We start from the raw sequence: 57,671 nt of genomic DNA on the forward strand, positions 1-57,671 counted from the left end.
CTAAAATGCCAAATAGCGGAAACACAATAAAACTTAAGGCCGAAAGGTGAATTATGGTCAGGTAGTTGCTATCCACTTCCGGATAATTATTTGCTGCAGATGTCAGCTCACTTACATCAATACCAAGGCAGGCAGACAAGCGTTGCAGCGAATCGCCCCTTGGTTCGGATTCCCCATTTTCAATACGTTGAATAGTGCGCAAACTTAGTTGAGTTTGGCTGGCAAGATAATCTTGCGAGTAACCTTTTGCTATGCGTAAACTTTTAATCCGGGTTGATAAGTCCTGGTTTTTCATGGCTTTGTTTTGTGACAAATTTATAGCTTAAGGTTTAAGTAAATGTACGTCTTGTTTACGGCATTTGCACGCCAAAGTCTATTTAAGGGTATTACAAGAAATATGAACTTTAAAATGAACAAACGAGATGAGTAAACTTTACTTGCCGTGATAAGTAGAAGTTTGTGTCGGCTAGTATATAAAGAGTAAATGCGACATAGCTTTTGAAGATAAGGTGTAACAGGCAACTATTTTAAGCGCAAGGCTTACCTTTGTAGTAAATATAAAATCTGCATGTTTGATGTTTTGCTATCGCATATTGATGAAAAGGTTACCCTGAACGAGCAGGAAAAAGCGCTGATGCAAAATTACTTTGTACCAAAAAGGTTAAGAAAACGCCAATACCTATTACAGGAAGGCGACGTTTGCAGAAACCTGGCTTTTGTATCTAAAGGATTGCTTCGTACTTATAATGTTGATGACAAGGGCGACGAGCACATGAGCATTTTTGGCTGGGAAGGCTGGTGGATATCCGACTTTAATAGTTTTCTTACCGGAGTTCCGGCTGTGTTTAATATTGATGCAATTGAGGATTCGGAAGTGCTGTTGTTATCGCGCGAAAATTATGAAGCCATAACATTGGCCATACCTATGATGGACCGATACTTCAGAATACTTTACCAAAACAGCCTTGTCACTAAAGAACGTCGTTTAATGAGCTCGGTAACTGATACGGCCGAAGAAAAATACCTAAGGCTAAGCCAATCAAACCCCGACATGATTGAACGCATACCGCAAAACCTCATTGCCTCCTACCTTGGCATTGCCCCCGAAACCCTGAGCCGGATCAGGAAAAATCTGGCCATGCGCAAATAACACATACTTGATATAGATCAAGTGGATTTCTTAAGCAGGGTCAAGTGTGCAATACTTGATTGCCTTTAAATTTGACGTTATAAAAATTTTAACAAATGTCAAATACTATCAAAGCATTAGTTGTAGGCGCCAGTGGCATTACAGGCAGCAACCTTGCTAATAAACTCACAAGCAAAAATATCATCACCTACGGTTTATCGCGTACGCCAAATGGTAACATCAACGGCTTAATTCCGGTTGCGGCCAACCTTTTAGATAAAGATAACCTTGCTACCGCTTTAGCCGATATTGCACCTACCCATGTATATTTTACCGCATGGATGCGTAATGATACCGAAGCGGAAAACATCAGGGTAAACAGTCTTTTGGTAAGTAATGTGCTTGATGTACTATCGGCCAAGGGCAGCGTTGAACATGTGGCACTGGTTACCGGGTTAAAACATTACCTGGGCCCTTTTGATGCTTATGCCAAGGCCGGAACGTTGCCATTAACACCCGTGCGTGAGGAGCATCCGCGTTTGCCTTTAGATAATTTTTATTACGCGCAGGAAGACGTGGTTTATGCCGCAGCCGCCCGCGACGGCTTTACCTGGAGCATACACCGTCCGCATACCGTAATTGGCTATGCCGTGGGCAACCTCATGAATATGGGCACCACCCTAGCAACTTACGCCATCATCTGCAAAGAAACCGGGCGGCCATTCCGTTTTCCGGGGTCGGCTGCACAATGGAACGGGCTTTCGGATGTTACGGATGCCCGCTTACTGGCCGAACATATGATATGGGCATCAACTACCGATGCCGCCCGCAATCAGGCCTTCAACGTAGCCAATGGCGATATTTTTCGTTGGAACTGGCTTTGGCAACAAATAGCCGACTGGTTTGGCATTGAAGCCGCAGGTTTTGACGGCACCATACACCCGCTTGAAACCGAAATGGCAAACGATGCCGAAGTATGGACCAGCATTGCCCAAAAGCATGGTTTAAAAGAACCCAACCTGTTGCGCCTGGCGTCAGCCTGGCACACCGACCTTGACCTGGGCCGCCCGTTAGAGGTAATGACCGACATGTCGAAAAGCCGTAAACTGGGCTTCACCCATTATCAAGACACGCGAGAATCATTTTTTGAACTTTTTGCTTTGCTAAGGGAGTTAAAGCTGATTCCGTGAGAATAAGTATAAACGTCAAAAGCCCGGTCTTGCCGGGCTTTTGCATTACATCTCTTTTTCTTGGAGTGGATTTCTTATGTAATTATTTACGGCAATTACAGCTTTCGGTCAGCTTCGGTGATGGGCACATCATTTATGCTGGCATAACGTTTAGCCATTAGTCCATCTTCGTTAAACTCCCAGTTCTCGTTGCCATAAGCCCTGAACCAATTACCGCTAAGGTCCTGGTATTCGTACTCAAAACGTACTGCAATGCGGTTATCGGTAAAAGCCCAAAGCTCCTTGCGTAATTTATAGTTAAGCTCACGTTCCCACTTGCGGCTTAAAAATTTAATAACCTCCGCACGTCCGTTAACAAATTGCGACCGGTTACGCCATTCGGTATCTATCGTGTAAGCTTGTGCAATTCTTTGCGGGTCTTGGCTATTCCACGCATCTTCGGCTAATTGTACCTTTTCAACAGCGGTTTCGTAATTGAAAGGAGGCAGTGGGTATCTTTTATCCATAAAGCATTTATTTGATTTATACAAAGATAACCTGCGTTGTAGTGCCTATTATGGTAGTATTTATGGTTTGTGTGGTAGTTTTAGGGGGTAATAAGCATATAGTTTCTGTATTACTATATGAGAGGTAAGGTACGAGCTGCAAGCGCACTCCAGTGGAGGTGAAATCTATTTTCCAATTAAAATAATAATTTATAGTGTATAATATATTAATGTTATAATAATATATATTTATGAAAATTCTAAACCTTATTAATTATGGACTTCAAAGACCAAATACTGCAATTGGCCGCCCGAGCAGAAAAAATGCTCTCACAAATTCAAACAGAAGAAGCAACTAAAAATGCATTGATAATGCCATTTATTCAAATAATGGGCTATGATGTGTTTAATCCGTTCGAAGTTAACCCTGAATTTATTGCGGATATTGGAATAAAAAAGGGAGAGAAGGTAGACTACGCAATTATGAAGGATGGCGAACCTGCAATATTAGTAGAGTGCAAACATCACCTGGAAAATCTTGATCCACATAATTCCCAATTATTCAGATATTTTCATACCACTAAAGCCAAATTTGGCCTTCTATCTAACGGCATGACCTATCGCTTTTATACGGATTTGGTTGAAAAGAATAAAATGGATAGCACTCCTTTTTTTGAATTTAAGCTAACTGAAATTAAGGACGTGGAAATAGCTGAATTGAAAAAGTTCCACAAATCATATTTCGATGTTGAGAACATTACGAACACAGCGAGTGAATTGAAGTATTTAAATGAGTTAAAGGCTTTATTGAATAAAGAAATACACAATCCTTCCGAAACTTTTGTTGCTTTCTTCACGAAGCAAGTTTATCCGGGCGTTTTAACTGCCAAAGTGAAGGAACAGTTTACACCCATAATTAAAAGGACGTTTAACCAATTAATTAGCGATGCAATAAACGACAGATTAAAATCTGCACTTAATCAAGAAAAGGAAGCTGAAGCACAAGAGGTTGCAAAAGTTGAAGAGGAGCTCGAAAATCCTTCTTCTGGCATTGTAACTACCGAAGAGGAATTGGAGGGATTTTTCATTGTGAAATCGATTTTAAGACAAGTTGTCGACCATAGAAGAATTGACTACAGGGATGCCTTATCTTACTTTGCAATATTATTGGATGACAATAATCGCAAAACCATATGCCGATTGTACTTTAATACAGCACGTAAATTCATTTCAATTTTTGATGAAAACAAGAAAGAAACTAAATATGAACTTCAAAATCTTGATGAAATATTCAACTATGCTGATAAGCTTAAGGAAGCAGTCAATAGATTTGACAAAAAATAATTAATAAAAAAGCCCGGCAAAACCGGGCTTTTTTATGTCAGTGATTGAACAGCTAATTTCAAGTAGAATAAAGTTTACGTATCGCAACTCACATCATCCCATTCTGCATTCTGATATGATATGAGCCAATTCAATGCATAGTGCCGCTCATACACTACACCCGGGTGCACCTGTTTCATCTCCTGCATGTTTAGCCTCGCATCAACGCAAGCCCAGTCCAGCCTATAATACAGGTCGGCGGCATCTAATATCTCTTTTGGCGAACGGCTGATTGTGGCAGCATCAATAAATGAATGCGGATCTCTGTCACTGCCAACCGGCTGATCGTCATCGGCAATGTCATTTAAATTGCACAAGTTTTCCGGAAAATCAAGTGTATTTACCTTACCTAAGGCCCACATTAGTACGTAAATGTCTTCGGCTTTCCAAGTTTCAACGGTTTGCTTTTCGGCGGTGGGGTGCAGCAGGAAATCTTTTTCTTTAGAGGTAGCATGCTCCCACAGGTTATGTTGTTTTAAATAGTCAATAGCAACGTTTGGTGGTATAGTATTAAAAGCTACGTAGTTTACAACCGATAAAACGCTTACACGGGTGGCTACTTCTTGTGCCGTCCTGAATACAACCTCATCTTCAGTTTCGATACAAGGTAAATTAACATTTACCTTAATGCCTTTGGCCTTAATTATGGCTTCGCTATTCTCCTTTCGGGCTCTTTGTTCATCGGTAACCACCGACTGGTCTGCATCAAAGTGAGCTGTTTCTATTTGTACTTTCAACGTTTCAACTTCGCAGGCTCCGTTCCCGTCAATAAGTAAATTCAGGTTCTTATCTAAAAAGTGCTGCCCTTTCGACCGGCTGATTGGCGTATCGGGCTGAGCGAAAATGATAGCATCAAATTCAAGTGCCAAACGTTCAATCAGCGTTTTAAACTCTTTGGTTTCGCCCTTATCCTCACTTACGGTAAACTCACAATTTAAAGTTTGAATCTTGCGCAGCAATAGTGCCTGCACATCCGGTTTTGATGATGGCAGCGAAGCCACATAATTGTAAAGACCTTTCAGGTTGTTAGTAAATGCGCTGTCATCTCCTTCGGCAATTTGATAGGATGGCTTAGGTTTTTGCCGGTAAGATACTTTAATAACTTTTGACGAGCCGAATAATCCACCTTTAATGGTTAAATCGGCAAAATGGTCAGTGCCGTTTGCACTTTCCGATAGTTTTCCGTCGGGATAAATTTCCCTGATGATAGCAGTGATTTTTTCAAACCCAACGTGATGGGCATATAAAGTACAAATCATGTTATAAGGCAATTGTAATTACATCAATAACCTAAGTTATATTTAAATGTTCAACAAAAAAAGCCCGGTTTTACCGGGCTTTCGATATTAAAACTGAATACTCAGTAAAAATCAACTTAAACACCTAACAGCAAACGTGCAGGGTCTTCCAGTAGTTGTTTAACACGTACCAGGAAGCTTACTGATTCGCGACCGTCAACAATACGGTGATCGTATGACAGGGCTAGGTACATCATTGGGCGTATTACAACTTGACCGTTAACGGCTACCGGGCGCTCAATAATGTTGTGCATACCCAAAATGGCCGACTGCGGCGCATTGATGATAGGGGTAGACATCATTGAACCAAAGATACCACCGTTAGTAATGGTGAAAGTACCGCCGGTCATATCTTCAATGGTCAGCTTGTTTTCACGGGCTTTACCGGCTAGAGTTACCACAGCTTTCTCAATTTCAGCCAGGCTCATGGCATCGGCATTGCGGATGATAGGAACCACCAAGCCTTTCGGAGCCGATACAGCGATAGAAATATCAGCAAAGTTGCTGTACACAATTTCTTCACCCTCAATACGGGCACCTACAGCAGGCCACTCAGAAAGAGCCACACAAACTGCTTTGGTAAAGAACGACATAAAGCCTAAGCCTACACCGTGCTTCTCTTTAAACTTGTCTTTGTATTTTGACCGTAGCTCCATAACCGGCTGCATATCAACCTCGTTAAATGTGGTTAGCATAGCTGTCTCGTTTTTAACAGCTACCAAACGTTTGGCTACTGTTTTACGAAGGTTGGTCATTTTTTCTCTGCGCTCTTCACGGGCACCTGATGCAGCCGGAGCTGATGCAGGTTGTGCGGCAGGTTTTGTAGCTGGTACAGCAGCCTCCGGCTTCTTCGCTCCGGCTTGTGCGTTAACAGCATCTTCTTTTGTTATACGGCCACCAACACCTGTTCCGCTTACGCTTTGAGGGCTGATGCCTTTTTCTGTCAGAATTTTACCTGCAGCAGGTGATGGCGTGCCAGCAGCATAATTACCGCCACCATAACCACCCTCGTTGCCTGGAGCATTGCTTGTAGCCGGCGTTTGGCCTTGCTGTGAACCTTGTTGAGAAGGCGAAGCAGCTGGGGCAGCACCACCGCCGGTTATTGAGCAAACCACAGCACCAATAGCTAAGGTATCACCTTCATTGGCAATGGTTTTCAATGTACCTGCACTTTCAGCAGTTAATTCAAAAGTAGCTTTATCTGACTCCAGCTCGGCAATGGCTTCATCCATTTCAACCTGTTCGCCGTCTTTTTTAATCCAGCGTGACAGGGTTACTTCGGTAATTGACTCGCCTACAGCAGGAACTTTAATTTCTAAAGTTTTAGCTTCGGTAGCAGGGGCCTCAGCAGCCGGAGCAGCTTCTGGTCTTTCGGCACGTTGGCCAGGGGCGCTTTCATCTGCAGCAGCAGCGGTGCTTTTGTCAACCGGTGCAGGAGCAGCGGCAGCAGGTGCGCCACCTTCTTCTATACTGGCTACTACGGCGCCAATAGCTAAGGTATCACCTTCGGCGGCAACAGTTTTTAAAGTTCCGGCACTTTCAGCAGTTAGCTCAAAAGTGGCCTTGTCCGATTCTAATTCGGCAATTACTTCGTCCATTTCAACCGCATCGCCGTTTTTTTTAATCCAGCGCGACAAGGTTACCTCGGTAATAGATTCGCCAACCGGCGGAACTTTGATCTCTAAACTCATGTTGTTTTTATATTGTAGTTTGTGAGTTTAGTGAGTAGTGAGAGGTGAGTAGAGAATGGTTATGACGGCTAAAAAGCACGTATCAAACTATTCACTACTCACCACTCACCATTCACCAACTAATTAATCTGCATTTGTTTCGGCCATTTTCTTGGTCGATTTTTTTACTTTCTCTTTTTGATCCTGGCTAACCGGGGCTTCAAAAGCTTTAGAGATAATGTACAACTGCTGCGACGCATGTTGTTTTGAATAACCGGTAGCCGGGCTTCCTGCTTCCTTGCGTGAAATTACTTCCAGCTGCAACTCGCTCTTGCGGAAACGGCGTAGCATGTAAGGCCATGCACCCATATTTTCCGGCTCCTCTTGTACCCAAATAAAGTCAGTAGCATTGCTGTACTTAGCTTTAATTGCCTCCATCTCTAATACAGGAGTAGGGTAAAGTTGCTCAATACGTACAATGGCTACGTCGCTGCGTTTATCTGCCTGTTGTTTGTCAAGTAACTCATAATAAATTTTACCGCTGCAGAAAAGTACGCGTTTCACCTTTTTGGTATCGGCAGTGTAAGTATCATCAATAAGCTCATGGAAACCACCGCTGGTGAAATCTTCAATTTTTGACACGCAGGCCGGATGACGCAGTAAGCTTTTTGGCGAGAAAATCACCAATGGCTTACGGAAGTCGCGGTGCAGCTGGCGGCGTAAAATATGGAAGAAGTTAGCCGGGGTAGTACAGTTAGCCACCTGAATGTTATTATCAGCACAAAGCTCCATAAAGCGCTCAATACGTGCTGATGAGTGTTCAGGGCCCTGGCCTTCATAACCGTGAGGCAGCAACATTACCAAACCGTTACCACGTTGCCATTTAGTTTCGGCACTAACAAGGTACTGGTCAATAATGATTTGCGCACCATTAACGAAGTCGCCAAATTGTGCTTCCCAAATAGTAAGTGCATTAGGGTTAGCCAGTGCATAACCGTAATCAAAACCTAACACGCCGTACTCTGAAAGCAGTGAGTTGTAAATATAAAATTTAGCCTCGGTGCCCAGGTTTGCCAGTGGTGTATACTCCTCGTCTGTATCAGGAAGGGTTACAACGGCATGGCGGTGTGAGAATGTTCCGCGTTTTACGTCCTCGCCGCTCAGGCGTACCGGGTGCCCTTCTTTAAGTAAGCTACCGTAAGCCATTAACTCGCCCATAGCCCAATCAAAGGTTTTGGTTTCGTTAACCATTTTACGGCGGTCATCAAACAGCTTTTCTATCTTTTTGAAGAATTGCTTATCTGACGGTAAGTCTGTTATTTGTTTGCCAAGTTCAAGTAAAGCCTCTTCGCTTATAGCGGTATTAATTTCGGCATAAACTTCGGCTTTGGTAGGTAAGTGTAAACCTTGCCATGAGCCGGTGAACATTGGGTTACCTGCTTGTATACGTGCTTCGGCTTTAGTTTCGTCAAGTTGCTTTTGCAACAGGTATTTAAAGCTTTTTTCTATTTCTTTAGCTGCCTCAGCAGTGATGCTTCCTTCGGCAAGTAATTTCTGATAGTAAATTTCGCGCGGGTTAGGATGCGATTCAATAGCCTTGTACAAGGTAGGCTGAGTGAATTTAGGTTCGTCGGACTCGTTATGGCCGTAGCGGCGGTAACAAAGTATGTCAATAAACACATCCTCATTGAACTCCTGGCGGTACTCCATAGCCATGTTAATTACATAGGCTAAAGCTTCTACATCATCACCATTAACGTGGAATACAGGAGATAGTACGGTTTTAGCAATATCAGTACAATAAGTGCTTGAGCGTGCATCTTTAAAGTTGGTAGTAAAACCAATTTGGTTGTTAATTACCAAATGCACGGTACCGCCGGTTTTGTAACCGTCCAGCTTTTCCATTTGCAACACCTCATAAATAATACCCTGGCCTGCTACTGAAGCATCGCCGTGTATTAATATAGGTGCAATTTTATCATGATCGTTGCCGTATTTGCTGTCAATTTTAGCGCGGGTTATACCTTCAACCACAGGGCCTACTGTTTCCAGGTGCGAAGGGTTAGGGCATAAGCTCAGGTGAATTTTTTTACCATCAAAGGTTTCAATATCAGTTGAGAAGCCTAAGTGATATTTAACGTCGCCGCCAAAAGACGACTCCATGTCATAATTTTTGCCTTCAAATTCGGCAAATATCTCTTTATAGGTTTTGCCCATTATGTTGGCCAAAACGTTTAAACGACCGCGGTGAGCCATACCAATGGTAAACTCTTCGATGCCTAAAGATGAGCCTTTTTCAATAACCGAATCTAAAGCCGGAATCAATGCTTCGGCACCTTCTAATGAAAAGCGCTTTTGACCCAAAAATTTGGTACCTAAAAAGTTTTCAAACCCAACCGCTTGGTTAAGCTTTTTAAGCATGCGTGTTTTTTCATCCTTAGAGAAGGATGGCTGGTTACGTTTGCTTTCCATGCGCTGCTCAAACCATTTGGTTTTGATTGGGTTACGCATGTATTTGTACTCGGCACCAATTGCCTGGCAGTAAGTATCCTCAAGCAGCTGGCGTATATCACGCAGCTTTGCCGGACCTAAGCCAACCTCAACACCTGCATTAAATACAGTGTCCATATCAGCCTCGCTCAAACCAAAAGTTTCAAGCTCTTTACCAGGATAATATTTTCGGCGTTCGCGTACGGGGTTGGTTTTGGTAAACAGGTGTCCGCGGGTACGGTATCCATTTATCATATTCAGCACGTTTATTTCTTTCAAAACGTGCTCAGGGGTGGCTGCTGAAGCTGTGCCTGCGGCTGATTGAGGTGCCGAACCTTGACCAAAATCAAAACCCTCGAAGAATTTTTGCCAACCGTAATCTACCGATTCGGGGTCTTGTTTATAAGCTTCGTAGAGTGAATTTATATAGTCAGCGTTTCCGCTATTAACGTAATTTAGACGATCCATCTGAATACCAATCTGTAAAACGGTACAAAACTAAGAATATATGCTGTAAACTACACGGTTTAATTTGCTTTTGGTTTTGCATTTTTTTATATTTTGCAGTTTGGCAATCAGCCTTTCACCTAAATAAAGTTTAAGTTACTATTATTAACCTTTCCGTTAATTGTAGTATTGATGTTTATAGATAAATGTGGTTGTATTTCTTAAAAAAAATTGCTTACAGAGTTGGTTTTAATTGCAAAGTATAAATTGTAATGTTTTTTGCTTACATTGTATCCCCACATTTGTTGGTGGGTTAAGCAATGGTAAAACACAACATAAATATAGCTTTTGAAGAGTACCAAACTTTTGAGGAGCTTAATGAAAGTGACAAGGCACTTTGCCTTGAAGCCGAGAAAGCCCTAGGTGGTTCGCATTCTCCATATTCTAATTTTAGGGTTGGCGCAGCGCTGCGGCTTAAAAGCGGGCGTATTGTATACGGTAGTAACCAGGAAAACGCTGCTTACCCGTCAGGACTTTGTGCCGAGCGCGTAGCATTGTTTACATGGAGTGCTAACTTTGCCAACGACCCGGTTGAAGCCATGGCTGTTACCGCAAATACCAGTAAGTTTAAAATTGAAAAGCCCATTACTCCCTGCGGATCATGCCTGCAGGTATTGGCCGAGTTTGAAAAAAAGCAGCTAATGCCAATACGTACACTGTTGTATTGTAAAAACGGTGTAACCTGGGCAACAAATGGTGCCGACAGCTTTTTGCCTTTTATGTTTTTTGAAGACAGGCTGGCCACAGTACCTGTATAAAATACTAAAGCCGCTCTCGCAGCGGCTTTTTGTTAACTAAAACTATTATCTGACAAAATTTATTATTTAAATACTGAGTATACGTTGGTGATTTTCCAGCCCTCACCGGTGTTGGCAATGGTTACGTAATTGGTGCGGGTAAATTTTTCGTACTTCATATCTACCTTTACAATTGCCATATCGGCATTGCTTTCAACTTCCGTTACTGACGTAGTACAGTTTTGCTGGATGTTTTTGTTATCGCCGGCAAATGTTAGCATTTCTGCTTTGCTAAAACTAAGTACCTGTTTGCCGCGCAGAATGTTGATTTTAGCGTTGCTTTCAAAAACATCGCTCAATCCGGCATTTAGGCCGCGGGTCATCATGTTAACGTAAGTGCTTACTGCATAACTTTTTGTTAAACGGGCTACGTTAGGTTCTTCGGCTTTAACAACATTGGCAATTACTAATAAAGCTAAGCCTGCTACAAGTGATTTCAAGGTTTTCATATTTTAAAGTTTTAAGGTTCTTATGTTTTTGTTTCTGTATATAAGACAGCATCATTACACCAAACGTTACACTATTTTATGTGGAGAGTAAACATTTAACATATCGTTAACAACTTGGCTGTAACAGGAGAGAAAAACGGCATGATAATCAATAAAAATTAGGAATATTGTAATACATAGTACCGTTTATTGGATGGTAATATATCAATCATCGTTATTGAAGGTTTCGTAAAGGCTGTAAAACAAAAAAGCCGGCTCATTTGAGCCGGCTTTTTTCAAGATTTGAAATTTATATTATTTAAACACTGAGTATACATTGGTGATTTTCCAGCCATCTCCTGTGTTGGCCACAGTAACATAGTTGGTGCGGTTAAATGTTCCGTAATTCATATCAACTTTAACAATGGTCATATCGTCGTTGCTTTCAACTTCAGTTACCGAAGTGGTACAATCCTGGCGGATGTTTTGGTTTTCTTTAGAAAACTTCAACATATCAGCCTTGCCAAAGCTCATTACCTGTTTGCCACGCAGTATGTTGAACTTTGCATTGTGCTCAATCACATTGTTAAGGTCTGTATTTTGGCCCAAGGTAACGCTGCTTATGTATGCATCAATGGCGTTTGATTTTGTTAATTTGATTGTTGATGGTTCATCAGCTTTAACAACGTTTGCTGTTACTAATAAAGCTAAGCCTAATATTATTGATTTCAAGGTTTTCATATTGTTGTGAGATTAAGTTTGTGTATTTATTTGTTTTATACTTCTATGACTACCATACCTCACTAAAAGTTACACTATTTTTATTATAATTGAATATTTATAACATCTGTAAAAGTTAAGTGCATTAGGGGTTCTTGTCATTGCGTAATGTGCTTTTAAATGTTAATATGATAACGTATACAGCTTTGATTTTAAAGTTTGCCGAGCAAGGCGAAAAAACCGGTTGGACGTACGTTGATGTACCGGCAGATATTGCTCAGCAACTAAAGCCAGGTAACAAAAAATCATTCAGGGTTAAGGGTAAGCTCGATAACTACGAGATAGCAGGCGTTGCATTGATGCCGATGGGCGACGGGAACTTTATTCTTACCCTCAACGCTGATATGCGTAAAGGTGTTCACAAGCGCGAGGGAGCAATGTTACAGGTGAGTATAGAAGAGGATGTTGATTTTAAATTGGTAGTACCCGATGACTTGCAGGAGTGCCTCACTGATGACGCTGATGCATTAAGTTACTTTGATAGCCTTCCTGAATCGCACCGCCGTTACTTTGTAAACTGGCTAAACAGTGCTAAAACTATTGCCACCCGCGCCAAGCGTATAGGTATGATATGCCATGCCATGGCAAACCGTATGGACTATGGACAAATGATACGTGCCGGGCGCGAGCGCAATTAATAAATTACTGTGTGATGCGCCGTGCTTAACGCGCCGGTTAACTAATTGCCTGCCAGTTGAGTACTCTTGTAAATAAAAGATAACTTAAGCGCTTTCGCATTAGGTTTAAGGCAGCATAAATAGGTTGTTTAGCTTATTTTTTAGTATATTTGGCTAATTTTATTAGCAATTAAACAGCTGATAATGTTTGCTTGAAGTGTATTACCTTCAATTTGCAGTTACGATACTATGTCAGAAAGTTTAGACACCAACGAACACGAAGAAAACGCATCGCAGGTAAATGGCGAAACCATGCATAATGTAATACCGCTCGACGGGCTTTACGAAAACTGGTTTTTAGATTATGCTTCGTATGTAATACTTGATCGTGCCGTTCCGCATATACATGATGGCTTAAAGCCTGTGCAACGCCGCATTTTGCACTCACTTAAGGAAATGGACGACGGCCGCTTTAACAAAGCAGCCAATGTTATAGGTAATACCATGAAATATCACCCTCATGGCGATGCATCTATTGGTGATGCCATGGTACAAATAGGGCAAAAAAATCTTTTGATTGATTGCCAGGGTAACTGGGGCGATCCTATAACAGGTGATTCGGCTGCGGCACCGCGTTATATTGAGGCAAGATTGACAAAGTTTGCCCTTGAAGTTGTATTTAATCCTGATACAACCGAATGGCAGGCAAGCTACGATGGCCGTAACCGCGAGCCTATTACTTTGCCTGTAAAGTTTCCGTTATTGCTGGCGCAGGGTGCTGATGGTATTGCAGTAGGCTTAGCTACCAAAATATTACCGCATAACTTTGTAGAACTTATTGATGCTGCCGTTGAAGCCTTGAAGGGTAACCGGCCAAATTTACTGCCCGATTTTTTAACAGGCGGTATGGCTGATGCCACCAATTATAATGAAGGGCAGCGCGGCGGCAAAGTACGCGTGAGAGCCAAAATTATTGAAAAGGATAAGAAAACGCTGTTAATTACCGAGGTTCCTTACAGTACAACCACCGGTGGATTAATTGACAGTATAATTTCGGCTAATGATAAGGGCAAGATTAAAATCAAGAAAATTGAAGATAACACTGCTCAAAATGTTGAGATTGTGGTGCACCTTGCACCTGGAATATCGCCCGATGTAACTATTGATGCACTATACGCCTTCACCGATTGCGAGGTATCAATATCGCCCAATACCTGTATAATACTGGATGATAAGCCACACTTTATGAGTGTGAACGATGTGCTTATTCACAGTGCCAATCATACCAAAGCCCTGCTTAAGCTTGAGCTTGAAATAAGACTCAATGAATTAAAGGAGAAAATATTCTTTAGCTCATTGCTCAAAATATTCATTCAGGAGGGTATGTACAAAAATCCTGATTATGAAAGCTCAGGTAATTTTGATACTGTAGTTGAAGTATTAAACCGCTTGTTTGAGCCGTTCTTTCCGCAATTTTACCGCACTATACTTCCGGAAGATTATAAAAAGCTTATTGATAAACCAATGAGCAGCATTACCCGCTTTGACGTAAAAAAGGCCGATGAGCAAATGAAGGCGCTGGAGGCCGAAATTAAGGATGTTAATTACAACCTGAAGCACCTGACCGATTATGCTATAGCCTGGTTTACCAAACTCAAAGAGAAATACGGTAAAGACCGTGGCCGTAAAACCGAACTTCGCACCTTTGATAAGGTTGAGGCTGCACAAGTGGCTCTTGCCAACGTAAAACTTTACGTTAACAAGCAAGACGGATTTATAGGCTCGGGCATTAAGCGTGATGAGAATGTAGAGTTTGTTTGCGACTGTTCAGATATAGATGAAGTTATCGTATTCAGAGAAGATGGTAAATGCATCATTACTAAAATGCAGGATAAGGCCTTTGTAGGCAAAAATATTATTCATGTAGCGGTGTTTAAAAAGAACGATGAACGCACCGTATATAACATGATTTATAAGGACGGTGAAAGCGGCACCACTTACGTTAAACGTTTCTCGGTAGTAGGCGTAACGCGCGATAAGGAGTATGATTTAACAAAGGGTACCAAAGGAACGAAAGTATTATACTTTACAGCCAATCCAAACGGCGAGGCCGAGGTAGTTACCGTGCAGTTGAAGCCGCATAGTAAACTCAAAAAACTCCAGTTTGACCAGGACTTTGCCGAGATAGCTATTAAAGGCAGAGGATCAATGGGGAACCAGGTTACTAAGTACCCGGTTAAAAAAATCCTTTTAAAATCAAAAGGTGTATCAACCCTGGCCGGGCGTAAAATTTGGTATGATGATATACTTAAACGTTTAAATGCCGACAGCCGTGGACGTTACCTGGGCGAGTTTGATGGTGAAGATAAGATATTGACCATCCTGTCAAACGGGGTATATGAGCTTACCAGCTTTGATCTTAACAACCATTTTGATGATAAGATGATGTTAATTGAAAAGTACGATGCCGAGAAGGTTTACTCAGTTATACATTACGATGGTAAGTCAAAAAACTACCTGGTTAAGCGCTTTGTGTTTGAAAACATAGTTATAGGTAAGCAAACCAGTTTCATAAGTGAAGAACCGGGCTCTAAGCTGGTTATTATATCAGGAGCGGCACAGGCTGTGGTTAAGGTTGAGCAGCTTAAAGGCAAAGCTCAAATGCCCGAACTGGCCGAATTAAACTTAACTGATTTGATTGATGTTAAGGGGATGAAAGCGATGGGTAATCGGCTTTCGGCGCATACTATACAAACGGTAGAATTGATTGCCGAGCATGACGACGCTGAAGATGTACCCGACCCGGCGCCGGATTCAGTGGCCGATACACAAATTATTGCTGATGTAACCAACCCGGCCGAACCTAAACAGGTACCTGATTCCACACCTGAGCAGGCTGCAAAAAATGTAGGTTTTGAAATTACAAACCCCGACGACATTGATATAAACAATGGTCAGCAGGGATCATTATTTTAATAAACAACAAAGGAGCCCATAAGGCTCCTTTGTTGTTTTAGAGTGATTGGTATACTGATTATAAAATCAGGATAAGTACTAAAATGATGATAATGATAGCACCTACTGAAAGATAGATACCACCGCTGGTAGCAGCAGCGTTAGCTTCTTTTTTAAGCTCTCTAAGCTCTTTTCTTAACTCTTTGCGCTCAGTTTTGCTTAAGTCAGATTTGTCCATTGCTCTGATCTCGTCAACACGGGCTTTGATTTCTTCTACGCGTGCGTTTCTTTCTTCAACGCTTTTGTTTGCGTAGTACTCTTTGTAATTAACGCCAGCATCAGTGGTAGCTGCGTTTGATGTAAAAGCAACAAAGCTTAACATCAACGTTGTCATAAATAGATAAATAATCTTTTTCATATGATTGTAGATTAATTGAATAATAAACAGATTACCTCCAACAGGTGCGGAATGTTTTAAAAATATTCAATTAACCTCAGGCTAACGTTAAATGCTGATGTAGTATGGCGACTCAAAAACATGTCCTTTTTCGAGTTTTTGTATAGCCGGTTTCAGGCTTATATCATTTGCCGGTACAACATCATCGGCGTACCCAAGCCAGGGTTCAATGCAAACAAAATCGGCACCCGGTTTTGCCCAGATACCTAGGTGTTTATAATGCGGATACTCAACGGTGATTGATTGATCAGACTTTGCAGATTTGATGGTAACCACCTTTGATTGTATGTTCTTAAATACAAGGGCATCGTTGTCAAAAAGGTTACGGGTTAGCGCTAATTTTTTACCTTCAAGTTTCACAGGAGTAGTTTCTCCGGTAAAATATCCCTCGGCCGATAATACATGCGAGTTAAGCTCTTCGGCAACCTCAAACTCAATGAAGTAGTCTTCGTAATTATCACCAGTGTAAAATGGTACATTAAATGCCGGGTGCGCACCCACCGAAAAGTAAATGGCTTTATCGTCAAGATTTATCACCTTGTAAGTGATTCGTAGCGCATTGTCAATAAGGTCATATAATATATGGAAAGCAAATTTGTAAGGGTACACCGCCAGTGTTTGTTCATTGCAATGCAGGACAAGATCAGCATGGTGAGGGTTAGCTTCGGCAATGCTGAAATCAGATTGACGGGCAAACCCGTGTCTTGACAGATTATACGTTGTTCCGTTTACCCTTAACTCATTATTAACTAAACCGCCAACTATAGGAAAAAGATTGGGGGCATGCCAGGGCCATATTTGCTCGTTAGCCTGCCATATCAGTTCAGTTTGTGATGCTTTGTTAATTAACGATATAAGCTGGCCACCCTTACTGCTAATTGAAGCTTTTAGGAATTCGTTTTCTATTGTTACCATAGGATGTTGATGATGATAACGCTAAGTTAAACATTTTCATCATCACCATCACTTATACGGTAGTTGGCTTATTTGTCGGTTATTAGCTTTGCTTTAATTATCGAATCTTTTTGTGCGGCTTTAAGCCCGTAATTGAAGTTGAACAGTGCGCCTTCCCAATCACCGTATGACGGGTTGGGCAGTATGATATATTTGTTTCCGAACTTTCCCGAAAGCTTAGCAGTAACGTCGTTGCGCTTTTGCTCGGTGGGGTGGTTATCGTATAACGCATCAAAGTCGGGCAAATTGTCGCCGCATAAAAGCACGATATCATAGCCCTTGAGTACATCCAATCGTCTTGGCTCCTTGCTCGATGTGCCAGCTTTAAGGACTACATGCTCGTTGTCAGCAAAAGGCATGTTAAACTTCTGAAGATTTTTGACTGTGCCCGCCCGCTCATCTTCATCGCGGTTGGTTATATAAAATATGGCAACGCCCTTGCTTGCTGCATATTTGAAAAATGCCGGAGCTCCGGCAACGGTATCGCACGCAGCTTTAGCGGTCCATTGTTTCCAAGTAGCTGGGTCATATTCCAAGTTCTTTATAGCGCGTGATGCATCATAAGGGCTATTGTCAAGCACAGTTTCATCAATGTCGGTTACTATGGCTAATGGTTTATTGTTTTTTTTAGCCAGCGCTTCATCAAGCCTGAGTTTGGCCAGGTTGTAGGCTTGAAAGCATAGCGCCTTATACTCGGCCGACCGCTGCTGCCATAAAGATGACCAAACCTTACTATTGTTTGTAACAGATGTTTGCTGCACTGCTTGTTTGGTTGTCGTGCAAGAGGCCAACACAATGCCAAGCATGCCAATAAAGAATTTCTTACTCATGAGCACTTTGCTTTAAAGCGCAAAGTTATAGGATACTTTTAATAAGTATAGTAGTGCACCCATCTGATTAAAAAGCTTACCGTAATAATTACATGATTAGATTCCCCACCTCCTTCAAACAGCTCCAGCCTTAACCTTTTCAGTAAACTTCCGAGCAAATTTGTTGAGCTTAGGTTGTATTACAAAGGTGCAGTATGGCTTGTATGTATTGTTATTGAAATAATTTTGATGGTATGATTCGGCAGTGTAAAGTGTACCAACCGGACTAATTTCAGTTGCTATTGGGTTGCTGTAAATACCTTCATTTGTAAGTTGCGCAACCATCTCTTTGGCTTGTTGCTCTTGCTCCTTATTATGGTAGTAAATAACCGAACGGTATTGTGTTCCCACATCATTTCCTTGCCGGTTCGGGGTTGTGGCGTCGTGTGTCTCAAAAAAAACAAAGAGTAAATCATTATAACTTACTTCATCTGCATCAAATTCAACTTCAACAACCTCGGCGTGTCCTGTTTTTCCACCACAAATTTGCTCATAAGTAGGGTTTTCTACTTCTCCGCCCATATAGCCCGAAACTACCGACCTCACACCTTTAATTATCTGAAATATAGCTTCAGTACACCAAAAACAGCCTCCGCCAAATGTTGCCTTTTGTAAGTTCATGCCGTGGCAATGCTAAAAGCATGCCACTGGTGACATTTTTGTAATTGTGGGTTAAATAATGTGAGTGATTCGAAATTGATCTATGATAGACATGTCCACAATTCACACCATATTAAATGGCCGAATTTATAATAGCTGTTATGGCTCTAACTTTTTAACTTCAAACGTGTTAGCTAAAAATGCCGATCGTTTACAAAACTTATTTATTTGCAGCTGTAATACTGTTTTACTCTTGCGGTCAAAACAATACTTTGCAAGAAAATTACATTCCAAAAGATAACGAACCTGCTGTAAAACCCATTATAGTCGACGATCGACAGCCCAAGGTTACTATTAACACAGGTACTACCAAGCCTGCTGAGCTAATAGCCTATGCAAAAACTCTGATAGGGATTCCATATAAGTATGGTTCGCTTAAACCTGATGAGGGATTTGATTGCTCAGGTTTTATTACTTATGTATTTAACCATTTCAATATAGCAGTTCCACGGTCGTCAGTTGATTTTACCTACGTAAATCAGGAGATATCTATAAGCCAGGCTAAACCCGGTGATTTGATATTGTTTACCGGCACCGATAGTACAAAGCGGGTGGTAGGCCATATGGGTATTCTTACTCAAACCGGTGCTGAACCTATATTTATTCATTCAACATCGGGCAAGGCTAACGGCGTTACCGAAACACCTTTAAATTCATATTACCAGGGCAGGTATGTTAAGACACTTCGCATTTTTAAGAAAGATTATTAATAATGCATAAACTGGCTACTATGGCCCATATAAAAAAGCCCGCCTCAATATGGATTTGAGGCGGGCTTTTTTTTACTTGTAAAAGTTTGGCAACGGATTAAGCTTAGTATTTTGACGCTGATGCCAATATGGATAAACGGCAGGTATTTCGCTTGCTGCATCAAGTTTTTTTATTTGCTCAATGTTTAAGTTCCAACCTACAGCTTCGAGATTTTGCTTTAACTGTTCCTCGTTACGTGCACCAATAATAATGTTAGCCACCGTAGGGCGTTGCAATACCCAGTTCAGCGCAACTTGCGCAACCGATTTTCCTGTTTCTTCTGCAACCTCGTCTAGTGCATCCACAATAGTATATAAGCGCTCCATGTTGGTTTCAGGACCATGTGAACCTCCCTGGCTGCGGCGGTTATCTTGCGGTATTGGCTGGCCACGACGGAACTTACCGCCCAATTGGCCTGATGCCAACGGGCTCCAAACAATAGTGCTTACATTTTGATCAATACCCAAAGGCATTAATTCCCATTCAAACTCCCTGTCGAGCAAAGAATAGTAAGCCTGATGTGCTATGTACCGTGCCCAGCCATAACGTTCAGATACTGACAGTGACTTCATTAAATGCCAGCCCGAAAAGTTGGAGCAGGCAATATAACGCACTTTGCCACTGGTTATCAAATCATCAAGGGCTTTCAGGGTCTCTTCAACCGGCGTGTTACCATCAAACCCATGCAGGTGGTATATATCTATATGATCTGTTTTTAAACGGCGTAGGCTTGCCTCGGCCTGCTCAAGCAAGTGGAAGCGAGACGAACCAAAATCATTAGGCCCCGATCCCATAGGAAAAGTAGCCTTAGTAGAAATAAGTACTTTGTTGCGTAGTCCTTCAAGTGCCTGACCTAAAATTTCTTCTGATACGCCATGCGAGTACACGTTTGCTGTGTCGAAAAAATTAACACCTGCATCAAGGCAAAGGTTTATTAATTGCTTCGCTTCATTTAATTGGGTATTTCCCCAAGCTTTGAAAAACTCATTGCCACCGCCAAAGGTTGCTGTACCAAAGCTTAAAACCGGTACATGTAAACCCGACGCACCTAATTGCCTGTATTCCATAGTATGTAGTTTTGTTTTAATGGTGTCAAAGTAACACTATGTTTTTAAATATTTGTCAGGCATTTTTCAGTTATAATACAGGATTATGTCAATAAGCCTTAGTGAGCCTGTAACGCAATCCAAAATCAAAATGTCTTCCGGTAAGGAAAAATTGATCGTACAGCATAACCCAGTTAGAATACGTGAAGTTACCGTAAATGTCTAATCTCTTATTCAGCGTTACGCCCAATTGCAATGGGGTAGAAGTCCAGGAGCTTTGTAAGTTTTTAAGATCATTAAACTGGGATAAATTGCGCTTAAAAGTTATTTTGCTTGAGGTTCCGTAATTTAATGACAAACCAACTCCTGCAAAAAGCCTGAAACGGTTACTGTTGATGATATTATACGTAATGTTTGGAATGGCAGAAAAGTAATAATGGTCAATTTTGTAGCTGTACTCATTGATAATATTTGTTGCACCTACCTGTACCGTTTTGTTGAAACGTGGCTTTACACCTGTGAAAGCAAAATCTAATTTAAAGCGTAGGTTTTTAAGGATACGGTGATCAGAAAGTTCAATTCCCGCTAAAACACGTGGAAGGTAGGACCATGACGTTTCTCCGGCAAATACACTGTTGCCATATAAACCTGATTTTGCTGCGTTTAAGCTAACGCCGGCGTGTATGCCTACAACAAAGCTTTTCTCTTCAACTTTATTGTCTTTATTCATCAACTTAAGCACACGCGTAAGGCTGCTTGACGTAAATGTGGTATTATCAATAAGCGCCATAGTTTCAAGGTTGTTGCTATAGCGGTTTGCTGCGTTTTTAAGTGTTTGCTTATACATTTCGGCTGTTCGCACGGTACGGCTACCATCAATGTTAGCGTAGTACTGGTAATATATCAGCTCAGTTGCAGCGGTGTTGTTTTCGGTTAAAAAGTAACGGTGTTTTGTTGCATCCTCTTGTTCGGCTAAACCAACGTTGTCTCCAATATAAGTTACTTTTAAAAATATTTGCTGCTGTTGTGTAGTGGTATCTATTGCGGGCGATATATCCGGAAATTTGTTTTTATCCATTGATACTTTGCCCGAGTAAGTAATAAAAGTGGCAGCGTTAAGCACGTTGATCGCTTTAACATCGGTAGTGGTGTAAACAACCGGCGTTTTCTGATCGGGGTTAGCTTTAAATTCAAAATACTTTGGTGTTGAATTCTGCAAACGATAGTTAATGAGGCCTTTTAGTGTATCACCGTTGCTTTTAACTACATAGCCCGGCAGGTATTTTGTCTGTGCAAAAATTGCTGATGGCAAAAGCATCAGTAACAGAAGTTTTATCCTGTTCATTTAAATGTTGTGATAAGTGTTTATGCGTACCAAGATATGATATTGCATCAACTATCATGGAAAGTATGGAAACAAAAAAAGCCACTCTGCACGCAGCAAGAGTGGCTAAATAAAAACTATACTAAATCTTAATCTTCTTCAGGTGTAAATTCTTCACCCGAAACAACTTCCTTAATCTTGTTTTCCAGTTCTTCTGCAAGCTCAGGGTTGTCAATAATCAGTTGTTTAACGGCATCACGGCCTTGTCCTAAACGGCTGTCGCCGTAGCTAAACCATGAACCTGCTTTTTTAATAATGCTGTGCTCAACACCCAGGTCAATAATTTCACCTGCTTTGGAAATACCTTCGCCAAACATGATATCAAATTCGGCTAGGCGGAATGGAGGAGCGACCTTGTTTTTAACGATCTTAACCTTTACACGGTTACCTGATACCTCATCGGTATCTTTAATTTGTGATATACGGCGTACATCCAAACGTACCGAAGCGTAAAATTTAAGGGCGTTACCACCGGTAGTAGTTTCCGGGTTACCAAACATAACGCCAATTTTATCGCGCAGCTGATTGATAAATATACAGCAGCAACCGGTTTTGCTAATGGTACCGGTAAGCTTACGCAAGGCTTGCGACATTAAGCGGGCCTGTAAACCCATTTTAGAGTCGCCCATTTCGCCTTCAATTTCACCTTTTGGTACAAGGGCCGCAACCGAGTCAATAACTAATATATCAATAGCTCCTGAACGAATCAGGTTATCAGCAATTTCTAAAGCCTGCTCACCATTGTCTGGTTGAGAGATTAATAAATTTTCAACATCAACACCCAGCTTTTGAGCATAAAAACGGTCAAAAGCGTGCTCAGCGTCAATAAATGCAGCAATGCCGCCTTTTTTCTGAGCCTCTGCAATAGCGTGTATGGCCAAAGTGGTTTTACCTGAAGATTCCGGACCGTAAATTTCGATTACACGGCCTTTTGGTAAACCGCCAACACCTAAAGCTAAATCAAGTGTTAATGAGCCTGTAGGTATTACTTCAATGGGTTCGATAACGGTATCGCCCAATTTCATAATGGTACCTTTACCGTATGATTTTTCCAGCTTATCTAATGTAAGCTGTAGTGCTTTTAATTTATCTGCGTTTACGTTACTCATCGTGTTTATATTGTATACAAATATAAGAAGTAAATAATTAAATACTAAAAAAATTAGTAAATATTTTTAATTGTTGCTTTTTATTTTAGTGCTTGTGAATATAGCATAATTAAGCTTGAATTGTTTGATGCTGATTGTTTATAAAGCGCTCAATTTACCGTGGCTAAATATTTGCACAAGTATAAGCCTTACAAAACAACACATGCCATTTATGTCGCTTAAAAAAGGAGATTTTGTTCCGGCTATAGTTAAACGCATTATGAGGTACAGCGCCCGCTACGGCTGGCACGGTAACTATAAGAGCTGGCAGCAGGCGCTACAACAAACCACAGGCTATAATGCGCAAAGTGTGTTGCGGCGGGTTAGTGAAGCCGCGTTAAAAGTTAAAAATGGTGAGGCTAAGTATGAATGCGATGGTATAGCCCAGCAACAAGTGGAGATATTTTACCCCATTTTATCCTCATTGTTGTGGATAGCATCGCAAAATAATAATCAATTGAGCGTGGTAGATTATGGCGGTTCGCTAGGCACATCGTACAGGCAAAACCTACCCTTTCTTAAACATTTAAATTTATTGCAGTGGCATTTGGTAGAGCAGGAAATGTTTGTTGATGAAGGTAAGCGCAATTTTGAAAATGAGCATCTGAAATTTTATTACTCGCTGGATGAAGTGCTTGTAAAAAGTGAGCCTCAGTTGTTGATGTTCAGCAGTTCATTACAATATATGGAAGCACCGTATAAGCTTTTAAATGAAGTTAAGCAAAGTAGTATACCTTATCTTATAATTGACCGTACTGCGTATATAGACCGACCAGAGGATCGCTTAACCATACAAAAAGTGCCACCAGCGTTTTATGATGCTTCATACCCGTGCTGGTTTTTCAGCCAGCAAAAAATGAATGACTTTTTAAAAGATACTTTTGAAGAAGTGTTTAGTTTTGAATCGGGGCAAAAGGTAGCACTGGGGCTAAACGAACTTAATTATACCGGCAAGTTGTGGAAGCGTAAATAGCTTAATTATGGTAATTGTTAAAAATAGTTAAAGGATTAAAACAGAATGTAGCTAAGTGCTAATTTGGTTGTGAAATACTTCATCATTTAGCCTTATGCCAAATTACGGTTCATTTAATCCAAACCTTGTTTTTAACAAGAAACTCATTTGTGAATATACGTTAGGGGCAGCTTTGACTGCATCTATGCTGCTAGGCTTAAGTGCCTTTAAAATGCCAAATAAAAGACTTATCAAACATTTTAGTTTGGGCAAATACGACTATAGTTTATACCAAGAAGATTACTACGTTCATGATGGAAATGTAGATGGGGCTTTTTTTGTAGTTTACCGTGCCGGTCAAACGAGAAGTTTGTGCAGCGCCTGGATGAAAGCCAGCCGTAACAAAGTTTTGCTCACTAAAGGCACCCATACCATTAGCCGGGATGGAATTACATTTACAGAGGTTTACTTTGATCACCACAGACGTTTAGACTCAATGACGAAAGCTTTTACTGCCGATGACATGGGCAATTTGCACTTGCACGAGGTGAAGGAATATCATGATGGGCAAGTAAAGAAAACGTTTTATTGAATAAATATCGAAGTTTAGTTTGCTGCCTACTGCTCCTTGAAACCATACCATTTATATTCATAGCCACCTAATGCTAAGGTCAGGCGTCCATCTTTTATCTGGACTTTTTCTGCAGAATTAATTGCATTTTCAGCAATTGGGGCGCTAGTGTCATTTCTGGTAATTTCAACTTTCTCCAAATGCCGTTTGCTGAAATTATGTACAACAATTGATTTGCGGCCCTCATAAGTATACTCAATGGCCAATACTTCATCTGTGCCTGTATCTAACACATTCCATGCGCCCAAGCCAATTTCCGGATGGGATTTACGGGCAGCAATTAGCTGCTTTATTTTGCTAAGCAAAGACTGTGAATTTTTTGATTGCAGATCAACGTTAACTGCCTGGTAACGATATTCACCCATATTAATCAAAGGTCGGTAGGGCTTATTCCCGCTGGTGAATCCTGCGTTAGCGCCAGACGACCATTGCATAGGTGTGCGTACCGAAAGCCGTTCCTGAAGCGTAAGATCATCGCCCATGCCGATTTCCTCGCCATATCTTATTACAGGCGTTCCGGGAAGCGAAAATAGCAGACTATAGCAAAGCTCAAGTTTTTTAGCATCATTAATCATGGGCGCCAGGCGTCGGCGTATACCACGGTCATAAAGCTGCATGCTCTTCTCGGGGCCAAACTTTTCATAAACTTTGTTCCGTTCTTTGCTGCTTAAGCGCCCAAGATCTATTTCATCATGGTTGCGCATAAAGTATGCCCATTGCGATTCGGCCGGCTTTTCATGTGTTTTTTGCAAAGCCTCTTTAAAGGTGCTTACATGTTCATCAGCCAGTGAATAAAAAAGGTATTGGTTGGCATAGAAGTTAAACATGAGTTGCAAACGACTGCCGTGCACTCCAAAAAAGACTTTATTTTTATCAGGTGCTACGTTGGCTTCACCTAATAAAATGGCATCTGGATTTAGCTTTTTAACCGTAGCATTCAGGTTGCTAAGAATATTATACATAGGTTGGGCATCGTCACCCTCGGCAGGTTTATCAATAATAAAGGGTACGGCATCTAGCCTGAAACCATCAAGCCCCTGATTAAGCCAGTAAGTCAAAATCTTTTTTCCTTCGGCCTGCACCTCTTTGTTTTCAAAATTTAAATCGGGCTGAAAGTCATAGAACCGGTGAAAGTAATACCTTTTGGCTACCTCATCATAAGTCCAGGTTTCGTTTTGCACGCCTGGGAAGGCCATGCCCTCGTCAAAGTTTTTTGGCTTTGCTTTTGACCATACATACCAATTAAAATATTTGGAGGTGCTATCTAATCGGGCCTTTTGGTACCATGGGTGGCTGTTTGAGGTGTGGTTAAGCACCACATCCATCACCACTTTAATACCGGCTTTGTGAGCCGCCTTAATAAATGAATCAAAATCTTCTTTAGTGCCTATTTTAGCATCGATGCCGTAGTAGTCCATAACATCGTATCCATCGTCACGATACGAGGTGGGTTGGAAAGGCGCCAGCCACACGGCATCAACGCCAAGAGATTTTAAGTAGGGAATTTTTTGGGTAAGTCCGTTAAAATCGCCTATTCCATCACCGTCACTATCTTTAAATACACGTACCTCAACATTGTAAATGATGCTGTTCATGTACCAGCGATTAGCACTTACTGTTTGCTCTTTCTTTTCGCCATTGCTGCAGGCAGAAATAAGCGCCATGAGGCACATAATAGATAAGTTGACACAGTAGCGAACGTAATTTAAAACCATAAGCGCTTATAAGTATGTATATACAATAAAGCGCATACTTCATAATTGTTTATCTACCAACAAAAAATCCCGGAACTGAGGCCCCGGGATTCCGATATTTTAACAAGTAAAGAACGTTAAACGCCCAAATCTTGCATAATGGTTTTCAGCTTTTCATCGAGTTGCTTTTCAGTTTCGTGGAATGCCTCTTTGCTGGCCAGCTTGGTGTTCACGCTGCAGTAAAACTTAATTTTAGGTTCGGTACCAGATGGGCGTGCCGAAATTATACTACCATCTTCGGTGATAAACTGCAACACGTCAGATTTTGGTAAATCAATTGGTGTTACATTGTTTGAAGTAAGGTCGGTTTCTTTGCGCAGTTCGTAATCTTTCAACGCAATTACTTTAGAGCCACCTAATGTAGCAGGAGGATTAGTGCGGTACTGCTCCATCATGGCCTTAATTTCTTCGGCGCCGGTTTTTCCTTTTTTGGTGATTGAAATAAGCGTTTCTTTATAGAAACCATATTTCAGATAAGTATCTACCAAAGCCTCAAACAGGCTGCTGCCCTTGTCTTTGTAAAATGCAGTCATTTCGGCAATAAATGCTGCCGACACCACGGCATCCTTATCACGCACAATGTCGCCAATTAAATAACCGTAGCTTTCTTCACCACCACCAATAAAGGTTTTTTCACCTTCGAATTTGGTCATCAATTCGCCAATGTATTTAAAGCCTGTAAGGGTGTTGTAGCATTCTACGCCTTTATCTTTAGCAATGGCATCAATAAGATATGAGGTTACAATGGTTTTAACAATGTACTCTTTACCGGTAAACTTGCCTTTCTCTTCCCACGCCGATAGCAGGTAGTTGATTAGCTGGGTTGCAACCTGGTTACCGTTAAGTAAAACTACTTCGCCTTTGTCATTTTTAACTGCAATGCCCACACGGTCAGCATCAGGGTCGGTAGCCATAACCAGGTCGGCATCAATTTCTTTGGCTTTTTCCATAGCCAGGTTAAGGGCTTCTTTTTCTTCAGGGTTAGGGTAAACCACGGTAGGGAAGTTGCCATCAGGAGTAGCCTGCGATTCAAGCACGGTTACGTTTTCAAAACCAAATTGCTCCAGTGCCTTAGGTACCAGGGTAACGCCGGTACCGTGTAACGGTGAGTAAACTATTTTAAGATCTTTCTGACGTTTGATAGCCTCCGGCGATACAGAAAGAGCTGTAATTTTATCCAGATATAGCCGATCTATTTCCTCACCAATTAACTCAATATTAGCTTCGTTGCGCGTAAACTTAACATCATCAACACTGCTTATGGCAGCTACTTCGTCCATTACGGCTTTATCATGAGGGGCAACAAACTGGCCGCCATCTTCACCGTAAGCTTTATAGCCATTGTATTCTTTTGGGTTGTGTGATGCCGTAAGCATAACACCGCTCTTACAACCTAAGTGGCGTACCGCAAATGAAAGCTCCGGCGTTGGGCGCAAAGCTTTAAAAAAGTATACATATATGTCATTAGCCGAAAACACATCGGCAGTAATGCCGGCAAGTACATCAGAGTTGTTACGGCTATCGTGTGCAATAGCTACTTTGATTTTTTCGCCCGGATAGGTTTTTTTAAGATAATTGGCCAGGCCTTGCGTAGCCGCGCCAATAGTGTATTTGTTAATGCGGTTTGAACCCGGACCCATTAAACCGCGAAGACCGCCCGTTCCGAATTCAAGATCTTTGTAAAATGAATCGGTAAGGTCGGTATAAGCTTTATCATCAATTAATTTTTGCACCTGTTGCTTAACATCGGCATCATAATTTCCCTTAAGCCAGGCGTTAGCCTTATCTAAAATGGCTGGATCTAATTCTTGCATATGGATTGTGATTTGAAGTATTGTTGTACGTTCAAATATGGTAAAAAAACGGAGTTTTTATGTTTTACCCTGTTTGATAATACTAAATGTTGTAATGATACAAACAGCAGGTTAAATTGTGTGCATTAAATGATTAAAGTTTTATAAAGCGATAATAATGTCTTCTTATTTCAAATACCGGCTTACAGGCACCACCGTAAAAGCAGGATCATTTTCAAAAATTTTAGATAACACTGCTGCATGGCGTTGCCCCATTATAACTAATATGCGCTTGCCCTTTGTAGCCTGCTGCACACTTAAAATGTTGCTGAATATTTTAAGTTCCCGGTTGTAAAAGATGGAGATATATTCAGCCCCGATGTATCTCTTATCTACATGCGCGCTGTCAACTGAGGCATCAAGCTTACCAAAGGTACCATTGGTAACTCTTGCCGGATTAATAAACAATGTATGATAAGTGAGTGCATAAGTTTCGGGCGAGTTTATCTTAAGCAGGTATTGTTTTAAATTGATGACGTTATCTTTCAACTGCTTATCAACCGAACGCCCGAAATTTGAAAAGGCCGATAAACCTTCAGTAAAAAACTGTAAGCCTTCTCCTTCCTTAAGTAACCGTGTTGAAAGACCGTTATAATAATCAACACCAAATACCTGGTTAAGGCCCAAAGTTTTGGCAAGATTAAAGCCAAACTGGTAGGCTTCGGCCCGGCCATAATTGAGTTGAGCAAAGTTAAGCTTGCCGGCTCTAAATAGATTATACAAGCTGTCAACGGTGTGTTGCTCGGCAGGTTCGCGTTCAATTAAAACCAGGTCGGGCTTGTAAAGTGCCAGCTGGCGGTTTATTTCAGCAACATCTTTTTGACGATTAGGGCTGAACAAGTCAGTAGAAGGTGCTTGTTTGTAAAAAGCTTCCTGCCCAAAGTGGTTGCAACCCAAAAACATAATATTGGTTTTGGCATTAGTTGAAATGGCCTGACCTTTTACAACAGCCGTAATGGAGGTGCAAATGAGTATAGCTAAACGTAAAAGTTTCATTGTTGTATTTAAAAGGATAGAGCAATAATTACAAAGGTTGTTACAAACCAAAATTGATTAAATTAATTGCATATTTAACGCAATGTATACAAAAGTGCATAGAGTTTTATGGCTGTTATTTGTAGTATTCCTGGGGGCATGTAAACCAGGAGATAATACCTCAAATAAAACCATATTTAATATTAACCTCGATCAGGGTCTTACCTCTATGGATCCGGCTTTTGCGCGCAATCAAAACGCATTATGGATAGACAACCAGCTTTATAACGGCTTGGTTCAAATTGATGATAGCCTGCATATAAAGCCATGTATAGCTAAAAAATGGGAGCTATCGCCCAATGGTTTGCTTTATACCTTTCACCTGCGTACAGATGTGTACTTTCATGATGATGCTCAGTTTGCAGCAGGCAAGGGTCGCCGCGCAACCGCTGCCGATTTTGTATACAGCTTCGGCAGGTTGATTGATCCGAAAGTAGCATCATCCGGTTCGTGGATTTTTAGTGATAAAGTAATTGGAAAGGAGTCATTTATTGCGCTTAATGATACCACATTTCAAATAAAACTAAAGCAGCCGTTTCCGCCTATGTTGAGTTTACTTACCGCACAATATTGTTCGGTTGTTGCGCATGAGGTTGTTGAGCATTACGGAAAAGACTTTCGCAGCCACCCGGTTGGAACAGGCCCTTTTAAATTTAAGTATTGGAAAGAAGGTGAGGTGCTGGCATTACTTAAAAATGAACGCTACTGGGAAAGAGGTGCACACGGCGAACACCTGCCGCATTTAGATGCTGTAAGGTCAACCTTTATAAGCGATAAGCAAACAGCCTTCATGGAGTTCATCAAGCATAAGCTCGATTTTTTTAATGGTATTGATGGTAGTTATCGTGATGATATACTCACCAAAAGCGGACGTATTACCAGCAAATACCGCGGGCGCTTTAAAATGTATACAGCCCCTTTTTTAAATACAGAATATCTGGGTATATTAATAGATACCAGTATTAGCATTGTTAAGCAATCGCCGCTTAAGATGCTTAAGGTGCGGCAAGCTATAAATTATGGTATAAATAAAGCCCGCATGGTTAAGTACTTGCGTAATAGTACAGGTGCCCCCGGCTATGCAGGGTTTATTCCGCAAGGAATGCCCGGTTTTGATAGTACAGCAGTGCATGGATATCATTACCACCCCCAAAAGGCTAAGCGTTTACTGGCAGAAGCAGGTTTTGCTAACGGTAAAAACCTGCCCGAGGTAGTGTTGAGTACCACCACAAGCTATCGTGATTTAATAGAATACATTCAGGGCGAATTGCAGCAAATTGGTATACGTACCAGGGTTGAATTGGTGCAGGGTGCAAGCTTGCGCGAACTAATAGCAAAAAACGGGGTGAACTTTTTCCGTGCCTCCTGGATAGCCGATTACCCTGATGCTGAAAATTATCTTTCGGTTTTTTACGGCAAAAACAAAATTCCTTTTGGACCAAATTATACCGGCTTTCATAATAAACAGTTTGATGCTTTGTTTGAACAGGCATACAACGTTGCCGATGACCGGCAACGCTTTAAGCTTTATCAACAAATGGATAAACTGGTAATGCAACAGGCTCCGGTAGTAATTCTTTATTATGATAAGCTGGTAAACTTATATCAAAATAACATTACCGGGTATCATGTTAACGCGCAAAACCTACTGGTTTTAAAGGATGTGAAGAAGAGATAGATTGAGCTTTTAAAATGTTATACATTTCAACTGTACTCAAATAACTTTAACAATTATAATGGCATCTCTAAAAAAAATACCTCACCCTTTAGCTATTTTAATGGCGGTGGTTGTGCTAGCTGCTATTGCTACATGGCTTGTGCCTGCAGGCAAATTTGACACGCTTAGCTATACCGACAAATCTTTTACACTAACCAACAGTAACAAAGCAATTGCGTTGCCTGCTACACAAAAAACGTTAGATAGCCTGCACATAAGCGCACCACTGAGTGCTTTTGAGCAGGGCACTATACGTAAGCCGGTGTCAGTGCCCGGCACTTATCACAAACTTCCGCAAAATGGCAGAGGTTTGCTGAGTATTGTGCAAGCGCCTATACAGGGTATTTATGATACCATTGACATTATTTTGTTCATACTCCTTATTGGCGGATTTATAGAAGTGTTTAATGCAACAGGAGCGTTAGAAGCCGGCTTAAAGTCATTGTCTGTTAAAATGAAAGGGCGCGAAGGGTGGCTTATTATCATACTAACTTTTTTGCTTGCTTTTGGCGGGGCCTCGTTTGGTATGGCTGAGGAAGGCTTTGCCTTTTATCCCGTATTGGTTCCATTGTTTCTGGCGGCAGGTTATGATTTATTGGTGCCGGTGGCTGTTATTTTTGGGGGTACGCAGTTGGGTACACTCTCTTCGTTTTCTAATCCTTTTTCAACTATAATAGCATCAAATGCTTGCGGTATAAGTTGGACTGACGGCATTAGCGGAAGGCTTGCTATGTTTGTGCTGTCGGGCGGCATTTACATCTTTTACCTTTTGAGATATGCTCATAAAATTAAGGCAAACCCTGCTGCTTCACTGGTATTAAAAATTGATGGTGTGGTTAACAGCCCATTCCCGCAGCTAAATGTATCACGCAGTGAAAGTAAGCTTCAAGGAAAAAATATTCTTTTGTTGGTGGTTTTCTTTTTTGCCTTTGCCATCATGATAACCGGAGTTATAAAGCTGGGTTGGTGGCTGCCTGAAATGACGGCAGTTTTTTTGGTGGCTTCCTTAGTTATAGGAGTTATACAGCGTATGGCGCAGGAAGATTTTATTAAAACCTTTATAAAGGGGGCGGAGGCTTTACTGGGCGTAGCGTTTATTATAGGTACCGCACGCGGGGTAACCGCTATTTTAGAAAGCGGGCATATAAGTGATACCATTGTTTACGAAGCATCGCGCCTGATAAGTGGTATGCCATCAGGCGTGTTTATTGTTTTGCTACTGCTCATGTTCTGTGTGTTTACCTTGTTTATTGCCAGTACATCGGGTATGGCGGTAGTAACCATGCCTATAATCGGAGCGTTGGCAACGGCGGCCCATATACCCGGGCGTGATATCGTAAACAGTTACCTTTTTGGTATGGGAATAATGGGTTTTTTAACACCAACCGGCTTATTACTTCCCTCCCTTGCACTGGTGGGAGTAGGGGTAAAAACATGGGTTAAATTCATATGGCCTGTACTTGCCATTTTAATGCTGGTGTGTATAGCTTATCTCATTGTTGGTGTGTAGTTACTTGCCAATTAGCAGGCCAACAAGTGTGCAACAATTTAAAAGCAAATTTTAGTTACCCATTCGGCGACGTAAATTCCGGCGTCTTTGTCGTAACTCACGTTTGTTTTGGCGTCTTTTTTTATCAAGCTTGCGTTGAACAATCATTTGCTTAACATGCTTTTCGGTTGCTGCATCATAGCCAACGCTGGCCTTTATGCCCTGTGCAAGGGTTTTCACTACAGCTTTAAAAAACGGAGTGTCGGGTTCGCGAACATAGCGCACATCAACCGAACGGGGTACAGCACCTAAGAACTCCGGGTTATTTCGCTTCACAATTAAGGCATTAGCCATTAATGATACCAGCATACGGTGTTTATAATTTCCGGCTGCGCTATCAACTTTGAGCAAATGTACCTTTAGGTCATGGTAATGCAGCGCAACCTTTCCCCATGATACATTTTTGTTGGCTTGTATATCAAAATCCATATGGTCAAGCCATCCGGAAGTAATTTTTATAAGCGCAAAGGGCATGGTGGCCTTGTTCAGCCGGTCGAGATCGATATTGCCTACCCAGCCCTTGTAACTGTAGCTCTTTGCCGAATCGGTTAAATTAAATTTGATGTTAGCATGCAGGGGGGCGCTATCCATTAACCTGGTAGTAACCTCAATGCGCATGGTATCACGCGTGTTATTGGCTTTAGCATTATTGGTTACGTTATAAATGTTGCCGCTTGTACCGTTAAATGATACCGAACCTTGCTTGCGCGATTTACGTCCGTAACCCCTGTAGGTGATGTTAATGTTGCGTAGTTCAACAGTATCAAGCGTAAAACTATTTGGTATACGCTGCAAGGCAACGTTAGGGAAACTTTGCAGCCTGTTGCCTTTTGGTGCCGGTAAGCCACGGTTGGCAAAAACAACAAAGTTGCCGCGGTTAAGCAACAAGTTTGATCCGTAGATTATCCTGAACTTGTTGAATTTTTTCAAGCTGAAATCGTTCAACTGCAATGTATCAGTATCAAATTGGTAATAAGTACGTACACCCTTTTTGATAAAAGCCGAATCAGCTGCTGGCACTATACCAACGCCGGTAGCCAGTAGTTTTGATGTAAGTGTTGAATAGTTGAGCTGTTTTAATTTTAGCCGGTAAAGACTATCGCGCCCCAGCGGCTGGTTGATGTTATTAAGTTCAATTTGAAGTTCTTTAAAATAATAAAACCGGGTAGAGTCGTGCTGGGTGAGTGAATCAATGCGCAGTTCGTTTCCGGTTAAATTTACTTCCTTTATGGCCGATATCTTAAGCGTAATTCCCGAGCGGTCATTATAAGTAAAATCAACATCATTGAACATTACCTGTTTAATATGTACAGATTTAAGCATAGGGCTGATGCGCTGCCAGGCAGTAATCTGATTTTTTTCGACCGTATCGCGGCCCCTTACTTGCCGGTAGTGAACCTGCAATGTTGGTTTGCTTATTACAATTTGGCCAATCTCCAGTTTGTGATCGTAATACATCATAAACGGATGGATATGCTTAAATACAATACGCTTTACTTTTAACGTGTAAAGGTTGTTAGGAGCGGTACCATTCTTTAATTTACGGTTGTAAACTTTAATGTTGGGTTTGAGGGTTAGGTTAAAAATTACTAGTTTACCCTGAACTATATGCAAATCAGCATCTGTGAAATTGGCTGTATATAAGCTGTCAGATGCAACTAAAATGGTACTACGTACTTTCCCTGCTAAAATTGGCGACCAATACCTGTTAACAAAAAACGCTATTATGGTTATTAAAACAGCCAGTGCTATCAATACAGTTATAAGTATCTTTTTTACTCTATTTTTAATTACGGCTGTCATCAGGGATTTAAAAGTACCACAACTTCCTGCATTGCTCAGAGAGTTGACTTCACAAAATAAAGATTTTGAACCGTATGCTAAAGCTCAGATTCAAATTATTGACGGAATAAGTTCGTAATTAGTTACAGCGCTTATCCTGCAAAGGTCAAATTTTATATTGTGCTGCCAATCTGTCACCGTATTGTTTTTAAATATGTACTTTTGCAGTCCAAAAAGTTTTACTAATGATGGATTTGCTTATTCCGGATAAAACACATGATGAAAGCAGGCAAGGTGAGGCATTAATGCTGGAGCAAACCCCTGAGAAATATAACGGCCGTAAACTGTACATTGAAAGTTACGGTTGCGCCATGAATTTTTCAGACAGTGAAATTGTTGCTTCTATTTTGCTTGAGCGGGGTTTTGAAACTACAAAGGATTTTAACAATGCCGATGTGATTTTCATTAACACCTGTTCTATACGTGAAAATGCCGAGCAGCGTGTGCGCAACCGCCTGCGAGAGTTTACTATTGCCAAGGTTAAAAACCCGGGCATGATAGTGGGAGTGCTGGGCTGTATGGCCGAACGCCTGAAAGCAAAATTTTTAGAAGAAGAAAAACTGGTTGACGTAGTTGTGGGCCCTGATGCCTACCGCGATTTGCCTAATTTAATTGACAAGGTTGATGATGGCCAAAAGGCTGTAAACGTCCTTCTCTCTCGCGAGGAAACGTATGCCGATATTAACCCGGTACGTTTAAATAGTAACGGTATTAATGCCTTTGTATCAATTATGCGTGGCTGCGATAATATGTGCTCATTTTGCGTGGTGCCTTTTACCCGTGGCCGTGAGCGTAGCCGCGATCCATTTTCAATTGTAAAAGAATGTACCGATTTGTTTAATCAAGGCTACCGCGAGGTGACTTTGCTAGGGCAAAACGTAGATTCATACAAATGGAAACCGGAGCCAACCGAAAATGAAGAGATATCTTTAAACGAAATAAAAGGTGCAAACTTTGCTAACCTGCTTGAGATGGTAGCCCAGATAAGCCCTGAGCTTCGTATACGTTTCTCAACATCGCACCCTAAAGATATTACCGATGAGGTATTGTATACCATGGCTAAGCACGATAACATTTGCAAGTATATTCACTTGCCGGTACAATCGGGTAATAGCCGTGTATTAGATATCATGAACCGTACTTATGACCGCGAATGGTATATGAACCGTGTAGAAGCTATTCGCCGTATAATTCCGGGTTGTGCCATTTCAACCGACGTAATTGCCGGTTTTTGTACCGAAACTGAGGAAGAGCACCAAGACACCCTAAGCATGATGGACTTTGTACAGTATGATTATGCTTACATGTTTATGTACTCTGAGCGTCCGGGTACGTTAGCTGCCAAGCGTTTTACTGATGATATTCCTGATGCGGTGAAAAACCGTCGTCTTAAAGAAATTGTAGTTAAACAGCAGCAGCACTCACACCTGCGTTTACAGGAAAAAGTAGGTAAAGTACAACGCGTGCTTATTGAGGGGTTCTCAAAAAAATCAAACCTTGATTATTGCGGCCGTGCTGATAACAATGCTATGGTAGTTTTCCCGGTAAACGAGGGCTACAAACCCGGTCAGTATGTAAATGTATTGGTTGACCGCTGTACAACAGCTACTTTGCTGGGAACGGTCGTTTAAATAGAGCCAAGAACTAAGAAACAAGAGCCAAGATAGAAGTAAGAAAATCTGAATTGTTGATGAAGCACAACTTTAAGAATTTAAAGGTTTGGCAAAAGGCTTTAGATTTGACCGACTTAATTTACAGCTATTGTAAGGTTTGCCTGCTGATGAACGCTTTAATTTGATCGATCAAACAAATTGAGCCTCTTGTTCAATTCCTTCAAACATTGCCGAAGGATCGGGCAAAAGGACCAATATTCATACAGCAGAGTTTTTATCAACTGCGTTGATATCTTCTTAGAAACACAACTGTTGATTTGCAGAAGAAGGTTGTATGGCAACGTTGCTGAATTAACGTAATGTCTCAACATGGTTGAGGAAGTTCAGAAAATGATATTCGCATTTAGAGAACATGTACTAACACGGCCAAATGACCATTGATCTTGGTTCCTGGCTCTTAGCTCTTGTCTCTGTATTCTATCTTATGAACGTACAAGAAATTAAACAACGCTTTGGTATCATCGGCAATTCGCCGTTGTTAAACCGGGCTATAGATATTGCTAACCAGGTAGCACCTACCGATATTTCGGTATTGGTAACGGGAGAGAGTGGTAGCGGTAAGGAAGCGTTTTCGCAAATTATCCACCAGTTGAGTCCGCGTAAGCATGGGCCCTTTATTGCCGTGAACTGTGGTGCCATACCCGAGGGGACTATAGACTCAGAATTGTTTGGCCATGAAAAAGGTGCCTACACGGGTGCTGTTGGCGAGCGTAAAGGGTATTTTGAAACGGTTAACGGCGGTACCATCTTTTTAGATGAGATAGGTGAGATGCCTTTAGGCACGCAGGCGCGTTTGTTGCGTGTGCTGGAGTCGGGGCAATTTATTCGCGTAGGCTCATCAAAAGTAGAGAAAACCAATGTTCGTGTAATAGCTGCTACTAACGTAGATGTTTACGAGGCGGTTAAGGCAGGCAAGTTTCGCGAAGATTTATACTACCGCTTAAATACCGTGCCTTTGCGCATACCGCCATTGCGTGATCGTAAAGAAGATATTTACCTGTTGTTCCGTAAGTTCTCGGCCGATTTTACTGATAAATACCGTAGCCCGGCAATACAATTAGATGAAGGTGCGCAGCAGGTACTAAGCAATTATTCTTGGCCGGGTAACGTTCGTCAGCTAAAAAATGTGGCTGAGCAGCTGGCAGTTTTGGAGCGCGACCGTATTATCACTGCGGAGATATTATTAACCTATATGCCGCAGGAAGCCGGCCGTAGCAACCTGCCTATGCGTTTGGACAGCCAGCCCCGCGAAGATTTCTCGGAGCGTGATATACTATATAAAGTGCTTTTTGATATGAAGCGCGATATGAACGAGCTTAAAAAGCTGGTTGCCGAAATAATTGAGCACGGAGGAGTGCCGGTTAATTACAATAATCCGCAAACGCTCAATTACCTTCATCATGATATTGATTTGCCCATAAGGCAGCAAGATACACAATTTACTATTCAGCCGCCCGTTGTTAATCCGGTTGCGCATCATAATGAGGCCGTATTTACGCCACATGCCGAAGAAGTGGAAGAGTCGTTGTCATTGGTTGAAAAAGAGTCGGACATGATACGCAAGGCTTTAAAAAAGCATAAAGGAAAGCGTAAACTGGCTGCCAATGAATTAGGTATATCTGAGCGTACACTTTACCGTAAAATAAAAGAACTCGATTTATAATAATGAAGAAAGTACTGTGCTTTGTGATGATAATGTCGGCCATGGTGTGGTCTTCATGTTCAGTTACTTTAAGCGGAGCTTCCATTCCGGTTGATATGAAAACCATAAATGTGGCTTTCTTTGAGAATAATGCACCGCTTGTGGTAAACAACCTGAGTACACTATTTACAGAGGCTTTGAAAGATCGTATACGCTCGCAAAGCCGTTTAAGCATTGTGCGGGGTGAAGCAGATGCAACTTTGGAAGGAACCATTACAGGCTTTAATTATGCTCCGGTGTCAATACAAGCTACAAACGGAAATCAGGCGCCTATAGCTACGGCAACACGTTTAACCATAACTGTTAGCGTTAAGTACGTTAATTTTAAGGATAAAAAGAAGTCGCCTGATTTTGAACAGACATTTTCCCGTTATACCGACTTTACCGGCGATATTAATTCTAACGAACAACGTTTAATACCAATAATTAATCAGCAGCTTACAGAAGATATTTTTAATAAAGCTTTTGCAAACTGGTAATCAATTTAGTAGTTTAAGCCACGTGCAACACGATACCACTCATCCAAACCAGCTTTTGAAACAGGTGCTTTCGAGCCCTGTAACCTTAAGCGAAGAACACATAAGCAATTTGCAAACGCTGCTGTACAGCTTTCCGCAATTCGGTGCACTGTATGCCATTCAGGCGCGGTCTGGCTCCGCCCAGCATCTTAATGCGGCGGCCGCACGTCTTAGTAACAGCAGCATACTTCAAAAAATTGTTCAACAGCCGCATCTGCTTGCAACTGTATCTCCATCGCAAATTCTTTATAAAACCCGTAAGGATAAAGAGCAAGCTCAGGCTAGCGAGGTAGTTGAACAAGCAGGCAATACTGTCTTGACTCCCGCAGTTGAAACACCGCAGGTAATACCTGCAGTTGAAGTTACGGTTGAAGAGATTAAAGTGAATGCAGAGGAAGCTTACGAGGTATATGATGAGCCGGCACATCCTATATCAGAGCGCAATGAGGAAGCTGCTGACTTAAGGGCTACGGTAGCAGAAGAAGTTGCTGAGTCTGCTGTTACGCATGAGCCTTTGCCTGAAACGCAAAAGCTTATTATTGAAAATATAGCAACTACCGACTACTTTGTATTTGACAGGGCCTTTGTTGAGCGTGATGAACAAAGCCCTGCTGCTGTGCAACCCGAAGACGTATCTCCGCAAGAACCTGCACCCGTGCATCAGGCCGATGTGCCGCCCGTTACAGAGGAAAAAAAGGTTACCCGTTATCATGACGATAAAATGCCTTACAGCTTTATGTGGTGGTTAGATAAAACCCGCAATAAGCACAGTGGTATATACCAGCCTTTTGCAGCGCCTTCGTCTCACCTTACTGATAGGCAGCCGCCTTTACCAATACCGGTAGAAAGCGTGCCGCACGAGGTGCTTGATACCCGAAAAAAGGAAGAGGAATTGGTAGACAGGTTTATACAGGAAGATCCGCAGATTAAGCCGCCAAGCAGTGATAAACTTGATAATGAAAACAAGGCACGCCAAAGTGCCGAAGACCAGGAAGAGTTGATAACTGAAACTCTGGCACGCATTTATGCCGATCAGATGTTATATTCCAAAGCAATAGCGGCTTATAAAATATTAATGTTGAAAAATCCGGAAAAAAGACGTTACTTTGCAAGCCAAATTGAAATTTTAGAAAAGAAAATTAATTAACATACAAAATGTACTTAGTATTAATCATCGTTGCTATTCTGGTTTGCATTTTATTAGGCGTTATTGTGTTGGTGCAAAATCCTAAAGGCGGCGGTTTGTCATCAAACTTTTCAAGCTCATCGCAATTATTGGGTGTGCAAAAAACAGGTGATATCCTTGAAAAGGGAACCTGGATTTTAGCCATCACCTTAATGGTATTATCATTAGCTATTAACGTAGCTATCAAAAGCGGAACCGGCGCAGGTTCTTCTGAATACCAGGAGCAGATTCAAAAAGCTTCTAAGCCAAGTGCCCCTGTAAGCAGTACATCTCCGCTTAGCGTGCCGGCTAAACCAACTGATACAGCTGCAAAGAAATAAGTAACATTAATATAATATTTAAAAGCCCCGCATTACCCGGGGCTTTTTTAGTTTTGAAGCAATCTGCCAACCTGACATTTGTCATTTTCGCGTAACTGAAAGGAAGTACAGCTGCAGGTGGTAGGTGGATGATTTTTCTGCCAATAAAACAGCAATTTTCTGCCAGCTGCGTGTTGGCATAGTAAATGATAAAAAGCAAGCAAACATTTAAACCATATAAATTAAAGTTTCATATGTCATTAAACATTAAACCTATTGGCGACAGAGTAGTAGTAGAAGCTGCTCCAGCCGAAGAAAAGACTGCGTCTGGTATCTTCATTCCTGACACTGCAAAAGAAAAACCTCAACAAGGTACCGTAGTGGCTGTAGGTGACGGTAAAAAAGATGAGCCTATGACTGTTAAAGTAGGTGATAAAGTTTTATACAGCAAATATGGCGGTACTGAGATCACCATCGACGGTAAAGAGTACCTGATGATGCGCGAGTCAGATATCTACGGCATACTATAAGCAAGGATTGATAGATTACAGATAAAGATGAAAGAGTAGGTTACGATTCATGCTTCAAATCACTCATTCATAAATTCAAAAAATTATTCATTTAAAAGAAATGGCAAAACAAGTTAAATACAACGTTGAAGCACGCGACGCATTAAAACGCGGTGTGGATATTTTAGCTAACGCAGTTAAAGTTACCTTAGGTCCTAAAGGCCGTAACGTTATTATTGATAAAAAATTTGGCTCACCAGCTATCACTAAAGATGGTGTTACTGTAGCTAAAGAAATTGAATTAAAAGATGCCCTTGAAAACATGGGCGCTCAAATGGTTAAAGAAGTAGCCTCTAAAACTGCTGATATTGCAGGTGACGGTACTACTACTGCAACCGTTTTAGCTCAGGCTATTGTTACTGCTGGTATTAAAAACGTTGCTGCCGGTGCAAACCCAATGGATTTGAAACGTGGTATTGACAAAGCTGTTGCTGCTGTTGTGGCTAACCTTAAAGTGCAATCACAAGCAGTAGGTGAAGACAATAACAAAATTAAACAAGTTGCTACTATTTCGGCTAATAACGATGAGGTTATTGGTACCCTGATTGCTGATGCAATGGGTAAAGTAGGTAAAGACGGTGTTATTACCGTTGAAGAAGCAAAAGGTACTGAAACTGAAGTTAAAACTGTAGAAGGTATGCAGTTTGACCGTGGTTACCTTTCTCCATACTTTGTAACCAATGCTGATAAAATGGAAGCAGAGTTAGACAATCCTTACATCCTGATTTACGATAAAAAGATTTCATCGATGAAAGAATTGTTACCGGTATTAGAAAAACAAGTACAAACCGGTAAACCGTTGGTTATCATTTCTGAAGACTTAGACGGTGAAGCTTTAGCTACATTGGTAGTTAACAAAATCCGTGGTTCACTGAAAGTTGCTGCTGTTAAAGCTCCAGGCTTTGGTGACCGTCGTAAAGCTATGTTAGAAGACATTGCTATCTTAACAGGTGGTACTGTTATTTCTGAAGAGCGTGGTTACAAATTAGAGAATGCTGATTTAACCTACTTAGGTACTGCTGAGAAAGTAGTTATTGACAAAGATAACACTACCATAATTAACGGTTTTGGCGACGCGGAAGGCATCAAAGCCCGCGTTAATCAAATTAAAGCTCAAATTGAAACCACTACTTCTGATTACGATAAAGAAAAACTACAAGAGCGTTTAGCTAAATTATCAGGTGGTGTTGCTGTATTATATGTAGGTGCAGCTACCGAGGTTGAAATGAAAGAGAAAAAAGACCGTGTTGATGATGCTTTACACGCAACCCGCGCTGCCGTTGAAGAAGGCATCGTAGCTGGTGGTGGTGTAGCATTCATTCGTGCGGTTGCTTCATTAGGCGATTTGCAAGGTGAAAACGAAGACGAGAAAACCGGTATCCAAATTGTAAAACGCGCTATTGAAGAGCCTTTACGTCAAATTTGTGAAAACGCTGGTATTGAAGGTTCAATTGTAGTGCAAAAAGTTAAAGAAGGTACTGCCGACTTTGGTTACAATGCACGTGCCGATCGTTACGAAAACTTAATTGGTGCAGGTGTAATTGACCCTACTAAAGTATCACGCGTAGCGTTAGAAAACGCTGCTTCAATTTCATCAATGTTGTTAACCACCGAGTGTGTGTTAGCTGATGATCCTGAAGATGCTCCTGCTGGTGCGGGTGCCCCTCCAATGGGTGGTATGGGCGGTATGATGTAATATCATAACGTACTGTATAATATATAGCTTGGAAACCCTGTCTGAAATTTTGGACAGGGTTTCTGTCTTTAAAGCCAATCGCAACATTCAAAACAGTGAATATTACGCTTTTCTGTTAATCAAATGATTAAGTAATGACACCGTTTATACTTAGCCATATTAATTTTGTATGAAATAATACAAACGCTTGTTTGCAGGCACACCATTTGCAAATTGTGGTTTATATGAAACAGATGACCTTAAATAAGAGAGTTTTACGAGCGAGGATTTTTGAGTGGGTGATGGTTAAAGGTCCTGAATTATTTGTGAGTTTGATGTCGTAAGTGTAACATTGCTGATTATTTAATCAGTTAAATGTATACCCTGCCAATTGCTCAAACAGAAGTAGTTCCCTCCATCAGTGATTTATACAACAATGCCTATCATTGGGTTATTAAAAGCGGCCCAAAAGTAGTTATAGGAATAATACTTTTTTTTATTGGCTTATGGCTAATCCGACAGCTCCGTAAATGGATGACCCGCCGGATGGCAAGTAAGCAAATCCACTCCTCCTTACAACCATTTTTTCTTAGTTTAACTATTACAGGCCTGCATATGGTGCTTGTTGTAGTGGTTATGGAAATTATGGGGCTTGAGCTCACCATATTTACTGCTATTTTAAGTGCGGCTACTGTTGCGGCAGGTTTAGCTTTATCGGGCACGCTACAAAATTTTGCGGGCGGGGTAATGATATTGTTGCTTAAGCCTTTTGATATAGGTGATAATATAATAGCGCAGGGGCAAAACGGTAAGGTTACTTCCATACAGGTTTTTTATACCGTTGTGCTTACGTTTGATAACAAAACAGTTATTATTCCAAACGGCAAGCTGTTTAATGAAGTTATTACCAATGTATCGCGCGAAGGTAAGCGGCGTTTGGATGTTGACTTTAAGCTGGGCTTTGTTGCCGATCATGACTTAGTAGTTAATATTATTAAGCAGGCAGTTGCACAAACTCCCGGAATTTTGAGCGAGCCGGCTCCACTCGCTAGTGTTTGGCAAATTGAGTTTGATGGCGTTAAGTATACCTCAAGGGTTTGGGTACAGGCGTCAGAATATACTAGCGCACAAATGGGGCTTACCAAGCGAATTATGGACGGCTTGAAAAGTGCCGGCGTTAAATTGCCAGGAACCTGATAGATTATAATTTCTACTTAAATTCAAGCTTTGTCGCTCCGCTCAAATATTCCTATTTAAATATTTAGTAGGCTTTTGGTTAAACACCATGTGCTATTCGTAAATTTGTATTAGTATGCAAAGAGAGCAGATTTCGGTATTTGATATTTTTAAAATTGGCATAGGCCCGTCAAGCTCACACACTTTAGGGCCTTGGCGTGCTGCGCAGCAATTTGTTCAAATATTAAACGGTCAAAATGCTCTGGCCGATGTAGTGCAAATTAAAATTTTACTCTACGGCTCTTTAGCTAAAACAGGTAAAGGTCATGGTACCGATATTGCAATTTTGTTAGGGCTAACCGGCCATGATCCGGTTACTTTTGCTGTTGACCGCTTAGATGCAACCATAGAAAATATTCACACAACCCACCAGCTTAATGTAGGTGGCACGCATACGGTTAGTTTTGACAGTGACGACGACTTGCTTTTTTTATACACTCAAAGCTTACCCTATCATCCTAACGCAGTTACTTTTCAGGCATTTTTAAGTTCGGGGAAGGCAATAACGGAAACTTACTATTCTATTGGTGGCGGGTTTGTGGTAAAGGAAGGTGCAGAAAGTAATTGCAGTACTGAGGTTGACTTACCATTCCCGATAGATACGGCTAATGACTTGCTGCACTGGTGCCGCAAAACAGGTTTGAAAATTTCGGAAGTGGTAATGGAAAACGAGCTGGCCTGGCGTACCGAAAGTAAAACCCGTGATGGGGTGATGCAAATATTCAGGGTAATACGCGAGTGCGTTTATCGTGGGTGCCATACCACCGGTTATCTTCCGGGTGGATTGAATGTGGCGCGCAGGGCCGCAGGGCTTAACCGCAGACTTACCGGCGACAGGAGCTACCATAACTTCAACGAATGGGTTGATGTTGTTCGTGCTACGGGCAATGGCTTTCAAAATATATTAGATTGGGTGAGCTGTTTTGCCCTGGCTGTAAATGAAGAAAATGCATCCTTTGGGCGTGTAGTTACCGCCCCCACTAATGGCGCTGCCGGCGTTATACCTGCCGTGTTAATGTACTTTATAGCATTTTGCGATGGTTATAGTGATGACCGTATATTGCAATTCATACTAACAGCTTCTGAAGTTGGCAGTATATTTAAGAAGGGAGCAACTATATCGGCAGCTATGGGTGGTTGCCAGGCAGAAATTGGTGTATCATCAGCTATGGCTGCAGCTGCTTTAACTGAGTGCCTGGGCGGCTCGCAACGGCAAGTGCTTATGGCTGCAGAAATTGCCATGGAGCATCACCTTGGCCTCACTTGTGACCCTATAGGCGGTTTGGTACAGGTTCCTTGCATTGAGCGCAATACCATGGGCGCTATAAAAGCTATAACTGCATCGCAGCTAGCATTACAAACCAATCCCGATAATGCTAAGGTGAGTCTTGATGCCGTTGTTAAAACCATGTGGCAAACTGCCCTGGATATGAACTCGAAATATAAAGAAACATCTGACGGCGGACTGGCCATCAATATACCGATAAGTTTGCCTGAGTGTTAGGGCGAGAGTCAAGAAGCAAGAGCCAGGAACCGAGACTTTTCCATTTGCTGCTTTTGAGTAATACCAGGAAATCTAAGAACCATCAAGACGATATATTTTTGCTTACGCGAAATCCTTTAGATTCTAAAAATTCTTAAAGTTCGCGTCTGGAAGTTAATCAACCGATACAGTTAACCCTTCTTGCTGCAAAATTTTGCGGTAGACTTCCATTTCGGTAAATGAGCCTTCCAGAACTGCGCATTTGCCCTCGTTGTGTACTTTCCAGGCAATTTTTTCAGATTGCGACTCCGAGTAGTCCAGGTATTTCATCATGCAGTAAATTACATGATCAAAAGTGTTTACATCATCGTTCCATAAAATAAGGCGATGCATCTCTTTAAGGCTCGCCAGTATCTCTTCAAGCGTCAGCGTTTCTTCCTGTACTTCGGTTGGCATATTACAGCAAAGATACTATAAACGTTAAATTAATTAAAGAAAAGCTTTTTAACGCTTTACCAGTTGCATTTATTAATGCTTTGGTTTAACACATTTTAACTTTTACTATGGCTTTTTATGTATAAAATCGCAATGTAAAATACAGCTGTATGACTGCTTCAAAATTGGGTGTTACATTATTGATTTTATTTTTTGCAACAGTGGTGCAAAAAGTAAATGCACAAAATTTAAGCTTAAAATGTACGGTGGTTGATAGTGTTACCAAAGAGCCTTTGCCCTACACATCATATAGTTTAAAAAGGCAAAAAGGTATTTTGGTAACAGATGCCAAAGGTCGTTTTAAATTAATGCTAAGTAGAACAATACAGCATGATACACTAATATTTACTTACAGTGCTTACAAGGAAGTGCAAATACCTGTTCTAAAATTAAAGGCAAACGATGTTATATTGTTACCACCCAAAGGGAGATTGCTTAAGACAGTTATAGTTAAAAATAGGACGGCAAAGGAAGATTCGTTGGCCATGCGAAAGGAGTTTGCCAAAGATTTTGTGTTTACCAAGCCCAAGGTGATTGACGCTTTCAGTCTTACATCAATCAACTTTGATATATTATACGCATCATTATCAAAAAAGAACAAACAACGTAAAAAGCTGCGAGCAATATTAGAGCGTGATGAACTTGATAATTATGTTGATAGTAGGTTTAACCGGCGCAACATATTAAGATTGGTTAAGCTTGATAGCATACAGCTGCGCACCTTCATGACCAGGCACCGGCCTTCATACACTAATCTTAAAAAATTAACCGATTATGAACTGTTTGAATACATAAAGCGGGCCGCCGCTACCGACAGCCTGCCATTAAAGCATAATTAATGATTATTCAACTTTATAACGGAACACTGTATGGCCCAGGTAGCCATCATCATTTATACCTTCAACAACTACACGGTACGTGCCCTTACTACCGGCATTGAAATATTCAAAAGATGCATTACCATCTTTACTGGTTATCAGGCTTGGTTCCCAGTGTATGGTGGTCCGTAAGTCGGCAATTGCGGTATTAGTTTTTGGGTCGTCATACTTAGGCGCATAAAACTGCCTTGCGGTATAAAATCCTTTTGGCGTATAAGTCATAATACCGGGCGAGTAAATTTGCGAGGCATCATAATTATATTCACCGCCTCTTTTAGTGTTTATAATCAATACTCCACCACTTCCACGGCCACCATATATTGCAGTATTGCCAATTGTGCGCAGTACTTCAACGCTGGCCACATTCATAGGCGGTATGGTTGAAAGGAAGTCGCTTTCAACATAAATACCGTCAACGATAAGTTGCATAGGCTGATTTTGACTACGGGTTGAGTAGGGTATGCCACCTCTGAATATTACACCAAGCAAGCGTCCCTGTAAACATTGGTCAATGGTAACGCAGCCTAATTTATCTAATAAATCGCTTGTAATCACCTGGTCGGCGTTACCGGCACCGTTTAAGTTTGCTGAGTTTGCCAAAGCCGGGTTTTTCTTCTTTTCGGTTACGGTAACCTCTTTAAGCATAATAGTGTGGTTACCTATGCCATACTTAGCCTCCTCATCATATTGAGCTTTGCTGTTTTTAAGATAAGTGAGCAATGCAGCCGAACTGTTAACCTGTACATCAGGCATTGATTTGTTTTTTACCGTTGTAGGCAGCGGCATTTTATCAAGCACTATGTCAACATTTTTTCCGCCCTTTGCCGTGCGTGCCTGCAGTACAAATTTTATACTGTCTTTAAACACCATATTTTTAAACGCAAAACGGCCTTGGGCATCAGCTACGGTATCAATAATAAAGGTACCGCCGGCGGTAGTAAATAGGGTAATTTTGTCGTTAGGCACTGGTTTGCCACCTGATGTTTTGATGGTTCCCGCTATTTGCAAAGTTTTTTCAGGCTGGTATCTTACAGGTGGAAACTGCCCGGCCAACAAAGCTTTCCACTCAAACCTGCGGTAACCTTGCGTAAGCATCAAAATGTCAAGGTCTGCTGCAGTAGTTGCATTTACATCAGTAAAATAGTAGTTAGGCTGCTCTATATACCCTTTTAAATCTGATGTTAAAAGAATTTGAGACAGTATGCCCGATTCGTCTGCATCTTTCACAGGTACTTTCGATTCATCAATAACCGCTGCCGAAAATGCCCCCAAAGCAGGTTTATCATCATTAGTTTTGGCAGCTATGTTGATTTTTACTTTTTCGCGCGGGGCAAAAGCTGTTTTATTTGCCGATACGTCAACTTTTAAAATATCGGTTTGGTGTTGAATAAATACAATACGTTCATTAATTGGCTGCCCGCTTGCGTCAAACAGGGTAAACTGCGCAATCCCCGACGGGAATTTACTTTTAGCAACCTGGGCGCCAAAATTTATTGAGCCATTAGTGTTTTTCGCCGCATAGCAAATTACGCCGCCCGATTGCCCTACTACATAGGTGCTTTTGCCGGTCATGCTACTACTGCCAATTATTTTTATACTGATGTTTTGCGCATCAGTATTGTTCACCAGCATTACGTACCCATCATTCTGGCTTGCCGGAAGACTAACTGTGTTTTGAGAGCCGTCAGGATAAGTAAGGCTGGCTTTATAGGTTTTGCCACTTTCAGGCGTAAAAGCAAAGCTTCCCATGCCTAAGTGTTTAGTAGTAACTTCGGCAACTTCCTTGTTTGTGTTGTCAATAACCTTTCCTTTTACTTCAACACCTAAACCGTTAGCGTCAACCGCTTTAAAAGCTACTCTTGAACGTATTCCGTTTACCATATAGCCACTCTCAGGAAAGAACTGTACATCAGCTAACCCCGATGTTGTTGTAAGATTTATTGTTTTGGTAACGGTTTTCTTATCGGCAACCTTAATATCAGTGGTGATTTTACCCGAAGTTACCGGGGCCGATGTTGCATTGATAAAACTGATGGACAGATTACCTTTGGTATCTGTTGTGCCTTTACCCTTCAGTATCTGTTTGTCATTTATCCTTACGTTATAATTGACTTCATTGCCGGCAAAAGGCGCCTTATCCAAATTGCTGAAATTAATTACAGCATCAACCTTTTGACCGTTATTAAGCTTTGAATAGGTATAACTTGCCTGTGTAAAAACAGTATTAGTGGCTGCATTGCCAATAGCAATCTTTTTTTGGAAGAAATACTCTTCGCCCGCATTACGCATCCAGTTGGTATAGGCACGTATACGGTAATTGCCTTCTTGCAGGGTATCACTTAAGGCAAAGTCTCCCCAGGCAACACCGCTGGTAACGGGCAGCTTTACCCATTGTTTAACCGAGTCGCGCTCATCAATCAATTCAACATTTAAAGCACCGCTTAATGCCGATAGCTGATGCTTGCCGCCAACTGTTACATAGGCCTTAAACCAAATGTTGTCACCAACGCCGTAATAGGGTTTGTCAAACTGTAAATACACCTTTTCAAAGGGAGCATCCGAACTCCATTTTTCCAGGGCTGATGCAATTTTTTGTATCGGGTCGTCGTCAAGCTTTACAAAGGCTGTAGCTATAACAGTAACCAGAATGACCAGAAAGCCGGCGACAGGTTTTTTTAGGTTCATATAAAAAGGCAGATGTTTTTTATCGAAATAAATGTACGCAAAACATTAACATATAGGCAATAACCTAACGTATTACAAATTAGTTTGGGGTAGGGGAAAGGCGAGTAGGCTGCGGCTGTTTAAGCTAACCGCAACAGGTGTTTGAATACAGTGTAAATTATTTAGACGATAAACTTTAAAAAGGTTTAATGCCTTTTAAAATTTATTCTTCCACATCATGCTTTCAACCGGGCGGGTTGATGGATTATTATATTTAGCGTTGCCTTTGCTGTTATACATAGTTTCAATTTCACCTTCAACAACAAAGTAAATAAGCTGGCCTATGGGCATGCCCGTATACACGCGCACGGGTTGCGCTACCGAAATTTCAAGCGTCCAGGTGTTGCAAAAGCCTACATCTCCTTTGCCGGCAGTAGCATGTATATCAATACCTAAACGGCCCGTGCTTGATTTTCCTTCCAAAAAAGGAACATGACTATGAGTTTCGGTATACTCCATAGTAACGCCCAGGTAAAGGGTGCCGGGTTGCAAAACAAATCCGTCTTTAGGAATTTCAAACCCGTCAATTTCATTATGAACTTTAGCATCGAGCACCCGGTTACGGTAGGTTGCCAGGTATTTACCTAAATGTACATCGTATGAATTTGTACCCAGGCACTCGCGTTTAAAAGGCTCAATAATGATGGTTCCTTTTTCAATTTCCTCTAAAATTCGTTTGTCTGATAAAATCATTTTGCGGTGACGGGTTACACCGACGAAATTAAATTATTTAACCTAATTTTGCGCTCTGTTTTTGTAATTTAACAAATGGCCATAGCTTTTAATAAACAGGTAGACGCTGATACCGAATTTGCGCTGTGGCGCATAGAGGAAGAAGCAGGCTCCCTGTACCACCAGTTGCAGTTAAATGATGAAGAAAAGGCTTTTGTAGAGCAACTGGCTAATGGTAAGCGCCATTTACATTGGCTGGCCACCCGCGTTTTACTGCGAACCATGCTGCACACCAATGAGTATATTGACTGTAAAATTGATGTGCATGGCAAGCCCTACCTGGTTAATTTGCCTTACCATATTTCATTAAGTCATTCTTTTGATTACGCTGCAGTTATGATAAGCCGAAGCCGCCCTGTGGGTATTGATATTGAGCAGGTAAAGCAAAAGGTTGAACGTATTGCACCAAAGTTTTTAACGCCTGCAGAACGGGCTGTTATTGACGCGCAACATACAATTAATCAATTATATGTTTGCTGGTGCGCTAAAGAAGCTATTTACAAATGTTATGGCCAAAAAGAGGTATCATTTTTAGATAACATAGCGTTACAGCCATTTGCATTTGCACCTGAGGGAAGCCTTAAAGCTAACTTGAGCAAAGGAGATATTAATATTGACTATAATGTTAATTACCTGCAATACGAAGATTACATGATAGGTTACGTAAAAGCTTAAGCCATGAAGAACAAGCAGGTAGAATACCAGGATTGGGGATTGATTGATTATAAAGAAGCCTGGGATAAGCAGGAAAGTATTTTTAGCCAAAGCGTACAGCTTAAAACCCGTATACGCAATCATCAGCAGGCGGTTTTGGCTGGTGCTGAACAAGAGGGTGAAGAAATATTAACGCCCAACTATCTTATTTTTTGTGAGCACCCGCATGTGTACACGCTGGGCAAAAGCGGTAAGGCCGATCATCTTTTACTTGATGAGGCCGGGCTTAAGGAGAAAGATGCCGTTTACTATCCTATTAACCGTGGGGGCGATATCACCTATCACGGACCCGGCCAGCTAGTAGCATATCCAATTTTAGACCTTGATAATTTTTTTACTGATATACACCTTTACCTGCGTACCCTGGAAGAGGCCGTTATACAAACATTAGCACATTACGGCATTGCAGCCGGCCGTTACCCGGGCTATACAGGCGTTTGGCTCGACCCGGATAATGAGCAGCGTGCCCGCAAAATTTGCGCTATGGGCGTGCGCTGTAGTCGTTGGGTAACTATGCACGGGCTGGCACTCAATGTTAATGCCAACCTAAGCTATTTTGGCCACATTGTACCCTGCGGTATTAATGATAAAGCTGTAGCCTCCATGGAAAACGAGCTGGGAAGAAAAGTGGATATGAATGAAGTTAAAGAAATCCTTAAGCACCATATTTCCGTACAGTTTGGTATGGAGATGATGGGATGAGAAAGACAAGCCTGATTGTATTATTGATTGTAGCCTTAACCGGCTGCGCAAATAAAGCCATGAAAGAGATAGAAGCTAACCCTCCGGGTTCATCATTGCCTAAAGATGGATTAAGTTATTTAGCTCTGGGCGATTCATATACTATTGGCGAGGCTGTACCGGCCGAAGCATCGTTCCCATACCAGCTGTCAGCCGGTTTGACAAAGCAGCAAATTAAAACAGCAGCCCCAACCATTATTGCTCGCACCGGCTGGACAACCGACGAACTCATTGCGGCCATTAAACAGCGTTCAATTACTCAAACGTTTGATATAGTTACTTTACTTATTGGTGTAAACAATCAATATCGCGGTTATAATATTAACACCTACCGCGCCGAATTTGTGCAGCTACTCAATACGGCAATTGCTTATGCAGGAGGCAACAAAAGACGTGTCTTTGTGGTATCGATACCTGATTGGGGAGTAACACCTTTTGCGCAAGGAAGAGACCGCACGCAAATTGCCCGCGAAATTGACCAGTATAATGCTATAAATAAGGAGGAAGCTCTGAAAGCAGGAGTGAGTTATACAGATATCACACCCGGCTCGCGCAATGCCGCTACTGACGCTGCTTTGGTAGCTACTGATGGTTTGCATCCGTCGGGTAAAATGTATAGCGAATGGGTAGCTAAATTGTTGCCCGGGTTTGTGAAAACGTTTGGTAATTAGCATATTGCCATTGCCTATCGCAATGCTGTATCTATGAAATACCTTATCCCGGTTTTACTTGCTGTACTGTTGATTAGTTGTAATCGCCCGCTTCCAAAGGCCGAAAGGGTAATACCCCAGACCATTCCTGCCCCTAAAGTTGTTTCGCCCAGTTATGCCAAATTGATAAACGTTTATGTGCCGCTGAAACTTGACACATTAGAGGTGTTCTCGTTTCATAATCTTGATAGCATTGATTATAAGTATAAAGGAACTCAATTGGACAGTGCCAACGCTAAAGTTCTTGGAGGTAACTGGCAAAACATAGAATATTACTACGCGAATTTTAAGTTCGATATTGACGAGCATAAAGTTGGGCTGATCACTCGTGTGCCGTCAATGTACGAGTCGTCGTCAATTACACTCTTCATCTACGATAAAAACAAACAGACCATAACTGGACATTTTGAACTGGCCCAAAGTTGGGGCGATGCGGGTGCTGTATTTGAAAAGCGCAGTTGGCTATTTAGAGATAAGCAAGGAAACCTAAATTGTCTGCTGCACCAAAGTTATTACTACGACCCAAAGGTTAATGATGAGGATGCTTCTACGGCTGTTGATGAAAACAACTATTACCTGATTAATCTTCAGCAATCAATAACCGATACGGTTGACCGACACGCCAAAGCTCTTTTCACGAAAACGAAAAGCTGGAAAACAAAGGTTTATTGAGTTTGTCAAAACCGTTTCCTGAAACGGAGGACTTTAAGAACATTTCTTTTTATAAAACTCCCCCTTCTCGCAGGAGAGTTAGATAGGACTTCGGGGCAACTTCCCACCCATACGCTGCGCAGTGTAAATTCCTGTATCGCCACTAAAGTAGTAAGCAGTAAAACAGGCTACGGCAAATAGTAAGGCATGCTCGCTCCCAAAAAGTTCAATACCCATTATGGTACAGGCCAACGGTGTGTTGGTAGCTCCGGCGAATACAGCTATAAAGCCTAACGCTGCAAATAGGCTTACCGGCGCGTTAAGTAACCCTGCCAAGGTGTTTCCCAGGGTAGATCCTATGTAAAATAAAGGCGTAACCTCACCTCCTTTAAAACCTGTTCCAAGCGTAACAGCTGTATAAACAAGTTTCCATAGCCAACTTAAGAAGTCGGCACCACCTTGTTGAAAGGCCGAAACAATAGTTACTGCACCCGGGTATTGGCTATCAACTCCTAAGCTTAAATAATCGGGTTTGCCCAAAATAAATGTCAAGGCGATAATGATACCTGCGCCGCAAACGGGTATAAGCCATTGTGGTTTTATTAAACGCAACGACAATGTTTTTACAGCGTGTACTGCTTTTGCAAATCCAAAAGCCGCCAAACCAAAAAAAGCCGAGGCAATAACGGTTTTTACCAACAACCAAAGATTAACACCTAAATGTTGCCCGTAAATGTCTTGCCCTTTTGATACATAGGTAATTTGATAAAGCGTATGATGGATACCCCATGCTGAAACGGTGACATCGCCAATTAAACCGGCAATAAGGCAGGGTAGTAGTGCGTCATACTTTATGCGGCCAATAGTGAGTACTTCAAGGGCAAAAATGGTACCTGCCAGCGGTGTGCCAAACACCGCCCCAAAGCCTGCAGCTATACCGGCAGTAAGCACAATACGCGTGTCGGTTTCATTAAGTTTATACAGACTGCTTAACCACTTGGCTATACTGCCGCCTATTTGTACGGCCGTTCCCTCGCGCCCTGCCGATCCGCCGAATAAATGCGTTATAACGGTAGTAAATAAAATAAGCGGGGCCATGCGCTTAGGCACTCCTGCGCCTGGCTTATGTATCTCGTCAATAATTAAATTATTACCCCGCTCGGCCGATTGTCCGTACAACTTGTACAGAAAATGGATACCCACACCTGCCAGCGGTAAAAGGTAAAGCAACCAAGGGTGTGCAAAGCGGTAATGAATGCTCCAGTTTAGCAGCCACAAAAATAAAGCAACCATGCAGCCTATGGCAAAGGCAATGGGCGCAATAATAAGCGTCCAACGGGCAATGTAGTATAAAACTGAGTACTGTGCCGAGGTGAATTTTTTAAACATAAGCCTGCAATGCAATAAATTTAATCATCTATTGGGCAGGCGCTATCAGCTTTTTAAGGGCGGTTCAATTAGGTGAGCACCATCACCTTTAGGGATAAAACAAATATAGCTTCCTGGCTTAACTTATCAAAATAACTCCTTACTCTCCTTAGGCTGCTTGGTGCTGCTTAATACTTTAAGCAATGTCATTTCCAAATCGCCGCCACGAAGATTTTTGGCAACTATTTTGCCATCAGGACTAATTAAAAAGTTTTGAGGAATAGACTGCACAAAGTAAAGTGCGGCCGCCTCATTGTTCCAAAATTTAAGGTCTGATACCTGTGTCCAGTTCAAGCCATCATCTTTAATGGCTTTTAACCAGGCCGCTTTACCCTCTGGTCTATCTAACGATACGCCGAGTACGGTGAAGTTCTTGTCTTTAAATTTGTTATAAACGCGTACTACATTAGGGTTTTCCTGGCGGCACGGACCACACCATGATGCCCAAAAGTCAAGCAAAACATACTTGTTCTGCTTGCGGAAATCAGAAAGTTTAACTGGTTTGCCGTTCTCATCGTTCTGCGTGAAATCAGGTGCAATAGCACCAATAGCGGTGGCTTTTAATGCTGCAAACGAGGCTTTGAGCTGCTGTCCTTGTGGCGTTTCTTTAAGCTTTTGTGATAAGCTGTTGTACAAAGGCTCAATGATATTTACATCTGCCGAGGGGCCACCCATTGAACTTACTGCCATAAGGCTCAGGTAGCTGTAAGGGTGAGCCAGGATAAAGTCTTTTAAATACTTTTCACGCTCAATTTGTATTGCCTTAAACTTATCCTGCATGGTGTTTTGGTACACATTGCTTTGACGTTGCTGAGGCGTAGCGGCCTGCACTTCCTGGTATATTTTTTCGGCACGGGCATATAGCGGGGCCAACGTGGTGTTAAGCTCCTCGTTATCCTTATTAATTTCAGAACCGGTTATTTTGCCTTTTGTTACTGAATCTGTAGCGGCAAGGTAAATATTCCCTTTTTCTAAATATAGGTTAAGCACATCATCAGTTTTTGATATGCCTGCAAAGCCCACCCCACGATGATCAACTATCAGCATTGCACTAACAGGATTGGCAATTTTGCCGGTGAACTGAAAGGCTCCATCAACAAGGGTAGTGGAGTCAAGTTGTTTTCCCTGGCCTTGCTGGTAAAGTAAATAAATACGGTAAGGTTGTTTAACGGTTGTGAGTTTTCCGTTTACAATAAATGTTTCGTTGATTTGAGCTACAGCAAAAGCCGGGAGCAGTAAGCTTATGTATACTAATATTTTTTTGAACATTGGGCTGTTATTAAAACAGAGTATTAAACGTTAAAAAAGCGTTTTTGGTACAAGCACGCTAGTTATTGCTTATAAGGGACGTTACGCCAGTTTTTGATATGTTCTCCACCATAAATCGGGCATTTCGCCAGTAATGGCTGTAGTGTAATCCTCATAACGGCAAGGCACCAGGTGATACCGTTCATTTAATGATCCGCCTGTAGGGTAAGGTACCTGCATCCACCAGCGGTCTGTTTTCTTGCTTTTAACAAATACTATCTCATGCTCATCATGCTTTAGCGTAGTTTTATAAACCAGGTATTGCGATTTGGGCTGCAAAGGAAAATCCTTTTTACGATTGTAAAAACCATCAATAAAATACCAAACCATCTCAGCTAAAAGCAAGGCCGTTTGCCCGTTATTATCATAAGCAGGGTTAAACTCATAAAAACCTATAGAGCTCAGCTTATCATTAAAGCCGGCGTAGCGGCACATTTGGCAGGCTTCTTCACCATAAAAGCCGTTGGGCGTAGCGTTGGCATTGGCAGCTGCGTCTGATGAACGTATGGCACCCATGTCAAAGCTGATCATGTTGGCGTTACGAATTACAGGTTCGGTAACGTTAATATTGCCCATTAGTTCGCCAAGGCGGTGTACGTCAAAAAATAAGTTGTCCATTACGCGCAAACTCTCCGGGCTTACAAAATAGGTTTGATGACCAAGGTTGCTGTAGTTAAATAAGTAATTAGGCTGATGCAGGAATATTTTATTGAGGTATGACTGAGATGTGGTTGCATCTTCGTTTTCCATGTCGGCCTGTTCGTCTAAGTCAAAGTGCGAATCTAACACCACCAAATCTACCTTCTGTTCCATCTCCTCATAGGCCAGGTACTGGGCGTAGGTTAAATCCTGACCTCCGCCTAAAATTACTGCCATAATATCCTGTTTTACCAATTCGGCAACAACGGTTTTTACAGCAAAGTAGGTGTCATTTATACTCGCGCCTTGCTTTATATTGCCAAGGTCGTATATTTTTGAGTTGTACTCACCTTCGTAAAGCGTGTAAAGTCTTTCGCGAACATAATCAGGACCTAAGGCACAGCCGGTATTGTTAATGGCATTGCGGTCTTCCTGCACGCCAAAAATTACAAGGTGGGGTTTTTCTTCAAGGTCGGGAAAGTATTCAGAGTAAGTTTCAATTTTACTTCCCAACTGACCGGCGCGGTAGCCCTGAGCTGGTTTTATTTTATCTAAATCAACTGGCGAAAAGAAATCAGCTAATGACATATCCTGTGCGTACTAAAGTCCAAATATCCATTTTTTAAATTAAATTGCGCTGTTTTTATTAGAAACAACCCTTTTGTAAATGATTCTGGTTACCGGCGCAACAGGTTTTTTAGGCTCAGTGCTAACAGCACATTTGGTACGACAAAATGTGAGGGTACGTTGCGTCAAACGCAGTTCGTCGGTTATTCCTGATGTACTTAAGCCCTACGCCGCACTCATTGACTGGCGCGATGCCGACATTTTGGAAGAACCAATATTAGCCGATGCGTTTGAAGGTATAAGCAACGTTTACCATTGCGCTGCCTGGGTGTCATTCAAACAGGCCGATAAGGAGCCTATGATTTATACCAATGTTACCGGTACGGCTAACATTGTAAACTTATGCCTCGAGCATAATGCCCGTCTTTTGCATGTTAGCTCAATAGCTGCTGTAGGTGCAGCAAAACCAGGTTTGCTCACCACCGAAAAAAATCATATTGAAGAAACACCGGTAAACAACGTTTATGCCATATCAAAGCTGGAAAGCGAAATGGAGGTTTGGCGCGGTGTTGCCGAAGGTTTGGATGCGGTTGTTATTAATCCATCGGTTATTATAGGCGCCGCTGCAGGCACTGCCGGTAGCGGTAAAATATTTGAAACGGTACGTACAGGTGTGAAATATTACAGCAGTGGCAGCTGTGGGTTGGTTGATGTTGATGACGTTGCCAAATGTGCCATTGCTTTAATGAACAGCAACGTTACCGCCGAGCGTTTCATTGTTAACGCCGAAAACTGGAAATATAAAGACCTATTTGAAGCAGCAGCCCGCTGCTTTGGTGTAAAGCCACCAACTACCGAAGCAAAACCCTGGATGCTGGAACTAGCCTGGCGCGGAGCTGCCGTAATTGCTACCTTAACAGGAAAAGATCCATCGTTTGATAAGATTGCCGCCCAGGCTGCATCTGTTGAACAAAACTATGATAACGGCAAACTCAAAAAGGTAATTAATATTGAGTTTAAACCAATAGCGCAAAGCATCAGGGAAATTTGTGAGGCGTTGAAGCAATAGTTTCAATTACTTATCAACCACTCTGCGTAACAATCAATCAACAAAAAAACTATATTTGCCCGCAACCATGGGCCAGTATTATATAATTGATTTTGATAGCACTTTTACGCAGGTTGAAGCGCTCGACGAGTTAGCACGCATAAGCCTTAAAGACCATCCGGGCCGCGAAGAAGTATACCAAAAAATTGAGGATCTTACGAACTTAGCAATGGAAGGTAAGCTTTCATTTGCCGATAGTTTGGAGGGGCGTATCAAATTGCTTAAAGCAAACCGCAGCCACCTCGATTTGCTGGTTAAACATCTCCGTAAAAAGGTTTCACCATCGTTTTCACGCAATAACGTTT

52 protein-coding genes and 1 riboswitch (2 of these 53 cut by a window edge) are annotated in these 57,671 nt (G+C 41.6%); of the genes, 28 read left to right on the forward strand and 24 right to left on the reverse strand.

The genetic code is table 11. The features are described from left to right. Positions 1-295, reverse strand: the start of a protein-coding gene (locus QZ407_RS03930; protein WP_295767815.1) for a helix-turn-helix domain-containing protein. It extends 299 nt beyond the left edge of the window; only the first 295 of its 594 coding nucleotides appear in the window; its start codon is at positions 293-295; its stop codon lies beyond the left edge, outside the window. A gap of 273 nt (positions 296-568) precedes the next feature. Between QZ407_RS03930 and QZ407_RS03935 the strand changes: the two genes are divergently transcribed. Both QZ407_RS03935 and QZ407_RS03940 read left to right on the forward strand, forming a co-directional pair. Further along, positions 569-1,150, forward strand: coding sequence for a Crp/Fnr family transcriptional regulator (locus QZ407_RS03935; RefSeq protein WP_295767816.1), 582 nt, complete (start codon positions 569-571; stop codon positions 1,148-1,150). 95 nt (positions 1,151-1,245) lie between these two features. Next, positions 1,246-2,319, forward strand: coding sequence for an SDR family oxidoreductase (locus QZ407_RS03940; RefSeq protein WP_295767817.1), 1,074 nt, complete (start codon positions 1,246-1,248; stop codon positions 2,317-2,319). A 95-nt stretch (positions 2,320-2,414) separates the two neighbouring features. Here QZ407_RS03940 and QZ407_RS03945 read toward each other — a convergent pair whose 3' ends face one another. After that, the gene (locus QZ407_RS03945) at positions 2,415-2,825 is read right to left on the reverse strand and encodes a nuclear transport factor 2 family protein (protein ID WP_295767818.1); all 411 of its coding nucleotides are present in this window, start codon (positions 2,823-2,825) and stop codon (positions 2,415-2,417) included. 255 nt (positions 2,826-3,080) lie between these two features. Here QZ407_RS03945 and QZ407_RS03950 point away from each other — a divergent pair, with 255 nt between their 5' ends. Beyond that, the gene (locus tag QZ407_RS03950) at positions 3,081-4,148 is read left to right on the forward strand and encodes a type I restriction endonuclease (RefSeq protein WP_295767820.1); all 1,068 of its coding nucleotides are present in this window, start codon (positions 3,081-3,083) and stop codon (positions 4,146-4,148) included. A 74-nt stretch (positions 4,149-4,222) separates the two neighbouring features. On the opposite strand, the gene QZ407_RS03955 is transcribed toward QZ407_RS03950, so the two are convergent. The 3 genes from QZ407_RS03955 to QZ407_RS03965 all read right to left on the reverse strand — a co-directional run bounded on the left by QZ407_RS03955 (position 4,223) and on the right by QZ407_RS03965 (position 10,113). After that, positions 4,223-5,446: a DUF4272 domain-containing protein gene (locus tag QZ407_RS03955; RefSeq protein ID WP_295767821.1), complete on the reverse strand. Its 1,224-nt coding sequence runs from the start codon at positions 5,444-5,446 to the stop codon at positions 4,223-4,225. Between the two features lie 116 nt (positions 5,447-5,562). Next, positions 5,563-7,176, reverse strand: a complete 1,614-nt coding sequence (gene odhB, locus QZ407_RS03960; RefSeq protein ID WP_295767823.1) for a 2-oxoglutarate dehydrogenase complex dihydrolipoyllysine-residue succinyltransferase — start codon at positions 7,174-7,176, stop codon at positions 5,563-5,565. A 123-nt stretch (positions 7,177-7,299) separates the two neighbouring features. Next, positions 7,300-10,113, reverse strand: coding sequence for a 2-oxoglutarate dehydrogenase E1 component (locus QZ407_RS03965; RefSeq protein WP_295767827.1), 2,814 nt, complete (start codon positions 10,111-10,113; stop codon positions 7,300-7,302). A 299-nt stretch (positions 10,114-10,412) separates the two neighbouring features. Here QZ407_RS03965 and QZ407_RS03970 point away from each other — a divergent pair, with 299 nt between their 5' ends. Further along, on the forward strand, positions 10,413-10,910 hold the full coding sequence (locus QZ407_RS03970; protein WP_295767828.1) for a cytidine deaminase: 498 nt from the start codon (positions 10,413-10,415) through the stop codon (positions 10,908-10,910). A gap of 62 nt (positions 10,911-10,972) precedes the next feature. Here QZ407_RS03970 and QZ407_RS03975 read toward each other — a convergent pair whose 3' ends face one another. Both QZ407_RS03975 and QZ407_RS03980 read right to left on the reverse strand, forming a co-directional pair. Beyond that, positions 10,973-11,398 (reverse strand): nuclear transport factor 2 family protein, encoded by a 426-nt coding sequence (locus tag QZ407_RS03975; RefSeq protein WP_295767829.1) that lies wholly within the window; start codon positions 11,396-11,398, stop codon positions 10,973-10,975. A gap of 294 nt (positions 11,399-11,692) precedes the next feature. After that, entirely contained in the window at positions 11,693-12,118 is a 426-nt protein-coding gene (locus QZ407_RS03980; RefSeq protein ID WP_295767830.1) for a nuclear transport factor 2 family protein, read from the reverse strand. A gap of 167 nt (positions 12,119-12,285) precedes the next feature. On the opposite strand from QZ407_RS03980, the gene QZ407_RS03985 reads away from it, so the two are divergent. Further along, positions 12,286-12,795: a YdeI/OmpD-associated family protein gene (locus tag QZ407_RS03985; protein WP_295767831.1), complete on the forward strand. Its 510-nt coding sequence runs from the start codon at positions 12,286-12,288 to the stop codon at positions 12,793-12,795. A gap of 228 nt (positions 12,796-13,023) precedes the next feature. Continuing rightward, positions 13,024-15,750, forward strand: coding sequence for a DNA gyrase/topoisomerase IV subunit A (locus tag QZ407_RS03990; RefSeq protein WP_295767832.1), 2,727 nt, complete (start codon positions 13,024-13,026; stop codon positions 15,748-15,750). A 58-nt stretch (positions 15,751-15,808) separates the two neighbouring features. Here the strand turns inward: QZ407_RS03990 and QZ407_RS03995 are convergent, their stop codons facing one another. The 4 genes from QZ407_RS03995 to msrA all read right to left on the reverse strand — a co-directional run bounded on the left by QZ407_RS03995 (position 15,809) and on the right by msrA (position 18,630). Continuing rightward, the gene (locus QZ407_RS03995) at positions 15,809-16,147 is read right to left on the reverse strand and encodes a hypothetical protein (protein ID WP_157540071.1); all 339 of its coding nucleotides are present in this window, start codon (positions 16,145-16,147) and stop codon (positions 15,809-15,811) included. An 87-nt stretch (positions 16,148-16,234) separates the two neighbouring features. Then, entirely contained in the window at positions 16,235-17,101 is an 867-nt protein-coding gene (locus QZ407_RS04000; protein WP_295767833.1) for an aldose 1-epimerase family protein, read from the reverse strand. Between the two features lie 68 nt (positions 17,102-17,169). After that, complete coding sequence (locus tag QZ407_RS04005; protein ID WP_295767834.1) at positions 17,170-17,970, reverse strand: 5'-nucleotidase, lipoprotein e(P4) family; 801 nt, start codon at positions 17,968-17,970, stop codon at positions 17,170-17,172. 114 nt (positions 17,971-18,084) lie between these two features. Then, positions 18,085-18,630 carry a peptide-methionine (S)-S-oxide reductase MsrA gene (msrA, locus tag QZ407_RS04010; protein WP_295767835.1) on the reverse strand — a complete coding sequence of 182 codons (546 nt, stop codon included), beginning with the start codon at positions 18,628-18,630 and terminating at the stop codon, positions 18,085-18,087. A 179-nt stretch (positions 18,631-18,809) separates the two neighbouring features. Between msrA and QZ407_RS04015 the strand changes: the two genes are divergently transcribed. Then, complete coding sequence (locus QZ407_RS04015; protein WP_295767837.1) at positions 18,810-19,379, forward strand: C40 family peptidase; 570 nt, start codon at positions 18,810-18,812, stop codon at positions 19,377-19,379. 72 nt (positions 19,380-19,451) lie between these two features. On the opposite strand, the gene QZ407_RS04020 is transcribed toward QZ407_RS04015, so the two are convergent. The 3 genes from QZ407_RS04020 to recA form a co-directional block, all read right to left on the reverse strand. Next, positions 19,452-20,486: an aldo/keto reductase gene (locus QZ407_RS04020; protein ID WP_295767839.1), complete on the reverse strand. Its 1,035-nt coding sequence runs from the start codon at positions 20,484-20,486 to the stop codon at positions 19,452-19,454. 88 nt (positions 20,487-20,574) lie between these two features. Next, the gene (locus QZ407_RS04025) at positions 20,575-21,810 is read right to left on the reverse strand and encodes a hypothetical protein (RefSeq protein ID WP_295767841.1); all 1,236 of its coding nucleotides are present in this window, start codon (positions 21,808-21,810) and stop codon (positions 20,575-20,577) included. A 128-nt stretch (positions 21,811-21,938) separates the two neighbouring features. After that, on the reverse strand, positions 21,939-22,958 hold the full coding sequence (gene recA, locus QZ407_RS04030; protein ID WP_295767842.1) for a recombinase RecA: 1,020 nt from the start codon (positions 22,956-22,958) through the stop codon (positions 21,939-21,941). A gap of 211 nt (positions 22,959-23,169) precedes the next feature. Here recA and QZ407_RS04035 point away from each other — a divergent pair, with 211 nt between their 5' ends. After that, on the forward strand, positions 23,170-23,970 hold the full coding sequence (locus QZ407_RS04035; protein ID WP_295767843.1) for a methyltransferase, TIGR04325 family: 801 nt from the start codon (positions 23,170-23,172) through the stop codon (positions 23,968-23,970). Between the two features lie 94 nt (positions 23,971-24,064). After that, positions 24,065-24,541: a hypothetical protein gene (locus QZ407_RS04040; protein ID WP_295767844.1), complete on the forward strand. Its 477-nt coding sequence runs from the start codon at positions 24,065-24,067 to the stop codon at positions 24,539-24,541. A gap of 26 nt (positions 24,542-24,567) precedes the next feature. Here QZ407_RS04040 and QZ407_RS04045 read toward each other — a convergent pair whose 3' ends face one another. The 3 genes from QZ407_RS04045 to QZ407_RS04055 form a co-directional block, all read right to left on the reverse strand. Further along, the gene (locus QZ407_RS04045; RefSeq protein ID WP_295767845.1) at positions 24,568-26,244 is read right to left on the reverse strand and encodes an alpha-amylase family protein; all 1,677 of its coding nucleotides are present in this window, start codon (positions 26,242-26,244) and stop codon (positions 24,568-24,570) included. A gap of 167 nt (positions 26,245-26,411) precedes the next feature. Beyond that, positions 26,412-28,148 (reverse strand): phospho-sugar mutase, encoded by a 1,737-nt coding sequence (locus QZ407_RS04050; protein ID WP_295767846.1) that lies wholly within the window; start codon positions 28,146-28,148, stop codon positions 26,412-26,414. Positions 28,149-28,313: 165 nt separating this feature from the next. Continuing rightward, positions 28,314-29,183: a DUF5694 domain-containing protein gene (locus QZ407_RS04055; protein WP_295767847.1), complete on the reverse strand. Its 870-nt coding sequence runs from the start codon at positions 29,181-29,183 to the stop codon at positions 28,314-28,316. Positions 29,184-29,265: 82 nt separating this feature from the next. On the opposite strand from QZ407_RS04055, the gene QZ407_RS04060 reads away from it, so the two are divergent. Then, positions 29,266-30,900 (forward strand): ABC transporter substrate-binding protein, encoded by a 1,635-nt coding sequence (locus QZ407_RS04060; protein ID WP_295767848.1) that lies wholly within the window; start codon positions 29,266-29,268, stop codon positions 30,898-30,900. A 58-nt stretch (positions 30,901-30,958) separates the two neighbouring features. Further along, a complete protein-coding gene (locus tag QZ407_RS04065; RefSeq protein WP_295767849.1) occupies positions 30,959-32,449 on the forward strand; it encodes a hypothetical protein in 1,491 nt (496 codons plus the stop codon). Positions 32,450-32,500: 51 nt separating this feature from the next. Here the strand turns inward: QZ407_RS04065 and QZ407_RS04070 are convergent, their stop codons facing one another. Then, positions 32,501-34,291 (reverse strand): hypothetical protein, encoded by a 1,791-nt coding sequence (locus QZ407_RS04070; protein WP_295767850.1) that lies wholly within the window; start codon positions 34,289-34,291, stop codon positions 32,501-32,503. Between the two features lie 224 nt (positions 34,292-34,515). Here QZ407_RS04070 and miaB point away from each other — a divergent pair, with 224 nt between their 5' ends. The 10 genes from miaB to QZ407_RS04115 all read left to right on the forward strand — a co-directional run bounded on the left by miaB (position 34,516) and on the right by QZ407_RS04115 (position 44,692). Next, a complete protein-coding gene (gene miaB / locus QZ407_RS04075) occupies positions 34,516-35,961 on the forward strand; it encodes a tRNA (N6-isopentenyl adenosine(37)-C2)-methylthiotransferase MiaB (RefSeq protein WP_295767851.1) in 1,446 nt (481 codons plus the stop codon). Positions 35,962-36,157: 196 nt separating this feature from the next. Next, complete coding sequence (locus QZ407_RS17545) at positions 36,158-36,244, forward strand: hypothetical protein (protein ID WP_365334664.1); 87 nt, start codon at positions 36,158-36,160, stop codon at positions 36,242-36,244. 183 nt (positions 36,245-36,427) lie between these two features. Then, positions 36,428-37,666: a sigma-54 dependent transcriptional regulator gene (locus tag QZ407_RS04080; RefSeq protein ID WP_295767852.1), complete on the forward strand. Its 1,239-nt coding sequence runs from the start codon at positions 36,428-36,430 to the stop codon at positions 37,664-37,666. A gap of 2 nt (positions 37,667-37,668) precedes the next feature. Beyond that, a complete protein-coding gene (locus QZ407_RS04085) occupies positions 37,669-38,184 on the forward strand; it encodes an LptE family protein (RefSeq protein WP_295767853.1) in 516 nt (171 codons plus the stop codon). A 22-nt stretch (positions 38,185-38,206) separates the two neighbouring features. After that, positions 38,207-39,370, forward strand: a complete 1,164-nt coding sequence (locus QZ407_RS04090; protein WP_295767854.1) for a hypothetical protein — start codon at positions 38,207-38,209, stop codon at positions 39,368-39,370. Between the two features lie 8 nt (positions 39,371-39,378). Beyond that, complete coding sequence (gene secG / locus QZ407_RS04095; RefSeq protein ID WP_157540050.1) at positions 39,379-39,729, forward strand: preprotein translocase subunit SecG; 351 nt, start codon at positions 39,379-39,381, stop codon at positions 39,727-39,729. A gap of 233 nt (positions 39,730-39,962) precedes the next feature. Beyond that, complete coding sequence (locus tag QZ407_RS04100; RefSeq protein ID WP_157540049.1) at positions 39,963-40,238, forward strand: co-chaperone GroES; 276 nt, start codon at positions 39,963-39,965, stop codon at positions 40,236-40,238. Positions 40,239-40,338: 100 nt separating this feature from the next. Then, positions 40,339-41,973, forward strand: a complete 1,635-nt coding sequence (gene groL, locus QZ407_RS04105) for a chaperonin GroEL (protein WP_157540048.1) — start codon at positions 40,339-40,341, stop codon at positions 41,971-41,973. 354 nt (positions 41,974-42,327) lie between these two features. Beyond that, positions 42,328-43,149, forward strand: a complete 822-nt coding sequence (locus tag QZ407_RS04110) for a mechanosensitive ion channel family protein (RefSeq protein WP_295767856.1) — start codon at positions 42,328-42,330, stop codon at positions 43,147-43,149. 115 nt (positions 43,150-43,264) lie between these two features. Further along, complete coding sequence (locus QZ407_RS04115) at positions 43,265-44,692, forward strand: L-serine ammonia-lyase (RefSeq protein WP_295767857.1); 1,428 nt, start codon at positions 43,265-43,267, stop codon at positions 44,690-44,692. A gap of 153 nt (positions 44,693-44,845) precedes the next feature. Here QZ407_RS04115 and QZ407_RS04120 read toward each other — a convergent pair whose 3' ends face one another. Continuing rightward, positions 44,846-45,127, reverse strand: coding sequence for an ATP-dependent Clp protease adaptor ClpS (locus tag QZ407_RS04120; RefSeq protein ID WP_157540045.1), 282 nt, complete (start codon positions 45,125-45,127; stop codon positions 44,846-44,848). Between the two features lie 149 nt (positions 45,128-45,276). Between QZ407_RS04120 and QZ407_RS04125 the strand changes: the two genes are divergently transcribed. Continuing rightward, a complete protein-coding gene (locus QZ407_RS04125; RefSeq protein WP_295767859.1) occupies positions 45,277-46,005 on the forward strand; it encodes a hypothetical protein in 729 nt (242 codons plus the stop codon). Positions 46,006-46,008: 3 nt separating this feature from the next. Here the strand turns inward: QZ407_RS04125 and QZ407_RS04130 are convergent, their stop codons facing one another. Together QZ407_RS04130 and dcd are read right to left on the reverse strand one after the other, a co-directional pair. Further along, complete coding sequence (locus QZ407_RS04130) at positions 46,009-48,729, reverse strand: TonB-dependent receptor plug domain-containing protein (protein WP_295767862.1); 2,721 nt, start codon at positions 48,727-48,729, stop codon at positions 46,009-46,011. Between the two features lie 195 nt (positions 48,730-48,924). Beyond that, on the reverse strand, positions 48,925-49,461 hold the full coding sequence (gene dcd / locus QZ407_RS04135) for a dCTP deaminase (RefSeq protein WP_295767864.1): 537 nt from the start codon (positions 49,459-49,461) through the stop codon (positions 48,925-48,927). A gap of 75 nt (positions 49,462-49,536) precedes the next feature. Here dcd and QZ407_RS04140 point away from each other — a divergent pair, with 75 nt between their 5' ends. From QZ407_RS04140 to QZ407_RS04155, 4 genes are read left to right on the forward strand one after another with little or no spacing between them, the layout of a single operon-like run. Next, positions 49,537-50,175: a 4'-phosphopantetheinyl transferase superfamily protein gene (locus QZ407_RS04140; protein ID WP_295767867.1), complete on the forward strand. Its 639-nt coding sequence runs from the start codon at positions 49,537-49,539 to the stop codon at positions 50,173-50,175. A gap of 3 nt (positions 50,176-50,178) precedes the next feature. Then, positions 50,179-50,916: a lipoyl(octanoyl) transferase LipB gene (gene lipB / locus QZ407_RS04145; RefSeq protein ID WP_295767869.1), complete on the forward strand. Its 738-nt coding sequence runs from the start codon at positions 50,179-50,181 to the stop codon at positions 50,914-50,916. 59 nt (positions 50,917-50,975) lie between these two features. Further along, positions 50,976-51,626 carry an SGNH/GDSL hydrolase family protein gene (locus tag QZ407_RS04150; protein ID WP_295767871.1) on the forward strand — a complete coding sequence of 217 codons (651 nt, stop codon included), beginning with the start codon at positions 50,976-50,978 and terminating at the stop codon, positions 51,624-51,626. Positions 51,627-51,659: 33 nt separating this feature from the next. Further along, positions 51,660-52,337, forward strand: a complete 678-nt coding sequence (locus QZ407_RS04155; RefSeq protein ID WP_295767873.1) for a hypothetical protein — start codon at positions 51,660-51,662, stop codon at positions 52,335-52,337. 78 nt (positions 52,338-52,415) lie between these two features. Here QZ407_RS04155 and QZ407_RS04160 read toward each other — a convergent pair whose 3' ends face one another. From QZ407_RS04160 to QZ407_RS04170, 3 genes are all read right to left on the reverse strand, one after another. Then, entirely contained in the window at positions 52,416-53,705 is a 1,290-nt protein-coding gene (locus QZ407_RS04160; RefSeq protein ID WP_295767876.1) for a voltage-gated chloride channel family protein, read from the reverse strand. A 29-nt stretch (positions 53,706-53,734) separates the two neighbouring features. Further along, a riboswitch (Fluoride riboswitch) is annotated at positions 53,735-53,801 on the reverse strand. 30 nt (positions 53,802-53,831) lie between these two features. Then, positions 53,832-55,013 carry a TlpA disulfide reductase family protein gene (locus tag QZ407_RS04165; protein ID WP_295767878.1) on the reverse strand — a complete coding sequence of 394 codons (1,182 nt, stop codon included), beginning with the start codon at positions 55,011-55,013 and terminating at the stop codon, positions 53,832-53,834. Between the two features lie 81 nt (positions 55,014-55,094). After that, positions 55,095-56,279, reverse strand: coding sequence for a formimidoylglutamase (locus tag QZ407_RS04170; RefSeq protein ID WP_295767880.1), 1,185 nt, complete (start codon positions 56,277-56,279; stop codon positions 55,095-55,097). Between the two features lie 79 nt (positions 56,280-56,358). On the opposite strand from QZ407_RS04170, the gene QZ407_RS04175 reads away from it, so the two are divergent. Together QZ407_RS04175 and QZ407_RS04180 are read left to right on the forward strand one after the other, a co-directional pair. Next, entirely contained in the window at positions 56,359-57,327 is a 969-nt protein-coding gene (locus QZ407_RS04175; protein WP_295767882.1) for an NAD-dependent epimerase/dehydratase family protein, read from the forward strand. A gap of 67 nt (positions 57,328-57,394) precedes the next feature. Further along, positions 57,395-57,671: the start of an HAD-IB family phosphatase gene (locus QZ407_RS04180; protein ID WP_295767885.1), read on the forward strand. 1,016 nt of this gene lie beyond the right edge of the window; only the first 277 of its 1,293 coding nucleotides appear in the window; the start codon lies at positions 57,395-57,397; the stop codon falls past the right edge of the window.

The organism is uncultured Mucilaginibacter sp. (assembly GCF_913773635.1).
Lineage (GTDB): Bacteria > Bacteroidota > Bacteroidia > Sphingobacteriales > Sphingobacteriaceae > Mucilaginibacter.

Excerpts from the sequence above, each read along its gene's own strand:
- QZ407_RS03935 (WP_295767816.1), top strand. The coding sequence starts at position 569 with ATGTTTGATGTTTTGCTATCGCATATTGATGAAAAGGTTACCCTGAAC.
- QZ407_RS03940 (WP_295767817.1), top strand. The coding sequence starts at position 1,246 with ATGTCAAATACTATCAAAGCATTAGTTGTAGGCGCCAGTGGCATTACA.
- QZ407_RS03945 (WP_295767818.1), bottom strand. The coding sequence starts at position 2,825 with ATGGATAAAAGATACCCACTGCCTCCTTTCAATTACGAAACCGCTGTT.
- QZ407_RS03950 (WP_295767820.1), top strand. The coding sequence starts at position 3,081 with ATGGACTTCAAAGACCAAATACTGCAATTGGCCGCCCGAGCAGAAAAA.
- QZ407_RS03955 (WP_295767821.1), bottom strand. The coding sequence starts at position 5,446 with ATGATTTGTACTTTATATGCCCATCACGTTGGGTTTGAAAAAATCACT.
- odhB (WP_295767823.1), bottom strand. The coding sequence starts at position 7,176 with ATGAGTTTAGAGATCAAAGTTCCGCCGGTTGGCGAATCTATTACCGAG.
- QZ407_RS03965 (WP_295767827.1), bottom strand. The coding sequence starts at position 10,113 with ATGGATCGTCTAAATTACGTTAATAGCGGAAACGCTGACTATATAAAT.
- QZ407_RS03970 (WP_295767828.1), top strand. The coding sequence starts at position 10,413 with ATGGTAAAACACAACATAAATATAGCTTTTGAAGAGTACCAAACTTTT.
- QZ407_RS03975 (WP_295767829.1), bottom strand. The coding sequence starts at position 11,398 with ATGAAAACCTTGAAATCACTTGTAGCAGGCTTAGCTTTATTAGTAATT.
- QZ407_RS03980 (WP_295767830.1), bottom strand. The coding sequence starts at position 12,118 with ATGAAAACCTTGAAATCAATAATATTAGGCTTAGCTTTATTAGTAACA.
- QZ407_RS03985 (WP_295767831.1), top strand. The coding sequence starts at position 12,286 with ATGATAACGTATACAGCTTTGATTTTAAAGTTTGCCGAGCAAGGCGAA.
- QZ407_RS03990 (WP_295767832.1), top strand. The coding sequence starts at position 13,024 with ATGTCAGAAAGTTTAGACACCAACGAACACGAAGAAAACGCATCGCAG.
- QZ407_RS03995 (WP_157540071.1), bottom strand. The coding sequence starts at position 16,147 with ATGAAAAAGATTATTTATCTATTTATGACAACGTTGATGTTAAGCTTT.
- QZ407_RS04000 (WP_295767833.1), bottom strand. The coding sequence starts at position 17,101 with ATGGTAACAATAGAAAACGAATTCCTAAAAGCTTCAATTAGCAGTAAG.
- QZ407_RS04005 (WP_295767834.1), bottom strand. The coding sequence starts at position 17,970 with ATGAGTAAGAAATTCTTTATTGGCATGCTTGGCATTGTGTTGGCCTCT.
- msrA (WP_295767835.1), bottom strand. The coding sequence starts at position 18,630 with ATGAACTTACAAAAGGCAACATTTGGCGGAGGCTGTTTTTGGTGTACT.
- QZ407_RS04015 (WP_295767837.1), top strand. The coding sequence starts at position 18,810 with ATGCCGATCGTTTACAAAACTTATTTATTTGCAGCTGTAATACTGTTT.
- QZ407_RS04020 (WP_295767839.1), bottom strand. The coding sequence starts at position 20,486 with ATGGAATACAGGCAATTAGGTGCGTCGGGTTTACATGTACCGGTTTTA.
- QZ407_RS04025 (WP_295767841.1), bottom strand. The coding sequence starts at position 21,810 with ATGAACAGGATAAAACTTCTGTTACTGATGCTTTTGCCATCAGCAATT.
- recA (WP_295767842.1), bottom strand. The coding sequence starts at position 22,958 with ATGAGTAACGTAAACGCAGATAAATTAAAAGCACTACAGCTTACATTA.
- QZ407_RS04035 (WP_295767843.1), top strand. The coding sequence starts at position 23,170 with ATGTCGCTTAAAAAAGGAGATTTTGTTCCGGCTATAGTTAAACGCATT.
- QZ407_RS04040 (WP_295767844.1), top strand. The coding sequence starts at position 24,065 with ATGCCAAATTACGGTTCATTTAATCCAAACCTTGTTTTTAACAAGAAA.
- QZ407_RS04045 (WP_295767845.1), bottom strand. The coding sequence starts at position 26,244 with ATGGCGCTTATTTCTGCCTGCAGCAATGGCGAAAAGAAAGAGCAAACA.
- QZ407_RS04050 (WP_295767846.1), bottom strand. The coding sequence starts at position 28,148 with ATGCAAGAATTAGATCCAGCCATTTTAGATAAGGCTAACGCCTGGCTT.
- QZ407_RS04055 (WP_295767847.1), bottom strand. The coding sequence starts at position 29,183 with ATGAAACTTTTACGTTTAGCTATACTCATTTGCACCTCCATTACGGCT.
- QZ407_RS04060 (WP_295767848.1), top strand. The coding sequence starts at position 29,266 with ATGTATACAAAAGTGCATAGAGTTTTATGGCTGTTATTTGTAGTATTC.
- QZ407_RS04065 (WP_295767849.1), top strand. The coding sequence starts at position 30,959 with ATGGCATCTCTAAAAAAAATACCTCACCCTTTAGCTATTTTAATGGCG.
- QZ407_RS04070 (WP_295767850.1), bottom strand. The coding sequence starts at position 34,291 with ATGACAGCCGTAATTAAAAATAGAGTAAAAAAGATACTTATAACTGTA.
- miaB (WP_295767851.1), top strand. The coding sequence starts at position 34,516 with ATGATGGATTTGCTTATTCCGGATAAAACACATGATGAAAGCAGGCAA.
- QZ407_RS04080 (WP_295767852.1), top strand. The coding sequence starts at position 36,428 with ATGAACGTACAAGAAATTAAACAACGCTTTGGTATCATCGGCAATTCG.
- QZ407_RS04085 (WP_295767853.1), top strand. The coding sequence starts at position 37,669 with ATGAAGAAAGTACTGTGCTTTGTGATGATAATGTCGGCCATGGTGTGG.
- secG (WP_157540050.1), top strand. The coding sequence starts at position 39,379 with ATGTACTTAGTATTAATCATCGTTGCTATTCTGGTTTGCATTTTATTA.
- QZ407_RS04100 (WP_157540049.1), top strand. The coding sequence starts at position 39,963 with ATGTCATTAAACATTAAACCTATTGGCGACAGAGTAGTAGTAGAAGCT.
- groL (WP_157540048.1), top strand. The coding sequence starts at position 40,339 with ATGGCAAAACAAGTTAAATACAACGTTGAAGCACGCGACGCATTAAAA.
- QZ407_RS04110 (WP_295767856.1), top strand. The coding sequence starts at position 42,328 with ATGTATACCCTGCCAATTGCTCAAACAGAAGTAGTTCCCTCCATCAGT.
- QZ407_RS04115 (WP_295767857.1), top strand. The coding sequence starts at position 43,265 with ATGCAAAGAGAGCAGATTTCGGTATTTGATATTTTTAAAATTGGCATA.
- QZ407_RS04120 (WP_157540045.1), bottom strand. The coding sequence starts at position 45,127 with ATGCCAACCGAAGTACAGGAAGAAACGCTGACGCTTGAAGAGATACTG.
- QZ407_RS04125 (WP_295767859.1), top strand. The coding sequence starts at position 45,277 with ATGACTGCTTCAAAATTGGGTGTTACATTATTGATTTTATTTTTTGCA.
- QZ407_RS04130 (WP_295767862.1), bottom strand. The coding sequence starts at position 48,729 with ATGAACCTAAAAAAACCTGTCGCCGGCTTTCTGGTCATTCTGGTTACT.
- dcd (WP_295767864.1), bottom strand. The coding sequence starts at position 49,461 with ATGATTTTATCAGACAAACGAATTTTAGAGGAAATTGAAAAAGGAACC.
- QZ407_RS04140 (WP_295767867.1), top strand. The coding sequence starts at position 49,537 with ATGGCCATAGCTTTTAATAAACAGGTAGACGCTGATACCGAATTTGCG.
- lipB (WP_295767869.1), top strand. The coding sequence starts at position 50,179 with ATGAAGAACAAGCAGGTAGAATACCAGGATTGGGGATTGATTGATTAT.
- QZ407_RS04150 (WP_295767871.1), top strand. The coding sequence starts at position 50,976 with ATGAAAGAGATAGAAGCTAACCCTCCGGGTTCATCATTGCCTAAAGAT.
- QZ407_RS04155 (WP_295767873.1), top strand. The coding sequence starts at position 51,660 with ATGAAATACCTTATCCCGGTTTTACTTGCTGTACTGTTGATTAGTTGT.
- QZ407_RS04160 (WP_295767876.1), bottom strand. The coding sequence starts at position 53,705 with ATGTTTAAAAAATTCACCTCGGCACAGTACTCAGTTTTATACTACATT.
- QZ407_RS04165 (WP_295767878.1), bottom strand. The coding sequence starts at position 55,013 with ATGTTCAAAAAAATATTAGTATACATAAGCTTACTGCTCCCGGCTTTT.
- QZ407_RS04170 (WP_295767880.1), bottom strand. The coding sequence starts at position 56,279 with ATGTCATTAGCTGATTTCTTTTCGCCAGTTGATTTAGATAAAATAAAA.
- QZ407_RS04175 (WP_295767882.1), top strand. The coding sequence starts at position 56,359 with ATGATTCTGGTTACCGGCGCAACAGGTTTTTTAGGCTCAGTGCTAACA.